The sequence below is a fragment of the Mesorhizobium sp. B264B1B genome, from assembly GCF_020165765.1.
In the GTDB taxonomy this organism is placed as follows: Bacteria; Pseudomonadota; Alphaproteobacteria; order Rhizobiales; family Rhizobiaceae; genus Mesorhizobium.
Genome location: NZ_JAIUIS010000006.1, coordinates 1 through 57,671 on the forward strand (window position 1 = coordinate 1; position 57,671 = coordinate 57,671).

General features: G+C 64.4%; 48 protein-coding genes (1 of these 48 running past the window's edge). 25 read left to right on the forward strand and 23 right to left on the reverse strand.

The annotated features are described in order from the left end of the window. On the reverse strand, window positions 1-685 hold a 685-nt coding region (locus LB547_RS13810; protein WP_224702916.1), incomplete at its 3' end, for a sugar transferase. Window positions 686-1,285: 600 nt separating this feature from the next. Here LB547_RS13810 and LB547_RS13815 point away from each other — a divergent pair. Further along, window positions 1,286-1,561, forward strand: coding sequence for an exopolysaccharide production repressor exox (locus tag LB547_RS13815; protein WP_140674189.1), 276 nt, complete (start codon window positions 1,286-1,288; stop codon window positions 1,559-1,561). A 17-nt stretch (window positions 1,562-1,578) separates the two neighbouring features. On the opposite strand, the gene LB547_RS13820 is transcribed toward LB547_RS13815, so the two are convergent. The 6 genes from LB547_RS13820 to LB547_RS13845 all read right to left on the reverse strand — a co-directional run bounded on the left by LB547_RS13820 (window position 1,579) and on the right by LB547_RS13845 (window position 7,420). Next, window positions 1,579-3,423, reverse strand: a complete 1,845-nt coding sequence (locus LB547_RS13820; protein ID WP_140674187.1) for an ABC transporter ATP-binding protein — start codon at window positions 3,421-3,423, stop codon at window positions 1,579-1,581. A gap of 6 nt (window positions 3,424-3,429) precedes the next feature. Further along, the gene (locus tag LB547_RS13825) at window positions 3,430-4,401 is read right to left on the reverse strand and encodes a serine kinase (protein WP_140674185.1); all 972 of its coding nucleotides are present in this window, start codon (window positions 4,399-4,401) and stop codon (window positions 3,430-3,432) included. Then, window positions 4,398-6,305: a lasso peptide isopeptide bond-forming cyclase gene (locus LB547_RS13830; RefSeq protein ID WP_140674184.1), complete on the reverse strand. Its 1,908-nt coding sequence runs from the start codon at window positions 6,303-6,305 to the stop codon at window positions 4,398-4,400. The genes LB547_RS13825 and LB547_RS13830 overlap by 4 nt, the downstream gene beginning before the upstream one ends. Before the next feature lie 3 nt (window positions 6,306-6,308). Further along, window positions 6,309-6,683, reverse strand: a complete 375-nt coding sequence (locus LB547_RS13835) for a lasso peptide biosynthesis B2 protein (protein ID WP_224618327.1) — start codon at window positions 6,681-6,683, stop codon at window positions 6,309-6,311. A gap of 118 nt (window positions 6,684-6,801) precedes the next feature. Next, window positions 6,802-7,101 carry a PqqD family protein gene (locus LB547_RS13840; protein WP_140497191.1) on the reverse strand — a complete coding sequence of 100 codons (300 nt, stop codon included), beginning with the start codon at window positions 7,099-7,101 and terminating at the stop codon, window positions 6,802-6,804. A gap of 166 nt (window positions 7,102-7,267) precedes the next feature. Continuing rightward, complete coding sequence (locus LB547_RS13845) at window positions 7,268-7,420, reverse strand: lasso peptide (protein ID WP_140497189.1); 153 nt, start codon at window positions 7,418-7,420, stop codon at window positions 7,268-7,270. A 522-nt stretch (window positions 7,421-7,942) separates the two neighbouring features. Between LB547_RS13845 and LB547_RS13850 the strand changes: the two genes are divergently transcribed. The 8 genes from LB547_RS13850 (at window position 7,943) to LB547_RS13885 (ending at window position 16,347) form a co-directional block, all read left to right on the forward strand. After that, window positions 7,943-9,070 (forward strand): nucleotidyltransferase family protein, encoded by a 1,128-nt coding sequence (locus tag LB547_RS13850; RefSeq protein ID WP_140497187.1) that lies wholly within the window; start codon window positions 7,943-7,945, stop codon window positions 9,068-9,070. 70 nt (window positions 9,071-9,140) lie between these two features. Next, complete coding sequence (locus tag LB547_RS13855) at window positions 9,141-10,163, forward strand: glycosyltransferase family 2 protein (RefSeq protein ID WP_140497185.1); 1,023 nt, start codon at window positions 9,141-9,143, stop codon at window positions 10,161-10,163. 223 nt (window positions 10,164-10,386) lie between these two features. Then, window positions 10,387-10,788, forward strand: coding sequence for a hypothetical protein (locus LB547_RS13860; RefSeq protein ID WP_140512927.1), 402 nt, complete (start codon window positions 10,387-10,389; stop codon window positions 10,786-10,788). Window positions 10,789-10,924: 136 nt separating this feature from the next. Further along, entirely contained in the window at window positions 10,925-11,800 is an 876-nt protein-coding gene (locus tag LB547_RS13865; protein WP_140497181.1) for a family 16 glycosylhydrolase, read from the forward strand. Between the two features lie 73 nt (window positions 11,801-11,873). Further along, window positions 11,874-13,205, forward strand: a complete 1,332-nt coding sequence (locus LB547_RS13870; RefSeq protein WP_140497179.1) for a UDP-glucose dehydrogenase family protein — start codon at window positions 11,874-11,876, stop codon at window positions 13,203-13,205. Window positions 13,206-13,298: 93 nt separating this feature from the next. Then, complete coding sequence (locus LB547_RS13875; protein WP_140580556.1) at window positions 13,299-14,741, forward strand: GMC oxidoreductase; 1,443 nt, start codon at window positions 13,299-13,301, stop codon at window positions 14,739-14,741. A gap of 14 nt (window positions 14,742-14,755) precedes the next feature. After that, window positions 14,756-15,202: a hypothetical protein gene (locus LB547_RS13880; protein WP_140580554.1), complete on the forward strand. Its 447-nt coding sequence runs from the start codon at window positions 14,756-14,758 to the stop codon at window positions 15,200-15,202. A 65-nt stretch (window positions 15,203-15,267) separates the two neighbouring features. Beyond that, on the forward strand, window positions 15,268-16,347 hold the full coding sequence (locus LB547_RS13885) for a glycosyltransferase (protein ID WP_140580552.1): 1,080 nt from the start codon (window positions 15,268-15,270) through the stop codon (window positions 16,345-16,347). 201 nt (window positions 16,348-16,548) lie between these two features. Here the strand turns inward: LB547_RS13885 and LB547_RS13890 are convergent, their stop codons facing one another. After that, a complete protein-coding gene (locus tag LB547_RS13890; RefSeq protein WP_140497171.1) occupies window positions 16,549-17,571 on the reverse strand; it encodes a phosphoribosyltransferase family protein in 1,023 nt (340 codons plus the stop codon). A 49-nt stretch (window positions 17,572-17,620) separates the two neighbouring features. Continuing rightward, window positions 17,621-19,117: a lipopolysaccharide biosynthesis protein gene (locus LB547_RS13895; protein WP_140580550.1), complete on the reverse strand. Its 1,497-nt coding sequence runs from the start codon at window positions 19,115-19,117 to the stop codon at window positions 17,621-17,623. 189 nt (window positions 19,118-19,306) lie between these two features. On the opposite strand from LB547_RS13895, the gene LB547_RS13900 reads away from it, so the two are divergent. The 6 genes from LB547_RS13900 to LB547_RS13925 all read left to right on the forward strand — a co-directional run bounded on the left by LB547_RS13900 (window position 19,307) and on the right by LB547_RS13925 (window position 26,982). Next, window positions 19,307-20,479: a glycosyltransferase family 4 protein gene (locus LB547_RS13900; protein ID WP_140759330.1), complete on the forward strand. Its 1,173-nt coding sequence runs from the start codon at window positions 19,307-19,309 to the stop codon at window positions 20,477-20,479. A gap of 15 nt (window positions 20,480-20,494) precedes the next feature. Continuing rightward, window positions 20,495-21,484, forward strand: coding sequence for a glycosyltransferase family 2 protein (locus tag LB547_RS13905; RefSeq protein ID WP_140759332.1), 990 nt, complete (start codon window positions 20,495-20,497; stop codon window positions 21,482-21,484). Then, window positions 21,484-22,434 carry a glycosyltransferase gene (locus tag LB547_RS13910; protein WP_140670781.1) on the forward strand — a complete coding sequence of 317 codons (951 nt, stop codon included), beginning with the start codon at window positions 21,484-21,486 and terminating at the stop codon, window positions 22,432-22,434. The genes LB547_RS13905 and LB547_RS13910 overlap by 1 nt, the downstream gene beginning before the upstream one ends. Then, on the forward strand, window positions 22,424-23,392 hold the full coding sequence (locus tag LB547_RS13915) for a glycosyltransferase family 2 protein (RefSeq protein WP_140759334.1): 969 nt from the start codon (window positions 22,424-22,426) through the stop codon (window positions 23,390-23,392). The genes LB547_RS13910 and LB547_RS13915 overlap by 11 nt, the downstream gene beginning before the upstream one ends. Window positions 23,393-23,466: 74 nt before the next feature. Continuing rightward, window positions 23,467-24,363 (forward strand): UTP--glucose-1-phosphate uridylyltransferase, encoded by an 897-nt coding sequence (locus LB547_RS13920; protein ID WP_140512943.1) that lies wholly within the window; start codon window positions 23,467-23,469, stop codon window positions 24,361-24,363. 237 nt (window positions 24,364-24,600) lie between these two features. Then, a complete protein-coding gene (locus tag LB547_RS13925) occupies window positions 24,601-26,982 on the forward strand; it encodes a polysaccharide biosynthesis tyrosine autokinase (protein ID WP_140759336.1) in 2,382 nt (793 codons plus the stop codon). A gap of 92 nt (window positions 26,983-27,074) precedes the next feature. Here LB547_RS13925 and LB547_RS13930 read toward each other — a convergent pair whose 3' ends face one another. The 5 genes from LB547_RS13930 to LB547_RS13950 all read right to left on the reverse strand — a co-directional run bounded on the left by LB547_RS13930 (window position 27,075) and on the right by LB547_RS13950 (window position 32,300). Beyond that, entirely contained in the window at window positions 27,075-27,440 is a 366-nt protein-coding gene (locus LB547_RS13930; RefSeq protein ID WP_181167419.1) for a hypothetical protein, read from the reverse strand. A 346-nt stretch (window positions 27,441-27,786) separates the two neighbouring features. Continuing rightward, the gene (locus tag LB547_RS13935; RefSeq protein ID WP_140759338.1) at window positions 27,787-28,107 is read right to left on the reverse strand and encodes a putative quinol monooxygenase; all 321 of its coding nucleotides are present in this window, start codon (window positions 28,105-28,107) and stop codon (window positions 27,787-27,789) included. A gap of 135 nt (window positions 28,108-28,242) precedes the next feature. Further along, window positions 28,243-29,322 (reverse strand): acyltransferase family protein, encoded by a 1,080-nt coding sequence (locus tag LB547_RS13940; RefSeq protein WP_140759340.1) that lies wholly within the window; start codon window positions 29,320-29,322, stop codon window positions 28,243-28,245. Between the two features lie 137 nt (window positions 29,323-29,459). Then, complete coding sequence (locus LB547_RS13945; RefSeq protein WP_140759342.1) at window positions 29,460-31,367, reverse strand: propionyl-CoA synthetase; 1,908 nt, start codon at window positions 31,365-31,367, stop codon at window positions 29,460-29,462. 243 nt (window positions 31,368-31,610) lie between these two features. Then, window positions 31,611-32,300 (reverse strand): PIG-L deacetylase family protein, encoded by a 690-nt coding sequence (locus LB547_RS13950; RefSeq protein WP_140580546.1) that lies wholly within the window; start codon window positions 32,298-32,300, stop codon window positions 31,611-31,613. Window positions 32,301-32,327: 27 nt separating this feature from the next. Between LB547_RS13950 and LB547_RS13955 the strand changes: the two genes are divergently transcribed. The 5 genes from LB547_RS13955 to nhaA all read left to right on the forward strand — a co-directional run bounded on the left by LB547_RS13955 (window position 32,328) and on the right by nhaA (window position 39,385). Then, a complete protein-coding gene (locus tag LB547_RS13955) occupies window positions 32,328-33,218 on the forward strand; it encodes a DMT family transporter (RefSeq protein WP_140497147.1) in 891 nt (296 codons plus the stop codon). A gap of 47 nt (window positions 33,219-33,265) precedes the next feature. After that, on the forward strand, window positions 33,266-35,857 hold the full coding sequence (gene hrpB, locus LB547_RS13960; RefSeq protein WP_140759344.1) for an ATP-dependent helicase HrpB: 2,592 nt from the start codon (window positions 33,266-33,268) through the stop codon (window positions 35,855-35,857). Window positions 35,858-35,929: 72 nt separating this feature from the next. Then, window positions 35,930-37,261: an ActS/PrrB/RegB family redox-sensitive histidine kinase gene (locus LB547_RS13965; protein WP_140559744.1), complete on the forward strand. Its 1,332-nt coding sequence runs from the start codon at window positions 35,930-35,932 to the stop codon at window positions 37,259-37,261. 63 nt (window positions 37,262-37,324) lie between these two features. Next, entirely contained in the window at window positions 37,325-37,888 is a 564-nt protein-coding gene (locus tag LB547_RS13970) for an ActR/PrrA/RegA family redox response regulator transcription factor (protein WP_140497143.1), read from the forward strand. A gap of 300 nt (window positions 37,889-38,188) precedes the next feature. Continuing rightward, the gene (gene nhaA, locus LB547_RS13975; protein ID WP_140685077.1) at window positions 38,189-39,385 is read left to right on the forward strand and encodes a Na+/H+ antiporter NhaA; all 1,197 of its coding nucleotides are present in this window, start codon (window positions 38,189-38,191) and stop codon (window positions 39,383-39,385) included. A 31-nt stretch (window positions 39,386-39,416) separates the two neighbouring features. Here the strand turns inward: nhaA and LB547_RS13980 are convergent, their stop codons facing one another. The 3 genes from LB547_RS13980 to cueR all read right to left on the reverse strand — a co-directional run bounded on the left by LB547_RS13980 (window position 39,417) and on the right by cueR (window position 40,984). Further along, window positions 39,417-39,917 carry an MmcB family DNA repair protein gene (locus tag LB547_RS13980; RefSeq protein WP_140559812.1) on the reverse strand — a complete coding sequence of 167 codons (501 nt, stop codon included), beginning with the start codon at window positions 39,915-39,917 and terminating at the stop codon, window positions 39,417-39,419. Window positions 39,918-40,094: 177 nt separating this feature from the next. Further along, window positions 40,095-40,514 (reverse strand): OsmC family protein, encoded by a 420-nt coding sequence (locus LB547_RS13985; RefSeq protein WP_140497139.1) that lies wholly within the window; start codon window positions 40,512-40,514, stop codon window positions 40,095-40,097. 50 nt (window positions 40,515-40,564) lie between these two features. Then, window positions 40,565-40,984, reverse strand: coding sequence for a Cu(I)-responsive transcriptional regulator (gene cueR / locus LB547_RS13990; RefSeq protein WP_140497137.1), 420 nt, complete (start codon window positions 40,982-40,984; stop codon window positions 40,565-40,567). 223 nt (window positions 40,985-41,207) lie between these two features. On the opposite strand from cueR, the gene LB547_RS13995 reads away from it, so the two are divergent. Beyond that, complete coding sequence (locus LB547_RS13995) at window positions 41,208-41,825, forward strand: L,D-transpeptidase (protein WP_140497135.1); 618 nt, start codon at window positions 41,208-41,210, stop codon at window positions 41,823-41,825. Between the two features lie 147 nt (window positions 41,826-41,972). On the opposite strand, the gene LB547_RS14000 is transcribed toward LB547_RS13995, so the two are convergent. From LB547_RS14000 to LB547_RS14020, 5 genes are all read right to left on the reverse strand, one after another. Continuing rightward, the gene (locus LB547_RS14000) at window positions 41,973-42,542 is read right to left on the reverse strand and encodes a NifU family protein (protein ID WP_140497133.1); all 570 of its coding nucleotides are present in this window, start codon (window positions 42,540-42,542) and stop codon (window positions 41,973-41,975) included. 278 nt (window positions 42,543-42,820) lie between these two features. Continuing rightward, window positions 42,821-43,312 (reverse strand): universal stress protein, encoded by a 492-nt coding sequence (locus tag LB547_RS14005; protein WP_140497131.1) that lies wholly within the window; start codon window positions 43,310-43,312, stop codon window positions 42,821-42,823. Window positions 43,313-43,415: 103 nt separating this feature from the next. Next, the gene (trpS, locus tag LB547_RS14010; protein WP_140497129.1) at window positions 43,416-44,483 is read right to left on the reverse strand and encodes a tryptophan--tRNA ligase; all 1,068 of its coding nucleotides are present in this window, start codon (window positions 44,481-44,483) and stop codon (window positions 43,416-43,418) included. Between the two features lie 172 nt (window positions 44,484-44,655). Further along, on the reverse strand, window positions 44,656-46,263 hold the full coding sequence (gene murJ, locus LB547_RS14015) for a murein biosynthesis integral membrane protein MurJ (protein ID WP_140759345.1): 1,608 nt from the start codon (window positions 46,261-46,263) through the stop codon (window positions 44,656-44,658). A gap of 46 nt (window positions 46,264-46,309) precedes the next feature. Next, window positions 46,310-49,111: a [protein-PII] uridylyltransferase gene (locus LB547_RS14020; protein ID WP_140559740.1), complete on the reverse strand. Its 2,802-nt coding sequence runs from the start codon at window positions 49,109-49,111 to the stop codon at window positions 46,310-46,312. A gap of 187 nt (window positions 49,112-49,298) precedes the next feature. Between LB547_RS14020 and LB547_RS14025 the strand changes: the two genes are divergently transcribed. The 3 genes from LB547_RS14025 to LB547_RS14035 all read left to right on the forward strand — a co-directional run bounded on the left by LB547_RS14025 (window position 49,299) and on the right by LB547_RS14035 (window position 53,163). Further along, a complete protein-coding gene (locus LB547_RS14025) occupies window positions 49,299-51,803 on the forward strand; it encodes a heavy metal translocating P-type ATPase (protein WP_140759347.1) in 2,505 nt (834 codons plus the stop codon). Window positions 51,804-51,846: 43 nt separating this feature from the next. Beyond that, entirely contained in the window at window positions 51,847-52,239 is a 393-nt protein-coding gene (locus LB547_RS14030) for a DUF305 domain-containing protein (RefSeq protein ID WP_140523609.1), read from the forward strand. A 78-nt stretch (window positions 52,240-52,317) separates the two neighbouring features. After that, window positions 52,318-53,163, forward strand: coding sequence for an aldo/keto reductase (locus LB547_RS14035; RefSeq protein WP_140512968.1), 846 nt, complete (start codon window positions 52,318-52,320; stop codon window positions 53,161-53,163). 254 nt (window positions 53,164-53,417) lie between these two features. Here LB547_RS14035 and mutS read toward each other — a convergent pair whose 3' ends face one another. Continuing rightward, window positions 53,418-56,180, reverse strand: coding sequence for a DNA mismatch repair protein MutS (gene mutS / locus LB547_RS14040; RefSeq protein ID WP_140523612.1), 2,763 nt, complete (start codon window positions 56,178-56,180; stop codon window positions 53,418-53,420). 217 nt (window positions 56,181-56,397) lie between these two features. Between mutS and LB547_RS14045 the strand changes: the two genes are divergently transcribed. Further along, window positions 56,398-57,671 carry the 5' portion of an NADP-dependent malic enzyme gene (locus tag LB547_RS14045; RefSeq protein WP_140497115.1) on the forward strand. Its footprint extends 1,006 nt past the window's final position, so only the first 1,274 of its 2,280 coding nucleotides appear in the window; the start codon lies at window positions 56,398-56,400; its stop codon lies off the right edge, out of view.

Consider the following 57,671-nt stretch of genomic DNA (forward strand, 5'->3'; position numbering starts at 1 on the left):
CCCCCCCCCCCCCCCCCCCCCGCGACATCCAGACAGCCGGAACTGTCTTGATGATGATGCGAATATCCTCAAAAAGTGACCAATTCTCGACATAGTGGCGATCGAACGCGACGCGGCTGTCATAGGAGACGTCGTTGCGGCCGCTGACCTGCCACAGGCCGGTCAGGCCGGGGCGGGACTTCAGGTAATACACGGCGGCGCTGCCATAGATCTCCAGTTCGTCGCGCACGACCGGGCGAGGTCCGACAAGGCTCATGTCGCCCTGAAGGATGTTGATGACCTGCGGCAACTCATCGAGACTGAGTTTCCTCAGGACCGCGCCGACCCGGGTGACGCGCGGATCGTTCTTCAGCTTGCGGGTGGCTATCCATTCCGCCTTGGCTTCCGGATTGGCCGCCAGATAGGCGGCCAGCACCCTTTCGCCGTCCGGCACCATGGTGCGGAACTTGAGACAAGGGAAAACCCGTCCGCCACGCCCGATTCGCCGGTGACCGTAGAAAATCGATCCGCCATCGGAGAATTTGACGAGCAGCGCTATCATCACGAACAGCGGGCTGAGAGCGATCAGGGCGGCCAGTGAACCGGCAATATCGAAACTGCGCTTGATAAGGCCGCCGATCGGCGGTGGAAAATCGACGCCAGCCTGCGAAAACTCCGCTGTGGCCGACTTGGCAACGTCCCTCATGCCAAAACTCCATGCGTTGACCGGATGGTTTACCGCACGATACCAAAAAAATGTTGCAGCGCAACACACAATTTCCCATACCTTTGAAATAGTCACGTCATGAATTGACTAAATAATAAGCGCGCCCTGCACAAATTTCGAAATATTTAGCACATTTATGACAATAAATGGGCATCGCCGGAAAAATAGAGGCGCTTTTGAGGCAATTTCTAGGCGAGGCGTTCTTTATGCCCCTGAGCGGAGCTCGTTGGTGCTTTAGCGCAGCGCGATATTCAAGGGTATTCTAATAAAATACTATTCGATATTGTAGATTTTACTGAAAAACACCAAAGTGCCGAAGTTGCACGTAATCCCGCCGTGTGCGTTGCAGCATGAGTGAGTCGAGCGCAAAAGCTCACCTAAAAATAAATGCAGTTGCCCTTGCGGCCTTTTGCTCGCCTTAATAGAATTGCAAATTATACCTGTCAAAGTGGCGACAGGTTGAAAGGCCGGAAGCAACCGGCCGGGAGCGGGCGACTTAACAAGCCCGCATGACAAGGGACGACGCTCGGGTGGGGCAATGATTGGAATATACCCGGGCCGGTTTGTGGGCTGTTGGGTATGTCGCTTCCAAAATTCATCGTTGGGATGATTTTCGCTCTTGCGATCGTCGTTGGCTGGTCATGGCTGGGCGGCGCTTCAATAGGCACGACGCTGCTGCGCGTCATCATTTGTGCCGTGGTCATCCAGGCGGGCTACTTCGTGCTCGTCTATGCCATGATCATCAAAAGCGCGCCGACGCCGGCCGACAGGACACGCGAGGCCGAAAGAAAGCTGAGTTCGGCCGAGGTGGCCGAGGGTGAAAAGCTGGGCGGCGCCGGGCGAAGCCTTCACTGACCCAGACCAGGCTGGCCTCAGGCCACGTCGGCGGGTTCGGACTCAGATTGTTCGCCCGAAAGCATCCGGGACAACCGGCTTCCTGCTTTCGCCTTCAGCCGCCGATATTGCCCGACCTCGACGACACGGCCGTTTTCCATCGCGACCACCCAGTCGGCGAACGCGATCATCGATGGCCGGTGCGCGATGGTCAGGATCGTCATCGAGCCGCGCAGCCCGTCGATCGATTGCGCGATCAGTGCCTGGTTTTGCCAGTCGAGCGCGCTGGTCGCCTCATCGAGGATGAGCAGTGACGGGTTGCGCAGCAAGGCGCGCGCCAGCGCGATCCGCTGGCGTTCGCCCCCCGACAACCGCACGCCGCGGTCGCCGACCACCGTTTCCAGCTTGAGGTCGAGCCGTTCGACGAATTCGGCCGCATGGGCCGATCGCAATGCGGCCCACAGTTCATCGTCGCTTGCTTGCTGTGCGGCCAGGCGTAGGTTCGCCGCGATCGTGTCGTGCAGGAGAAACACGTCCTGCGGCACGTAGGCGACCTGGTCGCGCCAGCCCCGGCGATTGACGGCGTCGATCTCGACGCCATCGACGAGGATCGTGCCGGCTGTCGGCTCGAGCAGGCCGAGCAGCATGTCGGCGATCGTGCTCTTGCCTGATCCCGAAGGGCCGATAAGGGCGGTGACCTTGCCGGCCGGAAGGCCGAAGGTGATGTCGCTCACCACCGTCTTGGCGGCGCCGTCCTCGTAGGCGAAGGAGACGCCGCGAACATTCAGTCCGAAATCGAGCGACAGCTTTCGAGCGTCCTGGATCCCGGCATGGCCAGGTTCCCGCTCGGCGTCGAAACGCATCTGCAGACTACGCATCGCGGCATAGGCGGGCAGGTTGATCAGGACCTGCTGCGCCTGCGTCTGCATGTCCATGAAGCGCGGCGCGATGCGCATGAAGACCAGTAGCAGCACCACGATCTCGGCCAGTGAGAGGTCGAAGCGAACCAGCGCAACATAGATGAACAGGCTCAAACCGATCACGCTCGCCACCTGGAACAGGGCGGTGCCGGTCGAACTGTTGCGCACATAGGCGATGTTGTCGGCCTTCATTCTTTCAAGTGTCGCCTGCAACTGCGCGAAATAGGTCGCCTCGATGTTCAGGCTCTTGGCCACCTTGATGCCGCCGAGGAATTCCGAGACCGTCCGGTATTGATCCTGGCGGTTGGTGGTCAGGACCTGGCCAAAGGCGGTGGCCCGCGACCGGAATGGCCGCAGCGCGAGGAACATCAGCATGCCGATGACCACGGCGAACAGCGTCATGACCGGCGAAATGAACATGGAGATCACGAGATAGCCGGCCAGAAGCACGGCGATCTGCACCAGCATCAGCAGCGAGAAGGCCGCGCCCTGGACGCGGTCTATGTCCCCGGTCAGCGCATGGTCGAGGTCGGAGCCGCGCATGCGCGTGAAGACGCCCCATCGTGCCTTGCCGATGCTTTCGAACAGGTTCATGCGCAGGCGGTTGATGAAATCGAAGAGAAGACTGGCCATGTAGACCGACTTGAAGCGGTTGAAGGCGGCCTGCAGCGCGACCAGCGCCACCAGCATGCACAGCATCGTGGTCAGCTTCAGCGTGCCGTCCGGCACCAGCCAACGCATGAAATCATTGTCGGGCAGCTTGATCGCGAAGTCCTGGCCGGAGCGTCCGACTAGCTGCAACAGCGGAACCAGCAACAGGATGGAGATGCCTTCGGTCAGGCTGCCCATGATCAGGAAGAGCAGTGCCGTCCAGGTCCGCCGCCCGCCTATCTGGGCGATAACGGCGCCGAACCCGGCGATTTCCCGAAACAATGACGGGCGAAGGAGCGATGATTTCGACATCTCCTGCTACCCCTGTCCTGCCATCAGGTCATGCTCGACGAGGCTCACGACCTCGCCGATCCTGTCGAGGCCCGTCGGCACTTCGAGCCTGCACACGCCGACGCGATCGGCGAGCCGTGCGCAATGCCCGAGATGCGCCGCCGCGAAATCGCCGACCAGGGCGGCGCGGCCGAAACGCGTGACATATGAAAATCTGATCACGGCCGGCAAAGCGGCGATGCCGGGCATGGGCGAGATCTCAGCCTTTTGGCCGCGCTCGAGAATATAGATGCGGGTCGCCGGAACCCTGTCGCGCGAAAACGCCCCGTGCAATCGGTGCTGGGCCTTGTTGATAGCCGGATGCACCTGCGGCCGCACTTGTGCCCCTTCGAGCGAAATCGCGGCAGCCGCGTCGGCCGCCAGCTTGATCTGGGGAAAACCCGGCACGATCATCGGCTCGTCCGGATGGCTGAGATCGAGCGCCACGACGTCATCGGTGAGCAGTTCGTGTCCGGCACGAATCATGGCGCTTGCCGTCGTCGATTTGCCAGCGCCCTTGTCGCCCATGAAGATGGCGCTTTTGCCGGCAATCGCGACGGCGCTGGCATGCAGCACGAGCAGGCCGCGCTGGTGCAGGATGAGCGCCATCACCGGTCCCAGCAGCGGGAACGCGATCAGCGCATCGTCGATGCCGGGCGCCGGCTCGACCTCGATGCGGCAGGCGTCGCTGATCAGGAACGCGCCGACGGCGTGCCATGCCAGATATTGCCGATCCGGTTCGAAGCGGAAAATGGTCGCGGCCTCGGGCGAAGGCTTCGGCATATCGATCGCGCCGACGCTGATCACGATATCCGCCGCTGCGGGTTCGGCCGGCTCCAGTTCTGGCAATGTCACCTCGGAAGCGATGGTCAGGCCGTAGGCTCGATAAAAACGGCGCTGTCCGCGCGGCCAGCCTTGCGCGCGCGCGCGGAGGGCCAGCGGCTCGTTCAACGGCGTCATGCGGCACTCCCGGCGCGCTGCACCTGCCGCAGCCACAGCGACAGCGACGCCGAGCGCCAGACATACTGGACATCGAGCGGCGCCGGCCGGTCGGGCCGACTGAGCAGCCGGGCATAGGCAGCCTTCACGGCCGGCAGGTTTATGTAGGGCTCGATGCGGCCGGCGTCCGGGCCGAGCACCTGTTCCAGGAGGTCGCTGTGGTTGCGCAGCATGCCGTTGACGAGATTGCCGGTGAAATCGATCTTGTCGCGCCGCCACTGGACCGCCGCGGGCAGCACGTCTTGCATGGCGCGGCGCAGCACGTAGCGGCCAAAACCGCGGCTGAGCTTCTCCTTGCCCGGCAACGCCAGGCAGAACTCGACCAGCGGCTTGTCCCAGAAGGGATAACGAGGTTCGACGCCGAAATTGGCGGCCGCCTTGTCGAGGACTTCGAAAGCATGCGGCACATAGCCGTTGGAAAGAATCCAGCGGTGGGTCAGCGCCTCGCTGGCGCTGACGTCGGGCGGCTTGTAGCCGGCTCGGTGAACCCGCTCGATGAGCTCGGTGCGGCCGGCAAGATCGGCATTGATCAGGTCGCGCCAGCTTCCGCCCTGGGCCGGCTTTCGCAGCCTGTGCAGGAGCCGGTTCGCGGCGTGCCTGAGCCTGGCCACGCGCCAGGCAGGCCCGTAGATGGTCAGGAACTGGAAATACATGCCGAGCATGCCGTCGCCATAGGTGTTGGAAGCGCTGCGGATCTCGCGCCACAGCTCCAGCCACTTGCCTGCATTGGCAAGCTCGTGCAGATGGCCGTGCCCCTGCGATACGACTTCGTCCCCGCCATGGCCGTCGAGAAGCACCTTGACGCCTTTGGCGCCCGCCGTCCTGTAGACCTCCCGGGTGAGCGTAAGGCCCGGCGCCAGGAACGTTCCTTCCTGCTCTTCCAGCACCCGTTCGAATTCCGCGAACGGCGCGTAGTTGCCGACCGGGATCAGCGTGCCGTCGACGCGCCCTTGTTCCAGCACCGCGTCTATGAAGGGGGTTTCGTCCATCGCCGAACCGCGTTCGAAAACCAGCGAAAAGGTAGGCAGCCTCGGCTTTCCCTCGGACAGGTTTTGCCGGCCCGCCACGCAGGCGATCGAAGAGGAGTCCAGGCCGCCGCTCAGCATGGCCCCGACCGCCGCGCTTCCGCGCATGCGGTTGCGCACGGACTGCGAGAAGAGGTGGGCGAATTCCTCGGCGGCGTCCGGGCGCATAGGCCGCGACGACGGCTCGATCTGCCAGTATCGCTGCAGCGTCACGCGCTGCCCCGTCACAGTGAGGCTGTGGCGCGCCGGCAGGCGGAAAATATCGGTATAAGGCGTCGCTTGCGGATCGTCTGGCAGCCCGGCCAGGAAACCCGAGATCTGATGTTCGCTGAGGCGGGCGCCGGCCCCGGTGACGCCAAGGATCGGGCCGATCTCGGAGGCAAAGACAAAGCGCTGCCCGTCCGCGTGATAGTAGAACGGTTTGACGCCGAAATGATCGCGCGCGCAAAACAGCACCTGCCGCTCGGCATCCCAGATGGCGAAGGCGAAATCGCCTTGCAGGTGCACGGGACAGGCTTCGCCCCAGCGCAGATAGGCCCGCATCAGGAGCACGGCGTCGGCAACCGATGCGTCGCGGACGCCGAGCCGTGCCATCAGCTCGTCGCGATTGTCCAGGCGGCAATCCGCGGTGACGGCCAGTTTGCCGCCCGCTATCGTCAGCGGGCCGGGGCCGGCTTCATCGGTCGTGTTGAGCCAGGCGTGGCCGAGCGCGACAGCCTTGTCGGTCCACCACGAACTGCCGTCGCGGGCGCGATGACGCATGCGGGCCAGCATGCGCTGGATATCGGCTGCGGACTCCGGCGCCTCGTGCCCGTGCAGGATACCGGCCACGCCGCTCATCAGTCATTGACCATAGTCGACGAGAGGGACAAACCTGTCTATCGAGCCGCCAAGGACGACATGGTTGCCGCTGATCAGCCAGGCATGCGCCTTCAGCTGCCGGCCGGTGTCGCGCTCGATGCCGATGCGGATCTTCGAGGCGTTGCCCTGGCGGGCGAGAATGTACTGGCCGGCGAGCGCCTGGGTGAGGCAGCTTGCGCGCGGCACCAGGCGGGCCGCGGCGGCAACGCCCCAGGCGACACGGCGCAGCTCTCCCGTGCTGGCGCATTCACGCGCCTCCAGCCGGGTGACGATGCCGCGAAGGCGGTTGTAGGAGAACAGGGTCAGCCCCAGGCGAACGGCCGCGACCACCAGCAGGCAGCGGCAGAGGAACAGCATTTCCGGGCCACTCAGGGAGAGAGCTCGAAGCCGACGCCGCCGGTGCTTCGTCTGGTCGGGACTTTTCTCCGTCGCAGGTTCTTGCCGCAAAACCGTGACCCGCTTTTGCGGAACCTGCCTAGACAGGTTCCTCATGATGCAGCCTCGCAAGTCCGCTATCGGCCAGACCTTTCAACAGCGCGTCGACATCGGCCCTGCAGCGCTCGGCGTCGACATCATAGCGCGCGAGCACGGCCCGGCGGATTTCGGCAATTGGTTTCGGCTCCTGAATCAGCTCCCAGATGAACGTGCCTACCCCGTTGAGGCTGTAGTAGATGTTGGATTTCAGGTTGAGAAGCGCCAGGCCATTGCCGAATTCGCAGGCAACCGCTTCCTTGGTCGCACTTACGCGATCGTGGTCAGATGGGTTCCAGTTCATCCGAAAACCTCGTTTGCTACACACTGTCCGCAATGCGTGCCGACCATTCTGGCGATGAAGAAAAGCCGGGTCAGGCAATGAAGAGAAGCCGGGATTTTCACCCCGACTCCCTTTATGGTTCTTGGATTCCAGAGGCCCAACGTGTCCCTCCAGAATCAGGACAGGCTCAGGAGAACGTCAGGTCGCCAATCGGCGTGTGCGCAGGAAATGCTGCGTCGAGCGCCGTGTTGCCGCCACCGCCCTGAGTGATGGTTTCAATCGAACCATGAACCGTCAGGCTGGGCGTTTCGTACTCCTGCTTTTCAACATTCTGTTCCATTTTACACTCCATCAAGGACTGGAAACGGCCTGTCGATTGCCGGCGGCACTTTCATGCTGCGATGCAATAGCTGCATGGCAGCATTTATGAGTCAAGCCTGATTTACCGCGCATTAATCAATTATGGACTGCGCGCGCAGACACAGTCGTGAGTAACGATCTCAAGCTTTGGCCTTGATCGCCTCGAGATCCCTGCATATGGGCCTAATGCACTAGGTCAGCATAAGAAATTGATTTGCATATATAAACTTTTTAAGCCCTGTCACTTCAAGGCATGGCGACAATAATGCCCTAGCACCGGGTCTCCCGGTAGGTTTGCTACGGAACGCCGAAAAGGCCACTCGTCCCCTGGGGTCCAGCAGTTCTCCTCATCGTTCGCCCGAGCCGGTTTCGATAAACGTCGGGGCCGGATTTTTGCGCTGCAAAAGGAAAAACTGGACGGCGCAAAAGTTTTTGGCGATGCTTTGCTTCGCACCTGCAGCATAGGCGTCGCGCCGATCGCTTCTGGAGAACCGTGCGCCCGATGGCCCTGACCGAACGTTCATATGAGCGACTGCGCGCCGCCGATTGCGCCAGCGAGATCGCCTATGTGCAGGCCTGTCTGCGGCTGTTCTTCGCGGCGCGATCCGGCGCCGCGCCCGGCGATGCCTCCGGCCTCTCCGTAACCAATGTCACCGACATAGCCAGGTTGAACAAGGTCGCGACCTTTATCCTCAAGGTGCTGTCGAGCGCACCCGCGAACGGGCCGCCGGCCCAGCTCTCCCAATGGCTCGACGCCTACCGCCGGAAGACCGTTTCGATGAACGCGTCCTGCATCATGGATTCGATGGCGATCCAGGCGGCGCTGCGCGACAGGCAGATCGATTTCGTTTTCCTGAAAGGTCCCTTCCAGCAGCATCTGCTTTACGACGACCATTTCATGAAGCCTTCGGGCGATGTCGACATATTGGTGGCGCCGGGCGGGTTTTTCAGGGCGCGCGAGGCGCTCCGCTCGATCGGCTACGAGATCGCCGGCAAGTCGCGCTCCGTCTGGTGGGTCCGTTTCCTCGGCGAACAGCACATGATCCGCGGCGACGGGCCGACGCAGTCCACCGTCGACCTGCATTATCGGCTCCAGCAACCCGGCTCGCCCAGCCCGCGCGACGCGGATGGCTTCCTGCGGCGCAAACGGCAGGTCGAGATCACCGGCGTCGAGGTGCCGTTCACATCGGTGGCCGACACTCTGCTGTTGTCCTGCATCAGCGTCGCCAAGGCGCTTTTTAACCGGGAACCCTGCGCCGGTTACGTCTGCGACGTGCGCGCCAGCGCCGACCGCTTGGACGAAGCCGAGCAGCAGCGCCTGCTCGACGCCGCCGCGGCGCAGGGGCTGGACGACACGCTGCTGCTTGGCCTGCGCGCCGCCGACGTGCTCCTCGGCGGCGCCGACACGCTCTTGTCGCAGCGCGCCGCGCGGATGCTGTCGCGCATCGGCAATGAGGATCTGCTCAACATGGTCATCGCGCCATGGCTGTCATCCCTGCGATGGCCGCAGCGGCGCACCGTGCTGTGGGAGTTGTGCGGTCGTGCGCCGGTCCGCTATCTGGCGGAAGCCGGCTGGGCGGCATCGGCCGACATCAGCCGCCGCATCTTCGAACGGCAGGGCAGCCCGTGACGGGAAGCCTGTCGGGCATCGAACACGTACAGGGCGAGGGCAGAATGGAACCTGTGCAAGAGGCAAATTCATGTCGATGACAAAATCAAAGGTCTGCGTGATCATCGCGGCCCGAAACGCGGCGCGAACAATCGCGGTCGCCATCGCGTCCGCGCTGCGCGAACCGGAAGTGGCCGAAGTCGTCGTCGTCGATGACGCCTCCACCGATGACACGGCCCAAGTCGCCCGCGCCGCCGATGACGGCAGCGACCGGCTCGCGGTGATCCGTCTCGACGTCAATCGCGGCCCCTCCTTCGCCCGCAACGCCGCCATCGCCGCCTCGCAATCGCCATTCATCGCCATTCTGGACGCCGACGACTTCTTTCTCGCGGGCAGATTTCACAATCTGTTTGCCGGCGCGGACTGGGATTTCGCGGCCGACAACATCATGCTCATCAGGGACGACGCCTTGAGCGATGTCACCCAGATCGTCGCACCGCAGTTCGCGGCCGAGCCGGAATTCCTCGACCTGGAGCGCTTCGTCGAAGGCAACATCTCCAGGCGCAACGTGCGCAGAGGCGAACTCGGTTTCCTCAAGCCGGTGATCAGCCGCGCTTTTCTCGACAGGCACGGCTTGCGCTATGACGAGAGCTTGCGTCTGGGCGAGGATTACGAACTCTACGCGCGCGCGGTCGCCAGCGGCGCGCGCTTCAAGGTCATCCGCTCCTGCGGTTACGGCGCCATCGTGCGGGCCGATTCGCTGAGCGGCCGCCACAAGACCCAGGACCTGAAGCGTCTTGCCGACGCCGACCTGGCGCTGCTGGCGATCGACAGCCTGCCTGAGGGTTCCAAAGCGGTGCTGCGCCGCCACGAGCGCCACGTGCGCGACAAATACCGGCTGCGCAATTTCCTCGACGTCAAGGCAGAGCGGGGCCTGGCGTCGGCCGCGGCCTATGCCTTCGCAAGCCAATCCAACCTGGTTCCCATCGTCCAGGGCGTGGCGTCCGACAAGCTCGAGGCGCTGTTTCGCCGCGTCGGGTTAGCCTCCCGGCGTCAACATGTGCCGCCAATGCGTTTTCTCATGGCCGGCACCAGCACGGGCAAGCAGCCTTGAATGCGGGCGTCCGGCCGCGCTCTTGCCAGCCCGTCGCGCAAAGCATTTCCGGCGGATTTATGAGTTTACGAATTGGGTGGTTGCCTAGCCGGCCGGAGGATGGCAGTCTATGTTGCGGTGCAGCAATTAGGATGGCCAATGAACCGGCCTCCGATCGGACTGCCCGATATTGAACCGGTAAGGGGCCCGGCCGACGGCCGGACTACCACAGGACTTTGAACGCATGGCCTCGATATTCGGCTTCAGATCAAGGAATCCGGCCCGCGACCGCCAGACCGACATCTCGCGCCTCGACCGCCTGGCGAAGCTGTTCGAGCAGATCGCGGCCGAGATCGAGGCCGAGCGAAACGGGCTGGAGAATCGCTACAAGGCGACGGCCACCAACGCCGCCTTTCTGGTCGAGGCCATGGAGAACGGCTCGGCGTCTGCGCGCCGTTCCGCCGAGGTCGATGAATTGACGACGTCGATCCTGAATTGCGAGCGCCGCATCGCGGCGCTGTCGCGCCAGAACGGCATGGTCCGGGAGCTTCGTCATTCGCTGGATATGGTTTTCGATGAGGACGGGTCGTCCGATATGACGGCCAGCGAGGGGCTCGCCAAACCGGCAGGCGCCGGCAGAGGGTGAAGGCTGAAGGGTGGATTTGGCGCGAGGCGAGAAGGCAGCTTGGGGAGGGGCTGACGAGAGAAAGAAAGCGCCGTTTGGCAACGGCTCGAATGGCTACTTTGGGTTGGGGATGCACAGCGCAAAGGTTGAGTTTCGTATGAATGCGGATCCGAGAACCACGTTCACCGTCGCAGTTCGCGGCATATCGTCAACGCGCCAGGCCAGGCAAGCCCGCCCGGGCGGTTCCACCGGACGCAGGGCTGCCCTGGTCGCGCTGGCCGCTCTCGCTGGCCTGTTCGCCGGGCCGGCGCCATCCTGGTCGCAGGATCTGAAGTCGGCGCCCTCATTCGTCGATGATTTCACCAGCTTCAACCGCCAGCGCTGGTATGTCTCCGATGGCTGGACGAATGGCGGCCATCAGAATTGCACCTGGGCGAAGGGGCAGGTCAGCCTGGCGGACGGCGTGCTGTCATTGGGTTTCGAGAAGCAGAAGACGAAGGATCGCGACTACGCTTGCGGCGAAATCCAGACCAAGCAGCGATTCGGCTACGGCACCTACGAGGCGCGCATGAAAACCGACACCGGTCCCGGCCTCAACGCGGCTTTCTTCTCCTATATCGGCCCGTCGGACAAGCAGCCCTGGGACGAGATCGACTTCGAGATCCTGACCAAGGACACGTCCAAGGTGCAGGTCAATGCCTACATCGCCGGCAAGGGCAAGAACGAGAAGCTGGTCGACGTGCCGGGCGGCACGGAAAAGGCCTTCAACGACTACGCCTTCGTCTGGCAGAAGGACAGTTTGCGCTGGTACGTCAACGGCCAGCTGGTGAACACCATCACCGATCCGGCAAAGCTGCCCAGTCATGCGCAGAAGATCTTCTTCAGCCTCTGGGGCAGCGATACGATGACCGGATGGTTGGGCGCATTCGCCGATCCCGGACGCAAGCTTTCGCTGCAGATCGAGCGCGTCGCCTTCACCGCGCAGGGCGAACCCTGCCAGTTTCCGGAATCGCTGGCATGCAGCGTAAAATAGAACCTATTGGAAAAGTCGATTTGAACCGGCCGGGCCGAACACGGTCCGCTGCCCTGGACAGGAACAAAACAGAATGAATTTGACGGTGTTTGGTATCGGCTATGTCGGTCTCGTGCAGGCTGCTGTGCTTGCCGAAGTGGGCCACCAGGTCGTCTGCGTCGACATCGACGCGAACAAGGTCGAGCGGCTCAATCAAGGTCTCGTCCCGATTTTCGAGCCGGGCCTGGAAAGCATCGTGAGGGAGAACCATGCCGCCGGCCGCATCAAGTTCACCACCGACGCGGCCGCCGCCGTCAGGCATGGTGAAATCCAGATGATCGCGGTCGGCACGCCTCCCGGCGAGGATGGCTCGGCCGATCTCAAATATGTGCTGGCGGTCGCCGAGGCGATCGGCCGGGAAATGGATGCGCCCAAGATCGTCGTCGGCAAGTCGACCGTGCCGGTCGGCACCTGCGAGAAGATCAAGGCCAGGATCGCCGAAACGCTGAAGAAAAGAGGCCGCGAGGACCTGACCTTCGACGTCGCTTCCAATCCGGAATTCCTCAAGGAAGGGTCCGCCGTCGCCGATTGCATGAGGCCGGACCGCATCATCGTCGGCACATCGAGCGAGGACACCGAGGCGGTGATGCGTGAGCTCTACGCCCCCTTCAACCGCAACCACGAGAAGATGATCGTGATGGATGTGCGCAGCGCCGAATTCACCAAATACGCGGCCAATTGCATGCTCGCCACCAAGATCAGCTTCATGAACGAAATGGCGAATCTGGCCGAACAGCTCGGCGCCGACATCGAGGAGGTGCGCAAGGGCATCGGCAGCGATCCGCGCATCGGCTACCACTTCATTTATCCGGGCCTCGGCTATGGCGGCTCCTGCTTTCCCAAGGACGTGCGCGCCCTGATCAAGACCGCCGAAGGCGTCAAGTTCGACGCCAAGCTGCTGCGCGCCGTCGAGGAGCGCAACAACGAGCAGAAGTCCGTGCTGTTCGACAAGGTGAACCGCTATTTCAAGGGCAACCTCAAGGGCAAGACCTTCGCGCTCTGGGGCCTGGCTTTCAAGCCCAACACCGACGACATGCGCGAGGCGCCCGCCCGCACGCTGATGGAGGCACTCTGGAACGTCGGCGCCACCGTGCAGGCCTATGATCCCGAGGCGATGCAGGAATGCCAGGCCATCTATGGGCTGCGCGACGACCTGCTTCTGTGCGGCACCAAGGAAGCGGCGCTGCGCGGCGCCGATGCGCTGCTGATCGCCACCGAGTGGAAGAGTTTTCGCGCGCCGTCCTTCGACGCGCTGAAGGACGCGCTGACCACGCCGATCATCTTCGACGGCCGCAACCTCTATGATCCCAAGGTCATCGCCCGCCACGGCATCGAATATCACTCGATCGGCAGGATGGCGGCATGAGACCGGGTTTGGGCAATCCAATGTGGGATCGCCGCGGCCGGCCGGTGTGCTTGCCATGACGAACGCACAAGACCCGGAAAGGAGTTGCGGCTGATGGTGCTGGACGTAAAGCCGGAGCAGATCACCAAGGACCACTTCGACGTTGTCGCGATCGGTTCCGGTTTCGGTTCGGCCTTCTTCCTGCACGAATTCACGAAGCGGCGTAAGGCGCGCATCCTGCTCCTGGAATGGGGCCGCCACAACACGCATGAATGGCAGCTCAAGCAGAACGTCAACACCGACATCGAGGACGAGTCGACCTACAAGACCAATTCCGACAAGCCCTGGAACTACACGATCGGGCTGGGCGGCGGCACCAATTGCTGGTTCGCGCAGACGCCGAGGTTCCATCCCAACGATTTCAGGCTGAAAAGCACCTACGGCATCGGCAATGACTGGCCGATCAGCTATGACGACGTCGAACCGTTCTATTGCGACGCCGAAGACATCATGTCGATCTCGGGCGATCCCGACATGGCGGCGATGCTGCCGCGCTCGAAGCCTTTTCCGCAGCCGCCGCACCGCATGTCGACGCCCGACCGGATGATGAAGGCGGCGCAGCCCGGCCAGCATTTCGTTATGCCGACCGCGCGCGCCCGCGTGCCGACCGCGCAGCGCACCTCGTGCTGTGCCAACCTCAGATGCTGGCTATGCCCGGTCGACGCCAAGTTCACCGCCAACAATGGCCTGATGCATGTCTTCGAGCATCCCGACGTGTCGGTCTGCCTCGGTTCGGAAGTGCGCAGGCTCGACCATGTCGGCGGGACGGTCCGCTCGGTCACCTTCGTCCATGGCGGCAAGGAATATCAGGTCAGCGGCGACCTCTTCATTCTCGGCGCCAATGCCATCCAGAGCGCGGCGATCATGCTGCGGTCCGGCCTGGGAGGCGAATTCGTCGGCCGCGGCCTGCATGAATCCTATGGCTGGAATTTCGAGGTCTATCTCGACGGTGTCGACAATTTCGACGGCAGCACCATCACCACCGGCTTGAATTTCGGCCTCTATGACGGTCCGCACCGGTCCGAGCACGCCGCGGCGCTGGTCTATTTCGAGAACCGCTGGCAACACGGCATGCGCGCCGAGAAAGGGCGGCTGCGCCAGGCTCTGCCGCTTGTCGTGGTGACCGAGAACCTGCTCGACCATGAGAATTTCGTCACGCTCGACGAGAACGACAACGCCTTCGTCAGCTTCAAGGCGCCGTCGGACTACGCGGTCAAGGGCATGGCGCGGGCGCTGGAGAAACTGCCCGGGCTGCTCGCCCCGCTACCGGTCGAACAGCTTTTCGATCGCGGCATCCGGCCAACCGAATCGCATGTCCAGGGTACGCTCCGGATGGGGACGGGCCCGGCCGATTCGGTGGTCGACAGCGGCATGATTCATCACCAGCTCAGGAACCTGGTCGTGGTCGGCACCAGCACATATCCGAGCTGTTCATGCGCCAATCCGAGCCTGACCGCGGCAGCGCTGTCCCTGCGGGCGGCGAGCCGGATGGCGTGAGAGGAGCAAACCAGATGATAGAGATCTCGCGACGCTCCGCACTGGCCGTCATGGCGGGCGGGGTGGTGTCGACCGGCATTGCCTACGCGGCAGTATCCTCCTTTTCTGATGAGGATCTGGTGCGCGTCACGCTCGAGAAATATTTCGGCAAGCTCAACATGCGCATCGAGCATTTGCAGCAGTTCGTCCTGGCGTTCCGCGACAGGAACCCGTGGATATTCCCGAGCAAGAAACTCAGCGACGCCGTCACCTTGCTCGAGGAGGCAAGGCTGGGCAAAGCCCGCGCTCTGCTGCCGGAGCAGAAGAAGCAGGACCTCCTGCATTTCGACCGCTGGCTGATCGCCGAATTCCACATGCTGACCGACTACGCCTGGCGCAGTTCGCCGGGCGATCCGATCCGGTTCACCGGATGGCAGCCATGCACCAATCCGTTCGCCAATCTCGAGCAACAGAGTGCCTGAGGCGGTGCCGGAGCAAGCTCTCGGGCCACATTGAACGAAACGCGAAAGAACCAGGAGCCAGGACCATGAAAGTTCTTTTTGCAGGCGGAAACGGATACACGCCCGAATTCAGCGGCGGCGTCCAGTCGAGCACCCATCATCTGGCGGAACAGTTGATCGAGCACGGCCATGAGGCGGCCGTACTGGCCGCCCTGTTCGGCGACGGTGTCTTCGGCTTCAAGGCGCGCGCCAAGATGAAGCTGCTGCGTCAGCCGGCGGTCATCGACAGTTTTCCCGGTTATCCGGTGGTGCGGGCCTGGTTTCCCTGGAAGGCGGCCGACTTTGCCGTCCGCAGATTGAAGCCGGACGTGGCCGTCGTCCAATGCCACAAGTCGGTTCCGGTGGGCAAGGCGCTGCAGGCCGAAGGCGTGCCGCTGGTCGTCTATCTCAGGAATGTCGAGTTCCATGAGCTGGGCGGCGATCTGCGCGAGTTGCATTCGGCGCTCTACATCGCCAATTCGCAATTCACCGCGCGCGCCTACAAACAGAAGTTCGGCATCGATGCGGCGGTGCTGCCGCCGACCATCAATGCCGCCCTCTACAGCACGCCGACCACGGGCCAGTTCGTCACCTTGATCAATCCGTACGAGGAGAAAGGCTTCGAGCTCGCCGTGCGCATCGCCGGCGCCTGCCCCGAGATTCCGTTCCTGTTCGTGGAGAGCTGGAAGCTCGCCGACGATCATCGCGCCCGCATCGAGCAGACCATCGCCCCGTTCTCCAACATCAGGCTGGAGAACCGCACCGGCGACATGAAGACCGTCTATGGCCGCACCAGGATCCTGCTGGCGCCCAGCAAATGGGAAGAGGCCTGGGGCCGTGTGGCCTCGGAAGCCCATTGCAGCGGCATTCCCGTCATTGGCTCGCGGCGCGGCGGCCTGCCCGAAGCGATCGGACCAGGCGGCGTGGTGCTCGATTACGAAGCTCCGCTCACCGACTGGGTCGCGGCTGTCAGGCTGCTGTGGAACGACCGCCAGGAATATGACCGGCTCTCGGCCACGGCGCGCGGCTTCTCCGAGCGTCCGGAGCTCGATCCTGATCGCCAGTTCCTCACGTTCTTTTCCATACTGGACAAGGCCACACAGCAGCGTTCGCGGCAGGCGGCGTAGCCAAGGCTTAGCCGGCACCGGCCCCGGCAGCCTTGTGATAGGAATTTTTTCTTGACAGGGTGAAGCAGCTATGGTAGATTTTCTGTCATGGTGCTGAGTTGCGCCGGAAGCTGCCGCGGGTTTTTCGTTTGATGCTTCTCGACCACGCGCCGGCGAACACTCCGAACGAACCCGTTAATCTGGACTCGCAGCCTTGGCGGATCAGGCCAGGCGCTTGACCCGGCTTTTCAGCGTCTCGTAGCCGCGGGCGCCAAGCAGCGCGCGGGCAAGGGCCTTGGCGGCGCCCTTGCGGCCTTCCTGTGATTTGGCCTGTCGCAACCTGGCCGGCAGGTTGCGCGCCGCCTGGCCGAGCGCCGGGAGCGACAGCGCGTTGGGAAAGCTGACCATGTGCGTTTCGACGCACAGCACCGGTTTGCCCGACAGCTCGGTGATCCTCAGCGCCTGCTCGTGCTCGCTCTCGATGAACAGGATGGCATCGGATTTGCGGTAGAATTCGGCCTTGAAACTGCCATGCGCGCCAAGCCGCTGGCGCTCCGCCTTGCTCGGCAGGTCGAGCATGATCAGATGATCGTACTTGATCTCGTGCTTGGCCAGCCATGCCTCGGTCAAGGCGCGGTATTTCTCCAGCCGGCTGGTCACCAGCCAGCCGATCTTGCGGGTCGCGGTATGGAGCGGCCGCGCTTCGCTGAGGAATTTCTCGTAGGCCGGACCGTCGTCGTTTTCCGCCTCGGTCGGATCGAGGCACAGCACCCCGTCTATGTCGACGCAGCATTGCGCCAGGAATTTGTGATGCATGAAGTTCCACTGGAACATGCGCGGGTGCGGCACGACCTCGAAGACGACATCGGTCTCGGCATGCTGCGGCTCAAGCCCGAACACGGCGGCAAAGGTGTAGTCGGCCTCGATGCCGGCACCCTCTATGCGGGCGCGGGCGTCGCGCATGGCGTTGCCGCCGGAGACGCTGTCGTCGATCACCAGCACCTTGCGCATTTCCGCGACCTTGCGGTCGAGCACCGCACGGCGCTTGGTGATGCCCGATGTGTAGACGCGACCCTCGAGGAAGGAGTCCAGGTCGGTCATCGGTATGTTCGCCGCGAGACTGACCAGCGTCGCCGCCAGCACCCCGCTTCTGGGGACGCCGACCACCAGGTCGATGTCGCGCGGCAACCGGTGAAGGTTGCTGACGATCGCGTCGTTCATGTCTGAGATCGATCGGTAATGCATGGATCAGGCCTGATGCTCGGGTGAACGGTAAGGGTCGAAAGCGCCAAAATTATTGCGCCTCGCGCGGTGCTGCCGCCGGCGGCCTTGCCGGCAGCATTTTCAAGGCCTCGCGCAAGGCTTCACGGCCGGCTGCGAAGGCCAGCGCGATGACGATGGTGATGAGATAGGCAAGGATCGCGCCGCTGGCCAAGGCAATGACATGCTGCTGCGGCAGCAGCGGCTTGACCAACCAGACCACCGCCAGCGCCACATGCGCGCCGAGCACGAACGGCGTCGCCGCGCGAAGCACGTGGCTTGCCCGCAGCGGCCCGCTCCTGCCGACATAGAGCCACAGGAAAGGCGTGCGCAGATATTCGCTGACGGCATAGGCGATCGCCACGCCGAGCGCGCCATAAGGCAGGCCCAGCACGAAAGCGAGCACCGACGTCGCCGCCGTGATGATGCCCCAGCGCATGAAGTCGCCGGAACGGCCCTGGCTGACGAACAGCCATCCGGCCGGATTGTTGAGCGGCTGCAGCAGCCCGGCGAAGCCCAGCGCCAGGAAAATGCCGGCGCTCGCGCGCCATTGCTCACCGAGCACGAAGGGGATGAGTATGTCGGACATGGCGGTGGCGAAAGCGACGCCGGGAAGCGCCACCAGCAGGATCAGCGGCATGACGCGAAGATAGGCGCTGCGGTAGCGGTCGGGCTCGTCCTTCAGCCTGGAAAGAGCCGGCACCATCACCTTCGACAGCGGGTTCGTGATCTGGCTCAGCGGGAACAGGAGCAGCTTGTAGGCACGGTCATAGAGGCCGAGCTGCGCCTCGCCCCAGTATTTTCCGATCAGCACGTTGTCGAGATTGCGGGCGAAGAAATTGGCGAAGTTGAAGCCGGTTATGCCGGCGCCGAAATTGATCAGCTCGCTGATCCCGGCGACCTTGCGCGGCAGGCTGGGCCGCCAGCGCGAACTGGCCCAGTAGCACAGCGTCGGCAGCACGGCTCCGGTCAAGGTGCCGGCGAAAAGTGCCCAGTAGGAGCGGTCGACGAATGTCCAGGCGATCGACACGGCAAGACCAGCCACGGCGCCTGCGACATCGATGATGGCCAGGCGGCCGAACTGCATGCGGCGCGTCAGGAGCGCCAGATGCTGCGCACCGAGGCCGTAGGCCATGATCTGCAGGCCCAGCGCCGCCACCAGGCCAGCCACACGCGGTTCGCCGTAGAAGGCGGCGACCAGCGGTGCCGCGCCGGCAAGCACGCAGGCCAGGATGGCGCTGACGGCGACGTTGATCCAGAACAGGTAGTTCACCTCGTCGTGCCGTATGCCCGATTTCTGGATGGTCGCCTGGGTGAGGCCGAAATCCTGGAACAGCGCGATGAAGGCCAGCACCGGCGCGCACATCGCCACGACGCCGAAATCCTGCGGCAACAGGAGACGCGACAGCACGATGACGGAAATGATCTGCGTGGCGACCCGCACGGACTGCGACAAGGCCGTCACGACCGCGCCACGCCCGACCGATTTGCGCAGCGAGCCTTCTGGCGGATCGAATGGATTGGCTTCCAAATTCAGGATTCCTGATTCTTGTGCAGGTTCCGACCAGGAACCCTGCAACCGCCGCCGCGGCCAAATTACGGCATTTATTTTGCAGTGCAACAAAAAACGTGGATTTTGCTACGCTGCACCAAAAATGTTGCGATGCAGCAAGACCTGTACTAGGTTCGCCGTGGGTGGGCCAACAGCGGTCGAGTTTTCATGCTGAATGTCTTGTACCTTGTGCATGACGTTTCCGACCCGGCAGTGCGCCGGCGGATTACCATGCTCAGGGCAGGTGGCGCCCAGGTCACGCTCGCAGGCTTCCGTCGCACGGCAAATCCCATTGCCGACGTCGAGGGATTGCGGCCGCTGGATCTCGGCGCGACGCGTGACGGGCGATTCGCCCAGCGTCTGACGGCAGTCGCCAAGGCGGCGGTTTCGATCGGCACCAGGCTCCGCGGCATGCCGAGACCCGATCTCATCATCGCGCGCAACCTGGAAATGCTGGCGCTCGCCCGCCGCGCCAACACGGCGTTCGGCGCGGCGGTGCCGATCGTCTATGAATGCCTCGACATCCATCGCCTGATGCTTCGCAGCGATGCGGTCGGCAGGGCGCTGCGCGCCACGGAACGTTACCTTGCCAGGGACGTAAAGCTGCTGGTGACCAGCTCGCCCGCGTTCACCGCCAATTATTTCGCGCCGTTCGGCCAGGTGACGGCGCCGGTCGAACTGGTCGAAAACAAATATTTCGAGGCAGCGGCGATCCTGCCGGCCGAGCATGAGATGGCCGAGGCGCCTGTCGCGCCACCCTGGCGCATCGGCTGGTTCGGGGCATTGCGCTGCCGCCGCTCGCTCGAACTCCTGGCCGATTTCTCGCGCCGCGCCGACGGCCGGTTCGAGATCGTGCTGCGCGGCCGCCCGGCGTTGACCGAATTCCCGGATTTCCACGCCTTCGTCGAGGCCGAGCCCTGGCTTTCGTTTCGCGGACCCTACCGCAACCCGCAGGACATGGCGGCGATCTACCGGGACGTGCATTTCTCCTGGGCGATCGATTTCTTCGAGGCGGGCCAGAATTCCGAATGGCTGCTGCCCAACCGACTCTATGAAGGCTGCCGTTTCGGCGCGGTGCCGATCTCGATGGCCAACACGGAAACCGGGCGGTTCCTCGGCCGGCAGGGCATCGGCATTCTGTTGCCCGAAGCCTCACCCGACGCGCTCGAAGCCGCCCTCGGCAAGATGGAGGAACGCCGCTTCAGCATGTTGAAGGAGCGCGTTCTGTCGCGCAACCCCAGGATATGGAGCTATGATCGCAGCGATTGCCGGGCGCTGGTCGACAAGCTTCGCAGCTTGGCCGCCATGCGCCAACCCTTCGCGGCCGAGGCTTTGGCCTAGGATGGAGATCGCCCGATGATGCAAGCGCTCCCCTCCAGCCTGATCGTGATTCCCTGCCTCAACGAGGCAGCCCATATCGGTATGCTGCTCGACCAGCTCAGCCCCGCGGCGGCGAGGCTCGGCGCCAGGATCGTCGTTGCCGATGGCGGCAGCACCGATGGCACCCCGGCCATTGTCGGCGAGCGCGCGAAAGAGGATTCCCGCATCATCCTGCTCCACAATGAAAAGCGCATCCAGAGCGCGGCGATCAATCTTGCCGTCGCCAGATTCGGCGATGGTGCCGAATATCTGATCCGCATCGATGCCCATGGCGGCTATCCCGCCGACTATTGCGACCGACTGGTCGAGGAAGCGCTGGCAACGGGCGCCGATTCGGTCGTGGTCTCGATGCTGACCAGCGGCAGCGGCACCGTGCAGAAGGCGGCCGCGGCGGCACAGAATTCAAAGCTCGGCACCGGCGGTTCCAAGCACAGGCATCTGTCCGCCGGAGAATGGGTCGATCACGGCCATCACGCGCTGATGCGGATTTCTGCCTTCCGGGCCGTCGGCGGCTATGACGAGACGTTCAGCCATAATGAGGACGCCGAGCTCGACTACCGGCTGAGACAGGCCGGCTACAGGATCTGGATGAGCGGCAGGACGCAGATGGTCTACTATCCGCGCGCGTCGCTCAGCGGCCTCTATTTCCAGTATCTCGGCTACGGCCGCGGACGCGCCAAGAACGTCCTGAAGCACCGCGTCATCCCGAAGGTCCGGCAGATGGTGCCGCTGCTGGTGTTCCCGGTGGTGGTGCTCGCGGCCTTTTCCTTCGTGCACTGGCTGGCGGCGGTGCCGCTTTTGATCTGGGCATCCGTATGCCTCGGCTATGGCCTGTGGACGGCGGTAAGCCAGCGCAATGCCGACATCGCGCTTGCCGGCATCTCGGCGATGGTCATGCATTTCGGCTGGTCCGTCGGTTTCTGGCTGCAGCTTCTCGGCCTTGGCAAACAGCGCGGGGTCGCGTGATGGCGGTTCCAGGCAAGAACCGCAGCATCGATATCGGCGTGTGCACGTTCCGCCGGCCGGAACTGGCCGACACGCTGCGCTCGCTCGATGCCATGGACAGGCCGGCCGGTTTCGACGTCCGGGTCATCGTCGCCGATAATGACGACACGCCGAGCGCCACGGATCTGGTGGCGGCCCTGGCGCGGGAACTGACGCTGCCGATCAGCTATCACCACTGCCCGGCGCGCAACATCTCGCTCGCCCGCAATGCCTGTCTTGACGCCAGCACGTCGGATTTCGTCGCCTTCATCGATGACGACGAGACGGCTTCGCCGCGCTGGCTTGCCGAGCTCGTCGCAACAGCCCAGGCAAGTCGCGCCGCCGCCGTGCTGGGCCCGGTCAAGGCGCGCTATGGGGCCGATGCGCCGGACTGGATGCGGCGTGGCGACTTCCATTCGACCTTGCCGGTCTGGGTGCGCGGCGAGATCCGCACCGGCTACACCTGCAACGTGCTGCTCGACATGGGGTCGGACAGCCTGCGCGGACGCCGCTTCAGCCTGGCGCGTGGCCAGACCGGCGGCGAGGACACCGAGTTCTTCGACCAGATGCACAAGACAGGCGGCACGATCGCCTTTTCTCCGGAGGCTTGGGTGGACGAGGCCGTGCCGCGGACCAGGGCCGCGTTCGACTGGCTTGGCCGCCGCCGCTTCCGCGTCGGGCAGACGCATGGCCATCTCCTGGGGCGCAATGCGAGCGGCATTGGCCTGGTCAAACAGGTCGGCATTGCCTCGGCAAAGGCAGCCTATTGCTTCGCCGCGGCGTTTCCCTTCCTTGCCAGCCCCGTGCGGCGGAACCGCAGCGTGCTGCGCGGCATTATGCATGTCGGCGTCGTCAGCGGCCTTGTCGGCATCCGCGAGATTCGTCTCTACGGCCAGCCCTCGCCACAGGAAGGAGGCAAGCGTGCAGCCTGACGTCAGCTTCGTCCCGGACGTTTCCTTCGTCATTGCAGCCTACAACGCCGAGGCGACCCTCGACCGGGCGATCGCCAGCGCCATCGCGCAGAAGGGTGTCAGCGTCGAGGTCGTCGTCGTCGACGACAAGTCGCGCGACGCCACGCTCGACGTGGCAAGGGCCTATCCGCAGGACATCGTGCGCGTCGTGGCGCTCGCGCAGAACAGGGGCCCCGGCGGCGCCAGGAACGCCGGCCTCGAGGCTGCCCGCGGCCGCTGGGTCGCGGTCCTCGATTCCGACGATGCGGTCTATCCCGGCCGCATCGCCGCCATGATCGCGCGGGCCGAAAGGGCGGGCGCGCAAATCGCCGTCGACAACCTCCAGGTCGTCCGCGAGGACGGCGTGATCGAGGATGCGATGTTCCCGACGCGCTATCTGGAGGAATTGGGCGAGATCTCGCTGGCCAGCTATATCGCCGGCAACGTCGTCTTCGAATCGAAGTTCAATCTCGGCTATCTCAAGCCGATCTTCGAGCGCCGCTTCCTGGAAGAAAACGGACTTCGCTACGACGAGGACCTGATCATCGGCGAGGATTACATATTCCTGGCCAACGCCCTGGCCAAGGGCGGCAGGTGCGTGGTCGAGCCTGACATCGGCTATGTCTATCACATCCGCAGCGGCTCCATTTCGCGCGTGCTCGAGCCTCATCACGTCGAGGCGATGCGCAAGGCCGATGCGATTTTCGCTCAAAGCCATCAGATGGACGCGGCCACGCAAGCGGCCTTCGCCCGGCGCAGCCGCAGCCTGCGCAAGGCGGCTTCGTTCCTGTCGATGGTCCAGCACATCAAGGCGCGGTCCCCGCTCAAGGCGATCCGGACGGCGCTCAGCGACCCGGCGGCGGTCAGGCATATGGGCATGCCGATCGCCGTGCGGTTGCGACGAGTAGCGGCACAATTTGCCGTGGGGGCGGGGAGGTGAAGATGCAGGCACATGGAGGGGTTTTTCCTGGCCTGCGAATGGACTGAAGTCGATCTCCTCAGAAGGAATTTGCGATGAAGAAAATCAGGAAGGCCGTGATACCGGTGGCGGGGCTTGGAACGCGGTTCCTGCCGGCGACCAAGTCGATGCCCAAGGAAATGCTTCCCGTCGTCGACAGGCCGGTCGTGCAATACGCCGTCGATGAGGCCTTCGAGGCCGGCATCGAGCACATCGTGTTCGTGACCGGCCGCAACAAGGCGGTCATCGAGGATTATTTCGACCTGCATCCGGAATTGATCGGAACACTGGAGCAGAGCGGCAAGAAGGCGCAATTGCAGTCGTTGGAAAGCCTGCTGCCGGTGGCCGGTGCCACCAGCTTCATCCGCCAGCAATCCCCGCAAGGCCTTGGCCACGCCGTCTGGTGCGCGCGCGAGGTCATCGGCAACGAGCCCTTCGCCCTGCTTTTGCCTGATATGGTTTCGTTCGGCGGCCGCGGCTGCCTGGCCGAGGTCGCCGACCTCTATGCCGAGACCGGCGGCAACGTCATTGCGGTCGAGCGCTGTGACCCGACCGAGACCAACAAATACGGCATTGTCGGCCGCGGCGCCGACATTGGCGGCGGTTTCGAGGTGACGGCGATGGTCGAAAAGCCGGCGCCGGCCAATGCGCCGTCGAACTTCTACATCAACGGCCGCTATATCCTGCAGCCCGAGATCTTCGCCCTGCTCGGCAACCAGCAGCGCGGCGCGGGCAATGAGATCCAGCTGACCGACGCCATGGTCCGCCTGGCGCAGGAGCAGTCCTTCTTTGCCCAGCCTTTCAAGGGCCGCATGTTCGACTGCGGCTCGAAGGAGGGCTTTATCCAGGCCAACATCGCCTTCGCCTTGGCGCGCGACGACATGAAGGGTCCGGTTTTCGAGATGCTCCAGGAGTTCGTCCGGTCGCATGAACGACAGGAAGAAGCCGCATAATGCCCATGTTTCGGGAGCATTGTCGGACGGCTGACGGTGCGATGCGCGGAAGGCCCTGTGGCGTCCGGCATGGAACTTGCGTTGCTTTTTGGCAATGCTCCCGATCTTCGACGTGCCTGGGAGCCAAGGCATGATCCCGGAAAGCGCAAGGCGGTTTTCGGAAAAGATCATGGTAAAACAGTGAGATAGAGCCCATCCCGCTGATTGGGATGGACGGGCTCTGGAATTGGACCGAAGATGAACTATGCCAACTTTCCTCTCGACAAGAGGATGCCATTGCCGAATTCGGAAGCAGGAGACGGCGAAGACTTCATCGATGTCGAGCGGCTGCTTGGCATGGCAGCGCGGCAGGCCAAGGTGGTTGTCCTGGGCGCGGTCATTGGTCTTGTCCTGGGCCTGCTCTATCTGCAGACCACGCCGCCCAAATACCAATCGGTCTCGAGCGTGCTGATCGATGAGGGGCTGAACAAGATCGTCGACGACATTTCGGCGGCGTCGACGACCATGCAGACCGATTCGGCCATCCTGAGCCAGATCGAAATCCTGACCTCGACGCGGCTTGCCGCCGTGGTCGTCGACAAGCTGAAGCTCGACCGCAACGACGCGTTCATGAACCCGCCCCAGTCGGCGCTCGCCCAGGGCATCGGCCTGATCCGTGGCCTGATCCAGTATGTTCGCCCCAGTCCTCCCATGCCGGGCGTCGGCGACGTCACCAAGCTCGACCCCGCCACCCGCGATGCGCTGATCGCGACCTCACGTCGCGACTACGCGATCCTCAAATTGCAGAACGAGGTGCAGGCGGAGCGCGTCGGGCGAAGCTATGTCATCGCGCTCGGCTACCAGGCGACGGACCCGGCACTGGCGACCGCGATCACCAAGGCCTATGCCGATGCTTATCTCGCCGACCAGCTCGACGCCTCCTTCGATGCCACCGAGCGCGCAGCGGTCTGGCTGCAGGGCCGGCTGACGGAACTGCGCGAAAGCTCGCAGGCGGCATCGCTCGCGGTCGAGAAATTCAGGGCCGAGCACGGCCTGTCCGCCAACAGCGACGGCCAGCTGATGAGCGCCAAGCAGCTAGCCGACCTCAACGCCCAGCTTATCGTGGCGCAGGCCGATACGGCCCGGGCCAGCGCCCGCTACCAGCAATACAAGTCCATCGTCGAAAGCGGTTCGGAGAACGCCTTCAAGGATGCCGCCATATCGAGCGACCAGCCGAGCAGCTCGGTCATCGCGGCGCTCAAGACGCGCTATCTCGCCGTCGCCAAGCGGCAGCAGGATGTCGAGGCCAATTTTGGGCCGCAGCATCCGCAGGCGGTGGCGCTCGCCAAGGAGAAGGCCGACATATTGGCGCAGATATTCGGCGAGCTGAAGCAGCTGACCGAAAGCTATCGCAATGAATATGAAGTGGCGCTGGCGCGCGAGACCGCGCTCAGGGCCAATGTCGCCGCGGCGCAAGGCAAGAGCGCCATCGACAACCAGTCGCAGGTCAAGCTGCGTGAACTCGACCAGAAGGCGACGGCGCTCTCCACGCTCTACCAGACATTCCTCGGCCGCTACGAGGAAGCCGCCCAGCAGCAATCCTTCCCGGTCGGCAAGATCCGCATCATCTCGGATGCATCGACGCCGCTCAGCGCCTCCAGCCCGCGCACGGTGGTTGTGCTGGCGCTCTCGCTTGTGCTGGGCACGTTGATGGGTGCCGGGCTCGGCGGCCTGAACGAATTCAACGAGCGTTTCTTCAGGACCGGCGAGGATGTCCGCGACCGCGTCGGCCTCAAATTCCTCGGTTATCTGCCTGTCATCGGCGGCAAGACCGCCAGGGAGGAAAAGCCGGCCGACCCGGATCTCAAAACCGCCAAATCGCCGGCCGCCGCCGAAAAGCGCGCGCGCATGCGCGTCAGCGTCGATGCTCCGGCGTCGATGTTCTCCGAGACGCTGCGCAGCGCAAAGATCGCCTTCGACGTCGTCATGGAAGGGCAGGGCAGCCGCGTCATCGGCGTCATCTCGGTCCTTCCCGGCGAAGGCAAGTCGACGGTCGCGGCCAATCTGGCCGGACTGCTCGCCGCCAACGGCGCCAGGACGCTGCTGATCGACGGCGACCTGCGCAATCCGGGCTTGAGCCGCAGCCTCGGCATGGAGGCCGAGCAGGGACTGATGGAAGCGGTGGTGAGCGGCCAGACCTGGCAGTCGGTCGGCAAGATCGACCGGCAGACCAAGCTGGCGATCATTCCGGCCGTGCTGCGCGGCAATTTCTCGCATACCAGCGAGCTTCTCTCCTCGGCCGGCATGCGGCGCTTCATCGACAACGCCAAGGAGACCTTCGAATACATCGTCGTCGATCTGCCGCCGCTGGGGCCGGTGGTCGACGCCAAGGCCTTCGCGCCGCTTGTCGACGGCTTCGTGCTGGTCACCGAATGGGGCCGCACGCCGCGCGCGATGGTGAGATCGATGCTCGAATCCGAACCCTATGTCGCCAACAAGATCGTCGGCGCGGTGCTGAACAAGGTCGATCTCAAGAAGCTCGCCAAATACGGCTCGTTCGGAGCGTCCGAAAAATTCTTCGGCCAGTACTCGAGCTATTATCTCGACAAGACCGAAGTGCGCAGCAAGACAACGGTCTGAGTTCAACCGTGGCGATTTCCGTGCCTGAGTGACGAGGCAGGTCATCGCCTATGTGGCCGCGGCGGGCTACAATGGGAGTCTAAACCCGGGCATCATCCGGCAGGCAATGTCAGCTTACGCGGCCAATAGCGGCTCGCCACCAAAAGACTGAGATGGACGACAACTATTCCGAGGATGCCTGCCAAAGCCTTCAGTGAGCCGTCCGAAAGGCGCGCATGCCGACCGGGTTCGAGGAGCTGCATCAGCTCCAGCACAGTGGCTACGACGACAACTATAGTGACAGTTCCAGCCAAGCGGTTTGGAAAGCCGAGCCCCATTGCCACGCCGAACAGAACGTAGGCGAGGGCGCGTTCGAAATCTGGGTCACCCAGGTGGGGCCGCATCTGGATTGGCGACAGCGTCGCGAAGACAATGACGGCGAGCAAAGCAAGGGCGGCAATGCGAGAGATGAGGGTCATTGCCGTTCGTAAAGCGAACAAGCCGGCGAAACAAGTACGGGCATCTTCAAGGGTCGAATTTATAACGAGGTAGCTTCCGTACTGCTTGGCGGATTCAAGCAGCCGCGCCCGATCCAAAGACCCATGCTAGCCCGTGACGCCCGGTTTCTTTGGCTGATTGGCGATGTCTATGAAATGACATCCGGAGCAATATTGTATTGCGCAGAATCGACGCGCTTTGAGGTTGGCGACATGGATTGGAAGCAGGTCGGCCCCAGAGCAGATCAGTCTATTTCGCTTGCCAGCGATTTCGACGGCAGGTCGATCGTCCGCTCTGGATGGACGGCGGTGCCGGTCCAAGCCCTGGTCAGTTTGAGTTCTGACCGGGTTTCGCAGACAGCGCGATCGGGTCGGTTTCGATAAGCCGAAGCGACCGCACCATGTTCGCCGTTTGCGTCTTGTACTTGAGAAAATGCGGTGTGGTCAGATGGGCTTCGTACGCCGTCTGATCGGCGTAGCATTCGATCACGCGCACCTTTTCAGGCGCACCTTTTTCCGACACGGCATGAAGGAAAAGCACGCCCGGCTCGATTCGCACGGAGGCCTCGATCTCTTCGGCAATCAGGGCCTTGTAGCTGTCGATCTGGTCAGGATCGACTTCCAGTTCGGCTATCCTGACGATCCGCATCGATTGGTCCCTAGCTTTGTACAGGGCCGCGACTCCCTATCCAGGCCTCGGAACCCTGCGGCTGGACAGTGCGCTCCTGCGAGGAAGGCACCGAGGTGCCCGTTGGTCAATCCTCATTGGTCAACAAGATCGCGACTACGCGGCCCTGAGCCGGTAGCGGAACACCGTGTGGTCGAGCAGCAGCCGGATGCGCGGTTCGGCTTCGGTCGCCACCAGCCAGCTTGCCGCGATCATGGTCGCTCCGACCGTTGCCATGGACAACAGATAAGGCAGCCCGGCGCGGACCATCGCGCCGAGCACCGCCGCGCCGATGACGTCGTGGATCAGATAGAGCGGGTAGGTCATCAAGCCGATCCGGCGCCAGCCGCTCCAGCTGAGGTCGAGCCGCAGCGACCACGCCATCAGGGCGATGGCGACCAGGAAGACAAGGATCGGCGGCGCATAGGGCATCGCGGCACCGACCTTGATGCTGTGGACGTCGACCGAGCTGGCGATTTGCAGCACGCCCCCGCCCAGGAACAGCAGGCAGAAGGCTAGGCGCGAGGCCGTCACCGCCTTGAACCGCATCAGCCAGATGAGCACGCCGACGGCGAAAAAAGAGCCATGGTGCACCAGGACGAGCTGCAGCCAGCGTGTCTCGGCGAGGTCGGACCAGCCGAGCGGATAATAGAGGCACCAGAACAGCGTGCTGACGAGGCCGATCACGACTGCCACCGTCTCCATCAGGTGGAAGCGGCCAAGCCGCAACAGGATCCAGACGACAGCGTAGAAGGCGATCTCGATGCCGAGCGTCCAGTAGACGCTGTCCACCCAGGGGCCGTAGGGCGCGAAAAGGCCGGTGCGAACGAGCCTGATCACGGCATCGGTTGGCCAGCTCAGACCGGTGAGCAGCAGCACCGCCGCGGTCACCGGCGCGCAGATCCAGACCGCCGGCGCCAGCCTTTTCACCCTTGCCTCGAAAAACCGCAGCGGCGTCGAATTCTCGGCGCTGAAGGCGATGACGAAACCGCTGATGACGAAGAATATCTGCACGCCGACCCAGCCGGAGCCGACGAAGGCCATTTCGGGATGGGGCGGGATGCCGCCGGTCGCGCGCGCCGAAACCCCGTCAGGGAATGCCCATACCCAGAAGCCATAGTGATAGAACATCACCATGACGGCGGCCAGGAAACGCAATATGTCGACGCCGCCGAATGTCGCCTTGTGCTGAGCCATGCCGTGCCTTTGGAATGGCCCCCCAAGCCAAACCCTAGAGTCTGTTGTTGCATTGCACAACAAAAGATTGGCCAGATGTGACAGTTGGCGCCGACCGCTCAACAAACGGAAGGATCGGGTCTGCTGCGCCCGATCATCTAGACCCCGATGCCGCGCTCCTTCAGCACAGCCGTGATCTCTTCGAGGATGGCCGGGTCGTCGATCGTTGCCGGCATGGTCCAGTCTTCCTTGTCGGCGATCTTCTGCATGGTGCCGCGCAGGATCTTTCCCGACCGCGTCTTCGGCAGCCGCTTGATCGTCACCACCGTCCTGAAGGCGGCGACCGGGCCGATGCGCTCGCGCACCAGCCCCACCACTTCGCTCTCGATAAGGCCGATCTCGCGCGAGACACCAGCGTTGAGCACGACGAAGCCGAGCGGAACCTGGCCCTTCATCGCATCCGCGATGCCGACGACGGCGCATTCCGCGACATCGGGATGCGTTGCCAGCACCTCTTCCATGGCGCCGGTCGACAGCCGGTGGCCGGCGACATTGATGATATCGTCGGTGCGGGCCATCACGTAGAGGTAGCCGTCCTCGTCGACCATGCCGGCATCGGCGGTCTTGTAGAAGCCGGGGAACTCGTCGAGATAGGCCTGGCGGAAACGGGCGTCGGCGTTCCACAGCGTCGGCAGGCAGCCCGCCGGCAGCGGCAGCTTGACCGCGACATTGCCGAGCGTGCCGCGCGGCACCTCGTGGCCGGCATCGTCGAGCACGCGGATGTCGTAGCCGGGCATCGGCACGCCGGGTGAGCCGTATTTTACCGGCAGCAGGCCAAGGCCCGCGGGGTTGATGGTCATTGGCGAGCCGGTCTCGGTCTGCCACCAATGGTCGATGACCGGCACGTTCAGTTTCTGCTCCGCCCATTTGATGGTTTCGGGATCGGCGCGCTCGCCGGCGAGGAACAGCGTTCGGAATTTCGACAGGTCGTATCTGGCGACGAATTCGCCCCTGGGATCCTGCCCCTTGATGGCGCGGAACGCCGTCGGCGCGGTGAACAGGGCGACCACGCCATGCTGCGCGATCACCCGCCAGTAGGTGCCGGCATCGGGCGTGCCGACCGGCTTGCCTTCGAACAGGATGCTGGTGCAGCCATGCAGCAGCGGCCCGTAGACGATGTAGGAATGGCCGACCACCCAGCCGACGTCGGACGCCGCCCAGAACACTTCGCCGGGCTTGACGCCGAACTCGTTTTCCATCGTCCATTCGAGCGCCACCATGTGGCCGCCATTGTCGCGAACGATGCCCTTGGGCTGGCCGGTCGTGCCTGACGTGTAGATGATGTAGAGCGGGTCGGTGGCAAGCACCGGAACGCAGTCGACATTGGCGCCGGCCGCCCGCTCGCGCGCGACCGCGTCCGCATAGTCGATGTCGTAATTGTCCCTGAGCTCGCAGCGCAATTGGTCGCGCTGCAGGATCAGGCAGGCGTCTGGCTTGTGGCGGGATATCTCGATCGCCTTGTCGAGCAGCGGCTTGTAGGCGACGACGCGGCCGGGCTCCAGGCCGCAGGAGGCCGAAATGATCACCTTCGGCCTGGCGTCGTCGATGCGGGTGGCGAGCTCATGCGAGGCAAAACCGCCGAAGACGACCGAATGCACGGCGCCGATGCGGGCGCAGGCAAGCATGGCGATGGCCGCTTCCGCCACCATCGGCATGTAGATGATGACGCGGTCGCCCTTGCCGACGCCGCGGTTCTTCAGCACCGAGGTCAGCGCCACCACTTCGCGTTTGAGCTCGGCATAGGTGAATGTTTTCACGGTGCCGGTGATGGCGCTGTCATGGATCAGCGCGATCTGGTCGGCACGCCCGCCGGCGACATGCCGGTCGAGGGCATTGTAGCAGGTGTTGCAGGTGGCGCCGGTAAACCAGCGGCCATAAACGCCGGCTTCCGCATCGAACACCTTGTCGTAAGGCGTGTACCAATCGATGGCGTTCGCCGCATCCGCCCAGAACTTTTCCGGGTCGCGTTTCCAGCCGTCATAGACCTCGTGATAGCGTGAAGCCATCCATTTCCTCCCCGGGAAGATTTGCCGTCCTGGCAACAGCCTATGCTGTTTTTTCCGGCGATGTCTTCCCTCAATTCGTCTGATCCGGCCCGGTCCTGGCCGCAAAGGTGCGACATCGTGGCCCTCCGGGAAGAAAAGCAACGGTCCGGCCCGGGCGTTCCCATGTGGCCGTGTGCACCGGCGCGTCGGCCGGTGGTCTCGTCGTCGGGCATGGTCACCGCGATCGAGCAGCCGTCTTCCGGGTCAGTCGATCCTTTTTGTGCTCACCATCACCGGCCGGATCGGCGGCGCCGGCGGCAGCAGGTCGCGAATGTCGGCGAAGGGAAACATCGGCTCGAAGCGGAAGGCTTCGGCCTGCGATCCCGGCGCGCCGTTGCACTGGCCGGCGCGAAAAAAATTCTGCGTCCGGGCGATGTCGACGAAGCGCTCCGGATCCTGCGACTGGTGCAGGCGGATCGCCTTGGCCTTGATCTCGGCCTGGGCTGATATCTCGACATAGTGGGTCGGGGAGAATCCGGTGCCGCCCATCGTGTCGGCATGAAGCACCGGTACGGCGAACGACGCCGCGATGCGCACGGCGTCCGACAGCGCGCGGTGGTCGGCGTGATAGTCGTTGGACGCATGGGTAATCACCAGATCCGGTCCGGTTTCGCCAATCAGCGTCTTCAGCGCGCCGATCAGCGCGTTATCCGCCACCAGCCTGCCGTCGGGAAAGTCGAGGAAGCGCGGCGCCGCCCCGAGCAGCGCGGCCGCGGCCGTTGCCTCCTCGCGACGGACACGGGCGAGAACCGTGGGATCGCTCTTGCCGCCCCTGGCACCATCCGTGGCTATGGCAAAAGTCAGTTCTGCGCCTTGCGCCGCATAGGCCGCCATCGTACCGAACATGAATATCTCGATGTCGTCAGGATGCGCGCCGAGCGCCAGTATTTTCAACGCTTCTCTCCCCGGAAATGGAAAAACGTGACGAACGGAATCCTGCTCGCCCTGATCGCCTATGCAAGCTATTCGGGCAGCGATGCCGTTGTCAAAAGCCTGGGTGGGCAGTTCACGGTGTTCGAGATCGGTTTCTTCTCGATATTGTTTGCCGGCTGCTTTCTCTTCTTCACCAGGCCGGCGGACGAGCGTTGGCGTGATTTCTGGCGCACCAAACGGCCTTGGGCGGTGCAGGCGCGCGCCTGGGCCGGCATCGCCTCGGGCGTGCTCAGCGTCTATGCCTTCACCACCATTCCACTGGCCGAAGTCTACGCGCTCGTCTTCCTGGCGCCGCTCTGCGTCACCATCCTCTCCACGGTCGTCCTCAAGGAAAAGGTCGGGCCGTGGCGCTGGCTGGCGGTGGTCGCCGGCTTTGCCGGCGTCATGTTGGTCGTGCGACCGGGGTTTCGCGAACTCAATCTTGGACACCTCGCCGCCTTTGGCGTGGCCTTTCTGGCAGCCGCCAGCGTCATCCTGATGCGCTCGCTGGCAAAGCAGGAAAAGCGCACGACCATGCTCGGCGTGCTGATCGGCTACGGCCTGTTGTTCAACGGCATCGGCATCGCCGCTACCTCGTTCACGCTTCCCGACGCAAGGCAGCTTGCATGGCTGATAATGGCCGGCGCCTTCACCGCATGCGGACAATTGCTGCAGCTGCTGGCCGTCAAATACGCGCCCGCCAACCGGATCGCGCCGACGCATTACTCGCAGATGGTCTGGGCGGTCATCCTCGGTGCGCTGTTCTTCCGGGAATATCCTGACTGGTTGTCGCTGGTCGGCCTCGCGGTCGTCGGCGGGTCCGGCCTGCTCACCATGGTGCGCGAGGAAGTACGGTTGGGCACGGTGCGCTGGAACCCGTTTTCGCGCACCCGGCTTTGATCTGGATGCGGTTGCATGGCGACCACGAGCGCTGATATGCGGGCGCGATGACGACAAAAGCCTTGCCGGAGCTTCCGGTATCCGCCGTGCTACCGGCGCTGGGCCATGCGCTCGGCTCCGGCAACGGCGCCGTGCTTGTGGCGCCGCCCGGCGCCGGCAAGACGACGCTGGTGCCGCTGGCGCTGCTCGATGCGCCATGGCTGGGCACGGGCAAGATCGTGCTGCTGGAGCCGCGCCGGCTCGCCGCCCGCGCCGCCGCCCGCCGCATGGCCGAATTGCTTGATGAGGAGCCCGGCGCCACCGTCGGCTATGCCATGCGCATGGAGAACCGCACTTCGGCCCGGACAAAAATACTGGTCGTCACCGAAGGTGTGCTGGCGCGGATGATCCTTGACGATCCCGAACTGCCCGGAATCTCGGCCGTGATCTTCGACGAATTCCACGAGCGCTCGCTCGACGGCGATTTCGGCCTCGCTTTGGCGCTCGACGTGCAAAGCGCGCTGCGGCCGGACCTGCGCGTCTTGGTGATGTCGGCGACGCTGGACGGCGCCCGTGTCGCGAAGCTGTTGTCGGGCGCGCCGGTGATCGAAAGCGAAGGCCGTGCCTTTCCCGTCGACATCCGCTACGACGAACGGCCGGCCGGCATCGCAATCGAAGATGCCATGGCCAAGGCGATCCGCGACGTTCTTGCCGACGAAAGCGGCAGCGTGCTTGCCTTCCTGCCCGGCCAGCGCGAGATCGAGCGCACCGCCGAGCGGCTTGCCGGCAAGGTCGGCGCCGACACCGATATCGTGCCGCTCTACGGCATGCTCGATGGCAAGGCGCAGGACGCGGCGATCAGGCCGGCGCCGGCGGGCCGCCGCAAGGTCGTGCTGGCCACGTCGATCGCCGAGACCTCCATCACCATCGACGGCGTGCGGGTCGTCATCGATTCCGGCCTGTCGCGGCTGCCGCGCTACGAGCCGGCCAGCGGCCTGACGCGGCTGGAGACGGTGCGCGCCAGCAAGGCTTCCGCCGACCAGCGCGCCGGCCGCGCCGGACGCACGCAATCCGGCGTCGCCATCCGACTGTGGCGCGCCGAACAGACGGCGTCGCTTCCAGCCTTCACCCCGCCGGAAATCCTCGAGGCCGACCTTTCCGGCCTGCTGCTCGACTGCGCCGCCTTCGGCGTCGCCGATCCGACGAGCCTGGCCTTCCTCGATCCGCCGCCGGCCCCGGCGCTCACCGAGGCAAGGGCGCTGCTGCGCGCGCTCGACGCCGTCGACGAGGCGGGGCGGCTGACGGAAGCGGGCGCCGCGATGCGCAAGCTCGCTCTGCCGGTGCGGCTGGCGCATATGGTCGCCGAGGCGGCCCGCGGCGGCCATGCCGGCGAGGCGGCCATGCTCGCGGTGCTGCTGACCGAGCGCGGGTTGGGCGGTGACGGCGCCGATCTCGAACGCCGGCTGATGCGCTTTCGCCAGGAAAGATCGCCGCGCGCCACCGCCGCGCGGCAACTCGCCGAACGCCTGGCGAGGCAGGCCTCTTCACCCTCCCCCTTATGGGGGTCCGAAGGACGGGCGAGACCCGTGGCTCGCCCCGGAACGTCGATCCGCGAAGCGGAGCGGGGCGGGGGGCTTTGGCGCCGCACCCCCACCCCGGCGCTACGCGCCGACCCTCCCCACAAGGGGGAGGGTGGCAGCGCTGGTCCTCTCCTCATCCATGCCTGGCCCGACCGCGTCGCCAAGGCGCGCGGCGAGCGCGGGCGTTTCGTGCTGGCCAACGGCTCCGGTGCCATGCTCGATGCTGCCGATCCGCTTGCCGGCGAGGCGTTTCTGGTTGTCGCCGACCTGCAGGGCAAGGCGCAGAATGCGCGCATCACGGCGGCGGCGGCGATCAGCGAGGACGATATTCGTTCAGCACTGGCGGACAGGATCGAAACCCGCAGGCAAACGAGCTTCGATCGCGAGCGCCGGGCCGTGCGCGTGCGCGAAACCGTACGCCTCGGCGCCATCACGCTGGCCGAGCGCATGCTGCCTCCGCCAACCGGCAATGAGGCCGACCGCGCCATGCTTGACGCCTTGCGCGAACATGGACTTTCGCTGCTGAGCTGGAGCAAGGAGGCCGAGATGCTGCGCCAGCGCCTGTCCTGGCTGCATCGCGGCCTTGGGGCGCCGTGGCCCGATATGTCCGACACGGCACTTATCGATCGCCTCGACGACTGGCTGCTGCCGTTCCTGTCGGGTGCCGCATCCTTCTCGGCCATCGATCCGGGTGTCGTCCCGGCCGGGCTGACGGCGCTTGTGCCGCACGATTTGCAGCGCCGGATCGACGCGCTTGCGCCGACCCATTTCGACGTGCCGTCCGGCAGTCGCGTGCCGATCCGCTATGACGGCGAATGGCCCGTTTTGGCGGTTCGTGTCCAGGAACTGTTCGGCCTCGACCGGCACCCTGCAATCGCAGGCGGCACCGTGCCGCTGACGCTCGAACTGCTGTCGCCCGCGCACCGGCCGATCCAGACGACGCGCGACCTGCCCGGCTTCTGGCGCGGCTCCTGGGCCGATGTGCGCGCCGACATGCGCGGCCGCTACCCCAAGCACGTGTGGCCGGAAAATCCGCTGCTCGCCGCCGCCACCAGCCGCGCCAAGCCGCGCGGGACGTAGTTGCTTGGCGATTGGCGAAAACGCCATCGCTTCGTCATCCACCTAGCGCTCGCCGCTTCGCGGCTGTATTTCATGGCCATGATCAACGTATTGCGTTCTCCCGACTTCCAGCAGAGCCAGCGACTGCGCCTCAACACGCTGATCCGGCTGCGCTGGCTTGCCATTGTCGGCCAGAGCGTGACGGTGCTTTTCGTCGCCTACGGCCTGAAATTCCCACTGCCGGTCAGCCTGTGCTTTGCCCTGATCGCCTGTTCGGCCTGGATGAACCTGCTCCTTGCCTTTCGGTTCCCGGCCGCGCACCGGCTCACGCCGTTCGCGGCCTTCGGCATCCTGATCTTTGATAGCCTCCAGCTTGCCGGCCTGCTCTACATGACCGGCGGCCTTACCAATCCGTTCTCGCTGCTGATGACGGTGCCCGTGGTCATTTCGGCGACGTCGCTGCCCTTGCGCCTGACCGCGGTGCTTGGGGGGCTGGTGATGACGACGGCGACCTTGCTGGTCTTTTTCCACTTGCCATTGCCCTGGCATGAAGGCGCGCCGCTGGCGATGCCCTTCATCTATGTTGCCGGCATGTGGATGGCGGTGCTGTCTTCGATCGCCTTCACCGCCATTTACGCCTTCCGCGTGGCCGCGGAAGCCCGCCTCCTGGCCAATGCGCTCGCCGCCACCGAACTGGTGCTCCAGCGCGAGCAGCATCTGTCGGCACTCGACGGGCTGGCCGCCGCCGCCGCGCATGAGCTGGGCACACCGCTCGCCACCATCACGCTTGTCGCCAAGGAGATGGAAAAGGCGCTCGGCAAGGACGCGAAATACGGGGAGGATGTGACGCTGCTGCGCTCCCAGAGCGAGCGGTGCCGCGAGATCCTCAAGCGCCTGACCAGCCTGTCGTCCGAGGGAGAGGCGCATTTGTCCCGCCTGCCGCTGACCTCGCTGGTCGAGGAGGTCACCGCGCCGCACCGCGACTTCGGCATTTCGATCAAGCTCAGGCCCGGCGAGCGCAGCGGCCCCGAGCCGGTCGGGCGCCGCAATCCCGGCGTCATCTACGGCCTTGGCAATTTGGTGGAGAACGCCGTCGATTTCGCCCGCGAGAGCGTCACCGTGCGCTGGAGCTGGGACGAGGCCACCGTCTCCTTCTCGATCATCGATGACGGTCCCGGCTTTCCGCCCGAGATCATCGACCGCATCGGCGAGCCCTATATGTCGACACGCCAGGGCACGGAGGCCGGCGGCGGGCTGGGGCTGGGCCTGTTCATCGCCAAGACATTGCTCGAGCGATCGGGCGCCACGCTCGACTTTCGCAATTCGAGCGGACTGGGCGAGGGCGCCATGGTGCGGATTTCATGGCCTAGAAATGTTTTCCTGAACCCGGAATCGGCGCCCGCGACGATGTTTGACACCGCGTAAATTGGACAATCGCGACGCAAAACTATATCTGCGTAAAATTAAGGCAGCAGGAATTTCAAGACGATGACAGGCGATGAAAACAGTGGCGCAATGGTTGAGGGCGAGGACACCTCGCTTCTGATCGTCGACGACGACAAACCCTTCCTGACCCGTCTGGCCCGCGCCATGGAAACCAGGGGGTTCGTGGTCGAAACGGCCGAGAGCGTCGAGGAGGCGGTCGGCAAGGCACGCGCCAATCCGCCCGCCTACGCGGTGGTCGATATGCGGCTTGGCGACGGCAACGGCCTCGACGTCGTGGCCGCCATCCGTGAGAAGCGCGAGGATTCCCGCGCGATCATCCTGACCGGCTACGGCAACATCGCCACCGCGGTGACGGCGGTGAAGCTCGGCGCCGTCGACTATCTGTCGAAGCCGGCCGACGCCGACGACGTCTTTGCCGCGCTAACCCGCACGGCCGGCGAGCGCGCCGCGCCCCCGGAAAATCCGATGTCGGCCGACCGCGTGCGCTGGGAGCACATCCAGCGTGTCTACGAAATGTGCGAGCGCAACGTCTCCGAGACCGCGCGCCGCCTCAACATGCATCGCCGCACCCTGCAGCGCATCCTGGCCAAGCGCGCGCCGCGCTAGGAGTGTGCGCGCTGAGCAATTCCTTCGGACCGGTTTCTGCTTACGGGGAAGCATCCAATTGTCGAACTCGGCGCCGCCCCTCACCTGCCTGCCGGCATCCTCTCCCCGTATAGTGACGGGGAGAGGGGCGCTGTCATCGCCGATTTCGCTAACCACCAGCGTTGCAAAAAGGCGCCGACGCTGCGGCCAGCCTCTTTCTCCCCGTCACTATACGGGGAGAAATGCCCGGCAGGGCAATGAGGGGCGGCGCCGGCCTCGACAATAAAGCCTGCCGGACAGGGCGGCATAACGGAGGGTGAAATGCGGGACTTGAAACAGCGGCCGGTTTCCGTCCTGCGCGAATTTCTCGACAGCGAGGCGGCCGGCGGCATCATGCTGATGGTGGCGGCGGCATTGGCCTTGATCGTCGCCAACTCACCGCTTTCCGGAACCTATTTTGCCGTCCTCCACGCCTATCTCGGCCCGCTCAGCGTGTCGCACTGGGTCAATGATGGGCTGATGGCGGTATTCTTCCTGCTCGTCGGCCTGGAGATCAAGCGCGAGATGCTGGACGGCCAGCTCTCGACCTGGCCGCGCAGGGTGCTGCCCGGCATCGCGGCGGCCGGCGGCATGGTGGTGCCGGCGCTGGCCTATGTCGCCATCAACCGTGACAATACGGCCGCGCTGTCCGGCTGGGCGATCCCGACCGCCACCGACATCGCCTTCGCGCTCGGCGTGCTGTCGCTGCTCGGCAATAGGGTGCCGGCCTCGCTGAAGATCTTCCTCACCGCCCTTGCCATCATCGACGATCTCGGTGCGGTGATCATCATCGCGATCTTCTACACGAGCGGCCTGTCGCTTGCCTATCTGGGCGCCGCCTTCGCGGTCATCGCCGCGCTTGTCGTGCTCAACCGCATGCGGGTGATGAGCCTCGTGCCCTACCTCGTGCTCGGTGCGATCCTGTGGGTGCTGGTGCTGAAGTCGGGCGTGCATGCCACGCTTGCCGGCGTGGCGCTGGCGCTGACCATTCCGCTCGAACGCACCGCCGGCATCGAACACGATCTCGACCATTCGCCGCTGCACCGGCTCGAGCACGGCCTGCACGCAATAGTGCCCTTCGTCGTCATCCCCATCTTCGGCTTTGCCAATGCCGGCGTTTCGCTGGCGGGCCTCAGCGTCGGCGCGCTGTTCGAGCCGCTGACACTCGGCGTTGCCGCCGGCCTCGTCGTCGGCAAGCTGGTCGGCGTGTTCGGCTCCTCCGCGCTTGCCATCCGCTTCGGTCTCGCCGACCTGCCGGCCCATGCCGGCTGGCTGCACATGATCGGCATCTCGCTGCTGTGCGGCATCGGCTTCACCATGAGCCTGTTCATCGGCCTGCTCGCCTTCGCCAGCGACACGGCGCTGCAGGACGCGGTCAAGGTCGGCATTCTCTCCGGCTCCCTGGTCGCAGCGCTGCTCGGCGCGGCCGTCCTGCTGATGGCGCCGGCGGCGAGCGGGGCGGATGAAGGCGAGGAGTAGAGGTCCACAAGCGCAGGTTCTGCGAGGCAGCCTACTCGCTCTCCCCCTCCAGCGCCGGCACGGCCACTCCGGCGAGTTCCGCCGCCAAAAGCCGCGCGGCACCGGCCCGCGCGATGCGCAGCATCAGCGCCTTGCGCGTAGCCGCCGCCATGCGGTGCTCGGGCGCCTCGCGCAAAATCTCGGCGCCATAGCCGTCGGAGAGGATGAAGCCGCATTCTTCGGGAAAAATCTCCGCCGGCACGCCGGGATGGGTGGCGAAGAAGAAGCGGTCCGAGTGCAGCCGGTAGTCGGGCCATTTGCGGTCGACACGAAAATCCTCGACCGAGGATTTGATCTCGATGATCCATATGTCGCCGTGGCGGGTCAGCGCGACGAGGTCGGCGCGGCGGCCGGTCGCCAGCGACAGTTCAGGCAGCACATGCGCGCCCATTTCGCGGAGCAGGCGCTGCACCCCGCGCCGCACCAGCATGGCGCGTTCGGACTGGCGACCATCGATGAGCGGGTTCAGGGGAATCGGTGAGATGATTGGCATGACGGGACCATGCCAGATTTTGTTCACGATTTGAACCCGTACCGCTCATTTGGTGGCCACCCAAATCAATGGGTGCTCGATAGCATGAGCAGGCACGGAGAACCGTATGGCCACCTTCACTTTCCGTGATGGGTGAACGTGGCGGGACGACCTACGGCGCGGGAGAAGTCCTGGCGTTTATGAGCGACCAGGCCCCGTCGTTTCGATCGTAACCGGCACGCCCTGGCGCAACGAGTTGCTGACCGTGGAAACCACGCTTGCACGGTCAATGATCCTTTGGGGATCGGACCCGTCCAAGGTCTCGCAGGAAACCGTCATCCTTGCCGCGGTCGCCAGCAGGGGCTTGCCGTCGAGGTCAAGCCTCACCGAGACGGCGATCCTGCCGAGTTTCACGCCGATCTCGTCGGCGACATAGCGAAGGTCGTTGCAGAAGCAGCCGCCAATCGCCAGCGCCAGCAGCTGGCCGCCATTGAAGCCCAGGCCCATGCCGCCGGCCTTGCCCTCGGGCCGGTCGACGACGATCGTGTGGCCGCCGGCCCAGCCCATGGCGGCTTCGGTGCCTTCGACATTGTGCAGTTCGACAGTCATCGAGGCCATCGGCATCCTCCCTCCGTAGCCGAGAGGCGTCGGGCCTGGCCGGCACGGATCTATGCGACCGTGACGGCTTTATCGCCGAGCGGCGCGGTTCCCGCAATGTCATCGATGATCGGGCAGTCCGGCCGGTCGTCGCCATGGCAGGCCTGGACGAGCTTCTGCAGGGTCGATCGCATCGACTGCAGCTCGCGCACCTTCTCCTCGATCGCCCTGACATGGGCGGTGGCGATCTCGCGCACGTCGTGGCTGGCGCGGCTGCGGTCCTGGTAAAGCGCCATCAGCTGGCGGCAATCGTCGATGGAAAAGCCCAGGTTGCGGGCACGGCGCAGGAAGGTCAGCCGATGGATGTCGTCGCCCGAATAGTCGCGATAGCCATTGCCGGCACGCGCAGGCGCGATCAGGCCAATTTCCTCATAGTAGCGGATGGTCTTGGCTGGCAGACCGGAACGCTGGGCGGCGTCGCCGACATTCATGGTTGTTCCTCGATTCCTGCTGGCCCGAGAGTCATGGCCATTGAATTTCCTTCACAATCCGGTGAAGGCTGTTGCCGAAATGCCGCAGTTGCTGGCTTACCGGCAGGTGAGGTCTTGCATATAGGCATCGCGTACTTGGCAAGCAAAGCAAATGCCAGCATGAATGATGGCAAGAAAGCGGCCGACTCGTGCCGCGGATGTTTGGCGGGGCACGGATCACCTCATGCGCATGAAGTCGCTTGCAGTAATTGCCGCACTGGCGCTGTCCACCGCACTCGCCGGTTGCAGCACCATTGGCGGGCAGATATTCTCCAACGACTATGGCGCGGTGACCGACGCCGGCTACCAACTGCCGCGCATCCCGATCGAAAAGGTGCCCGCGAAGTATCACCGGCAGGAGGTGAACTACGACACCAAGGAAAAGCCGGGCACCATCATCGTCGATACGCAGAACAAGTTCCTCTACTTCGTCGAGGGTGACGGCCGGGCAATTCGCTACGGCATCGGCGTCGGCCGCGAGGGCTTCGAGTGGCATGGCACCGCCCATGTCGCCATCAAGCGCGAATGGCCGACCTGGACGCCGCCATCGCAGATGATCAAGCGCCAGCCGGAACTCGCCAAGTTCGCCGGCGGCATGGAGCCGGGCCTGAAGAACCCGCTCGGCGCGCGCGCTCTGTACCTGTTCAACAAGGGCGGTGACATGGGCTATCGCCTGCATGGCAGCCCGGAATGGAACTCGATCGGCAAGGCGATGTCGTCGGGCTGCATCCGGCTGATGAACCAGGACATCATCGACCTTTACGATCGCGCCGAGGTCGGCGCCAAGGTCATCGTTCTCTGACCGTGACCGCGAGGTTCATGGTCAAAACCGTTCGTACGCGGACCGTCTAGGCAACAACGGACGTCCCCAACAAAAAACCGGGCAATTCGGCCCGGTTTTTTGTTGCTTGCATTTGAGAATCGTCGCCCCTTCGGCGAAGGCGAACGGTCAGGCGACCTGTTCGACCTGCTGGACCTCGGGAACGAAGTGGCGGAGCAGGTTCTGGATGCCGTGCTTCAGCGTCGCCGTCGATGACGGGCAGCCGGCGCAGGCGCCCTTCATGTGCAGGAACACGGTGCCGTTCTCGAAGCCGCGGAAGGTGATGTCGCCGCCATCCTGGGCCACTGCCGGGCGCACCCGTGTGTCGAGCAGCTCCTTGATGGTGATGACGAGTTCCTCGTCGGCCTTGTCGTAGAACTCGCCGGTCTGGCTGGTCTCCGCGGCCGGGCCGGCATTGGCCATGACAGGCGCGCCGGACATGAAATGCTCCATGATGGCGCCCAGGATCGCTGGCTTCAGATGCTGCCAGTCGGGCCCGTCCTTGGTCACGGTGATGAAGTCGTAGCCGAAGAAGACGCCGGTGACGCCCGGTATTTCGAACAGCCGACCGGCCAGCGGCGAGGCCGTCGCCGCACTGTCGGCATCACGGAAATCGGCGGTACCTTCCAAGAGCACTTCCTTGCCGGGCAGGAATTTCAGCGTCGCCGGGTTTGGCGTCGATTCGGTCTGGATGAACATGGCCGTCTCCGTGCCCGTCTCGGGCAGATAGTTTGGAATAATTCTAAATAAGCTCTATCGGCTGGACATTCAAGCGAAACGCGTCGCCCGAACGGCTGGCTGGCAGAATGTTTTTGCTACTCCTGCCAAGCATTATGAAGTGCGCCGAGATTCGGGTCAGGCCGAGTCGAAAATGGTGGTTTCCGAGAACCGGAGTGGGGCGTACTTGAACTACATGAGCACCGGAAGCGCAGGAAGCCGGCATTTGCAGGCCGGCATCACCCGGATACCGATACACTTCAGGCGAGGCTGTCGATCTCCTCGTCCGACAGGTTTTGCGGCACCACGGTCACCGGGATAGGGAAGGCGGCGCCCTTGCCTGCCACCGCGCCGACCAGCGGCCCGGGCCCTTCCTTGCCGGCGCCGGCCGCCAGCACCAGGATGGCGATATCCTGGTCTTCCTCGATCAGCTTGTGGATCTCTTCGGTGGGCTTGCCCTCGCGCACCACCATCTCCGGTTCGATGCCGAGCTTCTGGCGCACCTTGTTGGCATAGCTGTCGAGCGCGGTGCGTGCGGTGGCGGTCGCCTCCTCGCGCATGATCTTCTCGACGCCCAGCCAGTGCTGGAAATCGTCCGGTTCGATGACATAGAGCAGCACCAGCACGCCGCTGGTGCTCAGCGCCCGCTTCGAGGCGTAGGCGACAGCGCGCTCGCATTCGGGCGTATCGTCGATGATCGCCAGGAACTTCCGGCGATGTCCGGCTTCGCGGCTGAGGCGTTTGGAGACCATGTCTATTTACTCGATGTCATTCCGGCCGCAATCTGCCACTGCGGCTGACCGGCGGCAAGCCGCCGGTCTTTGGCCGGTATGGTGCGGGGCATAAGGATGCGGATCAGTCCTGCAGCAGCCCGATGATGTCGCGCACCGTCTTCATCGTCGCTTCGGCCAGCACGCCGGCGCGCTCGCCGCCGTCCCGCAGTACCGCGTCGACATAGGCGCGGTCATCGGAAATGCGGCGCATTTCGGCGGCGACGGGAGCCAGTTTTTCGACTGCCAGGTCGGCCAGTGCCGGCTTGAACACCGAAAACTGCTGGCCGCCGAACTCCTTCAGCACCGCCTCTTTCGATATGTCGGCAAGACCGGCATAAATGCCGACCAGGTTTTCCGCTTCCGGCCGGGTGGCGAGGCCGTCCACTTCGCTCGGCAAGGCTTCCGGATCGGTCTTGGCCTTGCGGATCTTCTTGGAGATGGCGTCGGCATCGTCGGTCAGATTGATGCGCGACAGATCCGACGGGTCCGACTTCGACATCTTCTTGGAGCCGTCGCGCAGGCTCATGATGCGCGCCGCCGGCCCGCCGATGACCGGCTCGGTGATCGGAAAGTAGCCGTTCACAATTTCCTCTCCGACCTGCATCTCGACGCCGACGCCAAGACCGGCGATGCGGTCCGAAAAGTCGTTGTTGAATTTCTGGGCGATGTCGCGCGTCAGTTCCAGATGCTGCTTCTGGTCCTCGCCGACCGGCACATGGGTGGCGCGGTAGAGCAGGATGTCGGCTGCCATCAGCGAGGGATAGGCAAGCAGGCCGAGCGAGGCGTTCTCGCGGTCCTTGCCGGCCTTGTCCTTGAACTGCGTCATCTTGTTCATCCAGCCGATGCGCGCCACGCAGTTGAAAATCCAGGCGAGCTCGGCGTGCTGCATCACCCGCGACTGGTTGAACACGATGTGCTTCTTCGGATCGATGCCGGAGGCCAGGAATGCCGCGGTGATGGAGCGCGTCTGGTCCTTGAGGTCGTCATAAACCAGCTGGGCCGTCAGCGAATGCAGGTCGACGACGCAGTAGATGCAGTCGGACGTCTCCTGCAGGGCGACGAATTTCTTGATGGCGCCGAGATAGTTGCCAAGATGCAGATTGCCGGTTGGCTGGACGCCGGAGAAGACGAGTGGCTTGAAGGCGGACATGGTTTCCTCGTGGCTTGTGGAGGGCCGTATAAGCGTGATTCCGAAAAGTTGCAGACTTTTCGGAGCCAATCACGCGGCTGGAAACCGCGTGCGGCGAAAGTCTTGCGACGGCGCGCTTATGGACGAACATGACGCTGCGATCAAGACTGCTATTGCAGTCGGGCTGCCCGGCCTACTCGTCCAGCTCGGCGTTTACGGCTGGTGGTGTCGCTTTGCCTGAGCCGCGCTTCACATTGCGGCGGATCATGCCGAAATCGGCGCCGCCGCTGGCAAAGGCCGTGACGAAGTAGAGCAGCGCCCCGCCGGCCACCAGCCCCAGCAGCGTCGTCGCCTTGACGACCAGCGGCGAGCCGGAGCCGAGGCTGGCGCTCAGCCAGTGTTCGGCGAAATAGAGGGCGACGCCCATCACCCCCGCCGAGAGCACCAGACGCGGAATGCGCTTCAGAAGCGGCACGTCGCGGCCCCAATGGCCGCGCCGGATCAGCACCCCGAGCAGCATCAGCGCGTTGACCCAGCCGGCCACCGCCGAGGCCACGGCGATGCCGGGCGCGCCCATCCTCGGAAACAGCGTCAGCGCGGTGGCGACGTTCACCGCCACCGAGATGGCGGCGAAGATCATCGGCGTGCGTGTGTCCTCGCGGGCGAAATAGCCCGGGGTGAACGCCTTGATCAGCACGAAGGCCGGCAGGCCGAGCCCGAAGATCGCCAGGATCGCCGCCACGACAGGCGTCGAATGGCTGGCGGCGAACGCGCCGCGCTCATAGACCAGCCGCACGATCGGCTCAGACATGACCCAGAGCGCCACCGCAGCCGGCAAGGTCATGAACAAGGTGAATTCGACCGAGCGGTTTTGCAGATTGGCCGCCTCGATCAGATTGCCCGACTTCAGCGCCCGCGACAGTTCCGGCAACAGCACGATAGCAACGGCGACGCCGACCACGCCAAGTGGCAGCTGGTAGACGCGGTCGGCATAGGCGAGCGAGGAGACGGCGCTGTCCTGCGCCGAGGCGATGGCGGTGCCTATCAGCTGGTTGATCTGGGTGATGCCGCCGGTGATCGCCGCCGGCAGCGCCAGGATCAGGAGCCGCTTCACGTTCGGCGTCATCTTCGGCCGGCGGAAACCGATCGAGATGCCGGCGTTGCGAACCGCCACCCAGACGATGGCGAGCTGCACGAGGCCCGCCGCCAGAACGCCCCAGGACAGGCTGAAGCCGACGGCATGCGCATCCAGCCCATGATACCAGGCATAGCCAAGCACGCTGATCAGGATGATGTTGAGAAAGGCAGGCGCGATCGCCGCGGCGAAATAGCGGCGTAGCGAATTCAGCATGCCCGCCATCATGGCGGCCAGCGACATGCAGATGAGATAGGGGAACATGATCGTCGCCAGAGTGACGGTCGTCTCGAACTTGCCCGGCGTGTCGGCGAAACCCGGCGCCACCAGGTAGCGCACGATCAGCGGCATCGCCAGTTCCATGGCGATGGTCAGCGCCAGCAGCGCCGTGAACAGCACCCCGAACACTTCCTCTGAAAAGCGCTTGGCGCCGTCGGTGCCGTGCGTCTCGATCTCCTTGGCGAACAGCGGCACGAAGGCGGCGTTGAAGGCGCCTTCGGCGAACAGCCGGCGAAAGGTGTTGGGAAACTGGAAGGCGGCGTTGAAGGCGTCGGCCACCGGTCCGGTGCCCAGTGCTGCCGCCATCAGCATCTCGCGGCCGAAACCGAGCGCGCGGCTCATCAGCGTGCCGGAAGCGACCGTTGCGAATTTCTTGACGAGGCTCATGCGTTTGGAGACTGCCTGCGCGATTGGGACAAAGTGATGGTGGCGCTCACTCGGCGGCGGCCCTGGTCCTGCTGCCGCGTTCGGAGGCCGTGCCCTCGAGCGTCGCCGTCAGCCGGTTGCGGATGGTGGTGGTGCGTGACGGGCTGTCGATCTTCTGGCCGGTGAGGTCGGTGACATAGAACGTATCGATCACCTTTTCGCCGAAGGTGGTGATGTGGGCCGACGCGATGTCGAGCGACAGGTCGGACAGCGTTCCGGTGATCTCCGACAACAGGCCCGGCCGGTCCAGCCCCTCGACCTCGATCACCGAAAATCGGTTCGACAGTGTGTTGCGGATTTCGGCGCGCGGCGCGATCCGGAAGACCTTGGCGCCGCGCTTGGGCTTGGTGCGCTTCTCGATCATCTCCGGCAGCCAGCTTTTGCCCGACAGCACGTCCTCGATCAGCCGCCCGACGCGCTCGGCACGCCGGCGCTCGTCCTCGTCGCGATCGAACTCCCTCGAGATCAGGATCGTGTCCAGCGCGCGGCCGTCCGAGGTGGTGAAGATCTGCGCGTCGACGATGTTGCCGCCGGCCGCCGCACAGGCGCCGGCGATCACCGACAGCAGGCGCGGATGGTCCTGCGCCAAAACGGTGATCTCGGTCACCGCCTCGAACTGGTGCGTCTTGACCATGGTGGCGAGCTTGTTGCCGGACGCATCCGCCTCGCGGATGAATTCGGCGTGGCGAAGCTGGTCCGGCAGGTCGACGGTCAACAGGTAATTCTCATAGTGCAGGCCGACATAGCGTTTGCGGATCTTGTCGGGCCAGCCGGCGAGGGCTTCGGCCAGGCACTCGCGCGCCGCCGCCGTGCGCTGGGCGCGCGACACTTCCGAGAAGCCGCCGGTGAGCAGCAGTTCGGTCTCGTAGTACAGCGTGCGCAGCAACTGGCCCTTCCAACCGTTCCAGACGCCCGGTCCGACGCCCCTGATGTCGCAGACGGTGAGGATGAGAAGCAGCTTCAGCCGCTCGACGGACTGCACGATCGAGGCGAAGTCCTCGATCGTCTTGCGATCGTTGAGATCGCGCGTCTGCGCCGTCATCGACATGACCAGATGGTTCTCGACCAGCCAGGCCACCGTTTCGGTGTCGGCGGTCGAAAGTCCCATATGCGGGCAGATGCGCCGGGCGATCCGCGCGCCGGCTTCCGAATGGTCCTCCGGCCTGCCCTTGGCGATGTCGTGCAGCAGCACGGCGACGTAGAGCGCTTCGCGGCTCTTTCTCAGTCCCGGCATCAGCGAATGCGACAGCGGATGCACCTTCTCGCCGTCGCCGCGCTCGATCTCGGCCAGCACGCCGATGCAGCGGATCAGATGCTCGTCGACCGTGTAGTGGTGGTACATCGAGAACTGCATCATGGCGACGATCTTGCCGAAATCGGGGATCAGCCGGCCGAGCAGCCCCGCCTCGTTCATGCGGCGCAGATTGAGCTCGGCGTTGCGGTCCGAGGTCAGGATGTCGAGGAACAGCCGGTTGGCCTCCTCGTCGCGCCGGAGCGATTTGTTGACCAGGCCGAGCGAGCGGGTGAGCAGCTTCAGCGCGTCGGGGTGAAACTCCAGCCCGTGCTTGTCGGCGAACCAGAACAGCCTGAGCAGATTGACCGGATCGCGCTCGAACACCTGGTCGTCGGCGATGTTGATACGGTGGTTGTCGACGATGAAATCCGACGTGCCGGCAAGCTTGCGCTTGCGGCGCTGGAAGGTGAGGAAGATGCGGTTGAAGCCCGGCACATGCTTGGCCTGCTCCTCTTCGAGCGCGGCGCAGAAGATGCGGGTCAGGTCGCCGACATCCTTGGCGACGAGGAAATAGTGCTTCATGAAGCGCTCGACCGCCGACAGGCCGGGATGCGTGGTGTAGCCCAGCCGCTCCGCGATCTCGCGCTGGATGTCGAAATGCAGCCGCTCCTCGGCCTTGCCGGTGAGGAAATGCATGTGACAGCGCACGGCCCACAGGAAATCCTCGGCCTTCTGGAACTCGCGGTATTCGGCCTGCGTGAAGACGCCCTTCTCGACCAGCTCCTCGCCGGTGCGCACCCGGTAGAAATATTTGCCGATCCAGAACAGCGTCTGCAGGTCGCGCAGGCCGCCCTTGCCGTCCTTGACGTTGGGCTCGACCAGATAGCGGCTTTCGCCGGCCTTGGCATGGCGCTCGTCGCGTTCGGCGAGCTTGGCCTGCACATATTCCGGTCCGGTGGTGCGCACCACCTCATGGTCGAAGCGCAGCATCAGTTCGTCGTAGAGCTTCTGCTCACCCCACAGGAAGCGCGCTTCCAGGATCGAGGTGCGGATGGTGATGTCGGTGCGCGACAGCCGCAGGCATTCCTCGATGTTGCGGGTCGCGTGGCCGACCTTCAGCCCCAGGTCCCACAGCATGTAGAGCATGTATTCGACTGTCTGTTCGCCCCACGGCGTCTGCTTGTAGGGCAACAGGAACAGGAGGTCGATGTCGGATCCCGGCGCCAGCGTGCCGCGCCCATAGCCGCCGACCGCGACGACGGCCATGCGTTCGGCCACCGACCGGTTCTTTACCCGGTAGACATGGGTCGCGACAAAATCGTAGAGCGCCCGGATCAACTCATCCATCAGATGCGACAGCCGCTCGGCGCAGGCATTGCCGCCGCCATCCTGCTTCAGCATGGCCTCGGCTGTTTTGCGCCCCGCGGCGAGCCGGCCCTTGAGAAGCTGGAGAACCCCGGCGCGGGCGGCCGATCCGGAGCCGTCCCCGGTCGTGGCCGCCGTCAGCGCGGTCATCTCGCGGCGCAAGGCGTCGCCGTCGATCAGTTCATCGAGCTTCAAGGAGATTTTCGCCATGGTACCGGTTGGCCTTGCCTTTTGGGCGGCGTCTATAGCGCGTTTCCGCGGCGCTGGGTATGGGGGCGGGTTGACGCGTTTCCATGGTGCGGGACACCCACGACAATAAAATTCAAGCCAGTCCTTGACCTTCCAGTTACTGGAAGGACTACCTCCGGCTCGAAGCAGTTCGATAGAGGCATTCGAAATGACGCATTCAGATCACGATCATCACGCGCATGGTGGTTGCTGCGCGGCAAAAGGTGCGGCCGTGGATGCGGGCGCCGTCACACGCGATCCGGTCTGCGGCATGACCGTCGATCCAGCCGCCGGCAAGCCGACATCGCAGCATGCTGGCCGTCTCTATCATTTCTGCAGCGAAAGCTGCCGTTCGAAATTCCGGGCCAAGCCGGAAACATACCTGACCGCCACCGACCCCGTCTGCGGCATGAGCGTGGACCGCGCCACGGCAAAGCATTTTCTGCGCCATGACGGCCAGGGCTTCTATTTCTGCTCCGCCGGCTGCAAGTCGAAATTCGAGGCGGCGCCGCAAACCTATCTCGGCGACCGGCAGGCGCCGGAAGCGATGCCGAAGGGCACGCAATACACTTGCCCGATGCATCCCGAGATCATCCGTGACAAGCCCGGCTCCTGCCCGATCTGCGGCATGGCTCTCGAGCCGATGGGCGTTCCGACCGGTGACGAGGGGCCAAATCCCGAACTGGTCGATTTCACCAGGCGGTTCTGGGTCAGTGCGGTGCTCTCGGTGCCCCTTCTCATCGTCGCCATGGCGCCGATGATCGGTCTGTCGTTCGAGAACCTGATCGAGGACCGGACAAAGGTCTGGATCGAGCTGGCGCTCGCAAGCCCGGTCGTGCTTTGGGCCGCATTTCCGTTCTTTCATCGCGGCTGGGACTCGATCCGCAACCGCAGCCCGAACATGTGGACGCTGATTTCGCTCGGCGTCGGTGCGGCCTATCTCTACAGCGTCGTCGCGACGCTGTTCCCGGACATTTTTCCGCATCAGTTCCGCGGCCATGGCGGGGCGGTGCCGGTCTATTTCGAGGCCGCAGCCGTCATCGTCGCGCTGGTCTTTCTCGGCCAGGTGCTGGAACTGCGCGCCCGCGAAAAGACCGGCTCGGCGATCCGCGCCCTGCTCGACCTTGCGCCCAAGACCGCCCGCCGCATAGGAGAGGACGGTTCCGAGAGCGATGTGCCGCTGGACAGCGTCAAGGCCGGCGAGCGCCTGCGCATCCGGCCCGGCGATGCCGTGCCGGTCGACGGTACCGTGCTCGAAGGCCGCTCTTCCATCGATGAATCGATGATCACGGGCGAACCGTTGCCGGTCGAGAAGGCCGAAGGGGATGCCCTCACCGGCGGCACGCTCAACAAGAATGGCTCGCTGATCATGCGCGCCGACCGCATCGGCGCCGAGACCACGCTCTCGCGCATCGTCGAGCTGGTCGCCAAGGCGCAGCGTTCGCGCGCCCCGATACAAGGCTTGGCCGACCGCGTTTCCTTCTACTTTGTCCCGGCTGTCGTTCTGGTCGCCATCGCCGCGTTCGCCGCCTGGGCGGTCTTCGGCCCAGAGCCCAGCCTGATCTTCGCGATCGTCTCGGCGGTCTCGGTGTTGATCATCGCCTGTCCCTGTGCACTCGGCCTCGCCACGCCGATGTCGATCATGACCGCTACCGGACGCGGGGCGCATGCCGGCGTGCTGATCAAGGAGGCCGCCGCGCTCGAACGCTTCGCTTCCGTCGATACGCTGATCGTCGACAAGACGGGGACACTGACCGAAGGCCGGCCGAAACTGACGGATGTCGTGGCCGCCGATGGGTTTTCGGAGGAGGAATTGCTGGGCCTCGCCGCGAGCCTGGAGAAGGGCTCGGAGCATCCCCTGGCCGAGGCTATTGTCGAAGGCGCCGCGACCCGCGGTGTAAGGGTCGCCGAAGCCAATGGCTTCGAGGCGGTCACCGGCAAGGGTGTTTCCGGTGCCGTTTCGGGCAGGAATGTCGCGCTCGGCAACGCCGCGATGATGCGTGATCTCGGTGTCGACGTGTCCACCGTTTCGGCCGTGGCCGAGGCGCTACAAGGCGATGGCAAGACGGCGATGTTCGTCGTCGTGGACAGGAAATTGGCCGGCATCGTCGCCGTCGCCGATCCGGTCAAGGCGACCACCGCCGAGGCGATCAAGGCCCTGCACGACAGCGGCTTAAGGATCATCATGGCGACCGGCGACAATGAGCGCACGGCAAACGCGATCGCCAGCAGTCTCGGCATCGACGAAGTCCGCGCCGGCCTGTTGCCGGAACAGAAGGGCGCGCTGGTCGAGGAATTGCGCGGCAAGGGCGCCGGCGTCGCCATGGCCGGCGACGGCGTCAACGACGCACCGGCCTTGGCCGCCGCCGATGTCGGTATCGCCATGGGCACCGGCGCCGATGTCGCCGTCGAAAGCGCCGGCATCACATTGGTCAAGGGCGACCTCAACGGCATCGTGCGTGCCCGCACACTGGCCCAGGCGACCATCCGCAATATCAGGCAGAACCTGTTCTTCGCCTTCCTCTACAATGTGCTTGGCGTGCCGGTTGCGGCCGGCGTGCTCTATCCGCTGACCGGCACGCTGTTGTCGCCGATGCTGGCGGCGGCGGCGATGAGCCTGTCCTCGGTTTCAGTGATCGCCAATGCGTTGCGGCTGAGGACATTGAAACTTTGAGCCGATCCCCCAAATACGAAACCCGATCAACAGGAGACCATCAATGACCTTGGCCAAAAAAATCGTGCTGCTGCTGATGGCGGCTGGAATGCTGGTTGCCGTCTTTCTCGAAAGCGTTCCCGCACAAAGCGAGGAGATGAAGCACGACATGGCCGGCATGGCGACGGGGGCGGAAGGCCCGTCGACCGCAGGCTACAAGGCGGCGATGAACAAGATGCACGCCGACATGATGGCCTCCAAATACACCGGCGATGCCGACGTCGATTTCGTCCGCGGCATGATCCCTCACCACCAGGGCGCCATCGACATGGCCAGGGTCGAACTCGCCAACGGCAAGGACCCCGAGATCCGCAAGCTGGCCGAGGCGGTCATCGCGGCGCAGGAAGCCGAGATCAAGCAGATGCAGGACTGGCTCGCCGCCCATCCGGTGAAGTAAGCTTTCGCGGCTCGGCGAGAACGCCTCTGAATTTCTCGTCCGGCCTGTGATGCGATCCCGTCTCAACTGGAGCCTGCCATGCCATCGAGCGTCAGAACCACCACGCTGCCCTGCGGCGAAGCCATCCCCGTTCTCGGCCAGGGCACCTGGAAAATGGGCGAGGATTCGCGCCGCCGCGCGGAGGAGGTGAATGCCCTCAAGCTTGGTCTCGATCTCGGCGTCAAGCTGATCGACACCGCCGAAATGTACGCCAGCGGCGGCGCCGAGGAGGTGGTGGCCGAAGCCATTGCCGGGCAGCGTGCCGAGGTCTTCCTGGTCTCGAAGGTGCTGCCGTCCAACGCCTCGCGCGCCGGCGTGCAGCGCGCCTGCGAAAACAGCCTGAAGCGCCTCGCCACCGACCGTATCGATCTTTATCTGCTGCATTGGCCGGGCAGCGTGCCCCTGGCCGAAACCGTCGAAGCTTTCGAGGCGCTGAAGAAAGCCGGCAAGATCCGCCACTGGGGCGTCAGCAATTTCGACACAGGGGAGATGGAAGAGCTGGTCGGCCTGCCCGACGGCGGCAACGTCCAGACCAACCAGGTGCTCTACAATCTGGTCCGGCGCGGCCTTGAGTTCGATCTGGCGCCCTGGAGCCGGAAACGCGGAATTCCTCTGATGGCCTATTCGCCGGTCGAGCAGGGCGCCTTGGCGCGCAACGCCAGTTTAGACGCGGTCGCAGCCCGCCATGGCGTGACACCGGCGCAAATCGCACTGGCCTGGGTGATGCACCAGGATGGCGTCATCGCCATTCCCAAGGCCAGCAGCCAGGACCATGTCCGCCAGAATGTCGCGACACTCGACATCGAGCTTACGCGCGAAGACCTCGCCGACCTCGACCGCGCCTTCCCGCCGCCGAGCCGCAAACGCGGGCTGGAGATGATCTGAGCGTTGTCGGTGAAGCTGCCAATCTCCCCCCTCGAGGGGGAGATGCCCGGCAGGGCAGAGGGGGGCGCTGTCCCGCCAACATATTAATTTTTACAACGACGGCTTCCGCGCTGGCATGCTCCGGCGGGCATCGTCAGGGGGCAAGTTAATCAAGGCCGGCACTCTACGAGGCCCCCCTCTGTCCTGCCGGACATCTCCCCCTCAAGGGGGGAGATTGGCGGTTTCGGCGATACCGCCGTGCCAGCAGGTTCAATTTACGTCCCCGCCAACCCCTTCAACCGATAAAGCGCTTCCAGCGCTTCCCTCGGCGTCATCTCATCGGGATTGATGTCACTGAGTGCGAAGCCCAGCGCGTCGCTCTTGACCGGCTTCTGCGCTTCCCGCTTCACCGCCACTGAAAACAGCGGCAGGTCGTCGACCAGCCGGTTGGTCTTGCCCGAAACCTCGCCTTCCTCGAGCTGGTGCAGCACTTCCTTGGCACGGTCCACCACCGCCTCCGGCAGGCCGGCCAGCCGCGCCACCTGGACGCCGTAGGAGCGGTCGGCCGCGCCCTTGCCGACCTCGTGCAGGAAGACGACGTCGTTCTCCCATTCCTTGACCCGCATGGTGACGTTGTGGAGCCGCGCCAGCTTGCCGGCAAGCGAGGTCATTTCGTGGAAATGCGTGGCGAAGATCGCCCGGCAGCGGTTCTTCTCGTGCAGATATTCCACCGCGGCCCAGGCGATCGACAGGCCGTCGAACGTGGCGGTGCCGCGGCCGATCTCGTCGAGGATTACCAGCGCCCGTTGGCCGGCCTGGTTGAGGATCGCCGCCGTCTCGACCATCTCGACCATGAAGGTCGATCGGCCGCGCGCCAGATCGTCCGAGGCGCCGACGCGGGAAAAGAGGCGGTCGACGACGCCGATATGGGCCGATGTCGCCGGGACGAAAGAGCCGGTCTGGGCCAGGATGGCGATCAGCGCGTTCTGCCGCAGGAATGTTGATTTACCCCCCATATTGGGGCCGGTCAGCAGCCAGATCGCGCCGTTCTTGGCGCTGCCCTCCGGCGACAGGTCGCAGTCATTGGCCACGAACGGCCCTTCGCCGGAGCGCCGCAGCGCCTGTTCGACCACGGGATGGCGCCCACCCGAAATCTCGAAGGCAAGGCTGGCATCGACCAGCGGCCGGCACCAGGCCTCGCTTTCCGACAAAAGCGCGAGCGCCGCCGACACGTCCAGCACGGCGAGCGCATCGGCCCCGGCGCGGATCTTCTCCGCTTCGCCGACCGCTTCCGCCGTCAGCGCGTCGAAGGCCGCAAGCTCGATGCTCAGCGCCCGGTCGGCGGCATTGGCGATCTTTGTTTCCAGCTCCGCCAGCTCCGTCGTGGTGAAGCGCATGGCGTTGGCCATGGTCTGGCGGTGGATGAAGCGCGCCTTGGCGCCGTCGCTGCCGGTCATCACCGCGTGGTGGTTGGCGGTCACCTCGATGTAGTAGCCGAGCACATTGTTGTGCCGGATCTTCAGGGACCGAATGCCGGTCTCCTCGATCAGCGAACGCTCCAGCCCGGCGATCACTTTTCGCGACTCGTCGCGCAGCGCCCGCATCTCGTCGAGCTCGGCGTTGTAGCCGCCTCGGATGAAGCCGCCGTCGCGCTTCAGCAGCGGCAGTTCCTCGCCAAGTGCCTGCGTCAGATGCCCGGCAAGCGCGTGCGGCAGCGCCCGGATGGCGGCGAGCGCCGCCGCCAATTCCTGGGGCAGGGCGGTCGCGGCAAATATCCCCGCGATGGTGCCGGCCGCCTCGAAGCCGGCGCGCAGCGCGCCGAGGTCGCGCGGGCCGCCGCGGTTGAGCGCCAGCCGCGACAACGCGCGCGGCATGTCGGCGACGCTCTTCAGGCTCGCCCGCACCGCCTGGCAAAGCCGCGTCTCGGAACGGAAGAACGACACCGAATCCAGCCGCGCGGCAATTGCCGCCGGATCGGTCAGCGGTGCCATCAGCCGGTCGGCGAGCAGCCTGGCGCCGCCGCCGGTCACCGTGCGGTCGATCGCCTTGAACAATGAGCCTTCACGGCTGCCCGACAGCGTGCGCAGCAGTTCCAGGTTGCCGCGCGTCGCCGGGTCGATGAACAGGGTCGAGCCGGCCTCCTCGCGCTCGGGGCGCGACAGCGGCGGCCGCTCGGCCTTCTGCGTCTTTTCGACATAGGCGATGGCGCCCGAGATCGCCGACAGCTCGGCACGGGAAAACGCACCAAAGCTGTCCGGTGTCGCCACCTCGAAGAAGCGGGCGATGCGCGCGGCCGCCGAGGCCGAATCGAACAGGCTCGGCGGCTGCGGGTTGGCGACGCGGCCGAGCATGTCGAATACCGGTCGCAATTCGGGATCGTGGAACACCGGATCGGCGACGATCAGCTCGCGCGGATCGACGCGGAAGATGTCGGCGAGCAGCCGGTCTGCGGTGGTGTCTGTGACCCGGAAAGCGCCGGTCGAAATGTCGATCCAGGCTAGGGCAAAGCTCCCCTGGTTCCCGGTCGCGCCGCCGCGCTCCCCGCCTCTTGCATCGCTGCTGCCCTTCACCCGTCCCAGCGCCATCAGGAAGCTCGATTCCGACGGCGCCAGCAATTTGTCCTCGGTGATGGTGCCAGGCGTCACCAGCCGCACCACATCGCGGCGCACCACCGATTTGGAGCCGCGCTTCTTGGCTTCGGCCGGATCCTCGATCTGCTCGCAGACGGCGACGCGGAAACCCTGCGCGATCAGTTTCTGCAGATAGTCGTCCGCCGCATGCACTGGCACGCCGCACATCGGGATGTCGTGTCCCTGATGCTTGCCGCGCTTGGTCAGCACGATGCCGAGCGCCCGGCTCGCCTTCTCCGCATCCTCGAAGAACAGCTCGTAGAAATCGCCCATCCGGTAGAACAGCAGCGAATCCGGGTTCGCCGCCTTGATCTCGATGAACTGCTCCATCATCGGCGTGACGCCGCCAGCGGCTGCCGGCGTGATCGCCTCGGGAGCGTCCGGTTCGTTTTGAATGTGCATGTTCATGCGCTCACGCTAGCAGATGTGGCGGCGGGGTTTAATGCCGGCCATTGGAAAAGCAGGGGAAGAACGGAGATCAACCACCATTGAACGCCATGCGTCCTTCCGACGCCAGTTCGGTAACGCTTGGCGGTTTACACGCGGCGGCGCGTAGTCTTAATTCGGAATCACACAAGGCACCCGCCTCAAGGAGGTGCCGCATGGCGAGGAAATCAAAAGCATCATGGCAAGGAAAACCGAAAACAGCGGTCCGTCCGTCAGCGCGCAGGAAGCGCTCGAATTCCACGCCATGGGGCGGCCCGGCAAGCTCGAGATCGTCGCCACCAAGCCGATGGCCACGCAGCGCGATTTGAGCCTCGCCTATTCGCCTGGCGTCGCCGTGCCGGTGCTGGCCATCGCGGAGGATCCCAGCCGTGCCTTCGACTACACGTCGCGCGGCAACATGGTCGCCGTCATCTCCAACGGCACCGCGATCCTGGGCTTGGGCAATCTCGGCGCGCTGGCCTCCAAGCCGGTCATGGAGGGAAAGGCGGTGCTGTTCAAGCGCTTCGCCGACGTCGATTCCATCGACCTCGAGGTCGACACCGAGGACGCCGACGAGTTCATCAACTGCGTGCGCTTCCTTGGGCCCTCCTTCGGCGGCATCAACCTGGAGGACATCAAGGCGCCGGAATGCTTCATCATCGAGCAGCGGTTGCGCGAGCTGATGGACATCCCGGTCTTCCACGACGACCAGCACGGCACCGCCATCATCTCGGCCGCCGGCCTGATCAACGCGCTGGAGATCACCGGCCGCGACATGAAGACCACCAGGATGGTCTGCAACGGCGCCGGTGCGGCCGGCATCGCCTGTATCGAGCTGATGAAGGCGATGGGCTTTGCGCCCGAAAACATCATCCTGTGCGACACCAAGGGCGTGGTCTTCCAGGGCCGCACCGAAGGCATGAACCAGTGGAAGTCGGCGCATGCGGTCAAGACCGATGCGCGGTCGCTGGCCGAGGCGCTGGACGGCGCCGACGTCTTCCTCGGCCTTTCCGCCAAGGGCGCGCTGACCACCGCCATGGTGCGTTCCATGGCCAAGAACCCGATCATCTTCGCCATGGCCAACCCCGATCCCGAGATCACGCCCGAGGAAGTGGCGGAGATCCGCACCGACGCCATCATGGCGACCGGGCGTTCGGATTATCCCAATCAGGTCAACAACGTGCTCGGCTTCCCCTATATTTTCCGCGGCGCGCTGGATGTGCGGGCCACCACCATCAATGACGACATGAAGATCGCCGCCGCGCGTGCGCTTGCCGACCTCGCACGCAAGGACGTGCCCGACGACGTCGCCGCAGCCTACCAGGGCAACCGGCCGAAATTCGGCCCCAACTACATCATCCCGGTGCCGTTCGATCCGCGCCTGATCTCGGCCATTCCGCTGGCCGTCGCCAGGGCGGCGATGGATTCTGGCGTCGCCCGCAAGCCGATCCTCGATCTCGACCGCTACGCGCA

Bases quoted from the DNA above. Each gene is read 5' to 3' on its own strand.
- LB547_RS13890 (WP_140497171.1), bottom strand. From the start codon at position 17,571: ATGCATTACCGATCGATCTCAGACATGAACGACGCGATCGTCAGCAAC.
- LB547_RS14000 (WP_140497133.1), bottom strand. From the start codon at position 42,542: ATGTTCATCCAGACCGAATCGACGCCAAACCCGGCGACGCTGAAATTC.
- LB547_RS13835 (WP_224618327.1), bottom strand. From the start codon at position 6,683: ATGCTGTTCCTCTGCCGCTGCCTGCTGGTGGTCGCGGCCGTTCGCCTG.
- LB547_RS13865 (WP_140497181.1), top strand. From the start codon at position 10,925: ATGAATGCGGATCCGAGAACCACGTTCACCGTCGCAGTTCGCGGCATA.
- LB547_RS13850 (WP_140497187.1), top strand. From the start codon at position 7,943: ATGGCCCTGACCGAACGTTCATATGAGCGACTGCGCGCCGCCGATTGC.
- LB547_RS13970 (WP_140497143.1), top strand. From the start codon at position 37,325: ATGACAGGCGATGAAAACAGTGGCGCAATGGTTGAGGGCGAGGACACC.
- LB547_RS13920 (WP_140512943.1), top strand. From the start codon at position 23,467: ATGAAGAAAATCAGGAAGGCCGTGATACCGGTGGCGGGGCTTGGAACG.
- LB547_RS13945 (WP_140759342.1), bottom strand. From the start codon at position 31,367: ATGGCTTCACGCTATCACGAGGTCTATGACGGCTGGAAACGCGACCCG.
- LB547_RS13840 (WP_140497191.1), bottom strand. From the start codon at position 7,101: ATGAACTGGAACCCATCTGACCACGATCGCGTAAGTGCGACCAAGGAA.
- LB547_RS14005 (WP_140497131.1), bottom strand. From the start codon at position 43,312: ATGGTCTCCAAACGCCTCAGCCGCGAAGCCGGACATCGCCGGAAGTTC.
- LB547_RS13940 (WP_140759340.1), bottom strand. From the start codon at position 29,322: ATGGCTCAGCACAAGGCGACATTCGGCGGCGTCGACATATTGCGTTTC.
- hrpB (WP_140759344.1), top strand. From the start codon at position 33,266: ATGACGACAAAAGCCTTGCCGGAGCTTCCGGTATCCGCCGTGCTACCG.
- murJ (WP_140759345.1), bottom strand. From the start codon at position 46,263: ATGAGCCTCGTCAAGAAATTCGCAACGGTCGCTTCCGGCACGCTGATG.
- LB547_RS13925 (WP_140759336.1), top strand. From the start codon at position 24,601: ATGAACTATGCCAACTTTCCTCTCGACAAGAGGATGCCATTGCCGAAT.
- LB547_RS13875 (WP_140580556.1), top strand. From the start codon at position 13,299: ATGGTGCTGGACGTAAAGCCGGAGCAGATCACCAAGGACCACTTCGAC.
- cueR (WP_140497137.1), bottom strand. From the start codon at position 40,984: ATGAATGTCGGCGACGCCGCCCAGCGTTCCGGTCTGCCAGCCAAGACC.
- LB547_RS13885 (WP_140580552.1), top strand. From the start codon at position 15,268: ATGAAAGTTCTTTTTGCAGGCGGAAACGGATACACGCCCGAATTCAGC.
- LB547_RS14035 (WP_140512968.1), top strand. From the start codon at position 52,318: ATGCCATCGAGCGTCAGAACCACCACGCTGCCCTGCGGCGAAGCCATC.
- LB547_RS13965 (WP_140559744.1), top strand. From the start codon at position 35,930: ATGGCCATGATCAACGTATTGCGTTCTCCCGACTTCCAGCAGAGCCAG.
- LB547_RS13880 (WP_140580554.1), top strand. From the start codon at position 14,756: ATGATAGAGATCTCGCGACGCTCCGCACTGGCCGTCATGGCGGGCGGG.
- LB547_RS13860 (WP_140512927.1), top strand. From the start codon at position 10,387: ATGGCCTCGATATTCGGCTTCAGATCAAGGAATCCGGCCCGCGACCGC.
- LB547_RS13830 (WP_140674184.1), bottom strand. From the start codon at position 6,305: ATGAGCGGCGTGGCCGGTATCCTGCACGGGCACGAGGCGCCGGAGTCC.
- LB547_RS13985 (WP_140497139.1), bottom strand. From the start codon at position 40,514: ATGGCCTCGATGACTGTCGAACTGCACAATGTCGAAGGCACCGAAGCC.
- LB547_RS13980 (WP_140559812.1), bottom strand. From the start codon at position 39,917: ATGCCAATCATCTCACCGATTCCCCTGAACCCGCTCATCGATGGTCGC.
- LB547_RS13910 (WP_140670781.1), top strand. From the start codon at position 21,484: ATGGCGGTTCCAGGCAAGAACCGCAGCATCGATATCGGCGTGTGCACG.
- LB547_RS13825 (WP_140674185.1), bottom strand. From the start codon at position 4,401: ATGACGCCGTTGAACGAGCCGCTGGCCCTCCGCGCGCGCGCGCAAGGC.
- LB547_RS13855 (WP_140497185.1), top strand. From the start codon at position 9,141: ATGTCGATGACAAAATCAAAGGTCTGCGTGATCATCGCGGCCCGAAAC.
- LB547_RS14030 (WP_140523609.1), top strand. From the start codon at position 51,847: ATGACCTTGGCCAAAAAAATCGTGCTGCTGCTGATGGCGGCTGGAATG.
- LB547_RS13900 (WP_140759330.1), top strand. From the start codon at position 19,307: ATGCTGAATGTCTTGTACCTTGTGCATGACGTTTCCGACCCGGCAGTG.
- trpS (WP_140497129.1), bottom strand. From the start codon at position 44,483: ATGTCCGCCTTCAAGCCACTCGTCTTCTCCGGCGTCCAGCCAACCGGC.
- nhaA (WP_140685077.1), top strand. From the start codon at position 38,189: ATGCGGGACTTGAAACAGCGGCCGGTTTCCGTCCTGCGCGAATTTCTC.
- LB547_RS13815 (WP_140674189.1), top strand. From the start codon at position 1,286: ATGTCGCTTCCAAAATTCATCGTTGGGATGATTTTCGCTCTTGCGATC.
- LB547_RS13820 (WP_140674187.1), bottom strand. From the start codon at position 3,423: ATGTCGAAATCATCGCTCCTTCGCCCGTCATTGTTTCGGGAAATCGCC.
- LB547_RS13930 (WP_181167419.1), bottom strand. From the start codon at position 27,440: ATGACCCTCATCTCTCGCATTGCCGCCCTTGCTTTGCTCGCCGTCATT.
- LB547_RS13995 (WP_140497135.1), top strand. From the start codon at position 41,208: ATGCGCATGAAGTCGCTTGCAGTAATTGCCGCACTGGCGCTGTCCACC.
- LB547_RS13870 (WP_140497179.1), top strand. From the start codon at position 11,874: ATGAATTTGACGGTGTTTGGTATCGGCTATGTCGGTCTCGTGCAGGCT.
- LB547_RS13845 (WP_140497189.1), bottom strand. From the start codon at position 7,420: ATGGAACAGAATGTTGAAAAGCAGGAGTACGAAACGCCCAGCCTGACG.
- mutS (WP_140523612.1), bottom strand. From the start codon at position 56,180: ATGAACATGCACATTCAAAACGAACCGGACGCTCCCGAGGCGATCACG.
- LB547_RS13905 (WP_140759332.1), top strand. From the start codon at position 20,495: ATGATGCAAGCGCTCCCCTCCAGCCTGATCGTGATTCCCTGCCTCAAC.
- LB547_RS13935 (WP_140759338.1), bottom strand. From the start codon at position 28,107: ATGCGGATCGTCAGGATAGCCGAACTGGAAGTCGATCCTGACCAGATC.
- LB547_RS14020 (WP_140559740.1), bottom strand. From the start codon at position 49,111: ATGGCGAAAATCTCCTTGAAGCTCGATGAACTGATCGACGGCGACGCC.
- LB547_RS14025 (WP_140759347.1), top strand. From the start codon at position 49,299: ATGACGCATTCAGATCACGATCATCACGCGCATGGTGGTTGCTGCGCG.